The 52,525-nt window shown below is 65.7% G+C and carries 58 protein-coding genes, 2 tRNA genes and 1 riboswitch (1 of these 61 cut by a window edge); of the genes, 29 read left to right on the plus strand and 31 right to left on the minus strand.

All coding sequences use genetic code 11. The features are described from left to right. Positions 1–142 precede the first annotated feature (142 nt). Entirely contained in the window at positions 143–934 is a 792-nt protein-coding gene (locus tag QZ189_RS01615) for a metal ABC transporter permease (protein ID WP_296420673.1), read from the minus strand. 32 nt (positions 935–966) lie between these two features. Here QZ189_RS01615 and QZ189_RS01620 point away from each other — a divergent pair, with 32 nt between their 5' ends. After that, on the plus strand, positions 967–1,368 hold the full coding sequence (locus QZ189_RS01620; RefSeq protein WP_296420674.1) for a transcriptional repressor: 402 nt from the start codon (positions 967–969) through the stop codon (positions 1,366–1,368). On the opposite strand, the gene QZ189_RS01625 is transcribed toward QZ189_RS01620, so the two are convergent. The 3 genes from QZ189_RS01625 to QZ189_RS01635 all read right to left on the minus strand — a co-directional run bounded on the left by QZ189_RS01625 (position 1,365) and on the right by QZ189_RS01635 (position 3,945). After that, positions 1,365–2,057 (minus strand): ATP-binding cassette domain-containing protein, encoded by a 693-nt coding sequence (locus QZ189_RS01625; RefSeq protein ID WP_296420677.1) that lies wholly within the window; start codon positions 2,055–2,057, stop codon positions 1,365–1,367. The two genes, QZ189_RS01620 and QZ189_RS01625, sit on opposite strands and share 4 nt — an antisense overlap. A gap of 41 nt (positions 2,058–2,098) precedes the next feature. Beyond that, complete coding sequence (locus tag QZ189_RS01630; protein WP_296420678.1) at positions 2,099–3,004, minus strand: hypothetical protein; 906 nt, start codon at positions 3,002–3,004, stop codon at positions 2,099–2,101. A gap of 116 nt (positions 3,005–3,120) precedes the next feature. Then, positions 3,121–3,945 carry a metal ABC transporter substrate-binding protein gene (locus QZ189_RS01635; protein ID WP_296420680.1) on the minus strand — a complete coding sequence of 275 codons (825 nt, stop codon included), beginning with the start codon at positions 3,943–3,945 and terminating at the stop codon, positions 3,121–3,123. 304 nt (positions 3,946–4,249) lie between these two features. Between QZ189_RS01635 and QZ189_RS01640 the strand changes: the two genes are divergently transcribed. The 4 genes from QZ189_RS01640 (at position 4,250) to QZ189_RS01655 (ending at position 6,833) form a co-directional block, all read left to right on the plus strand. Then, positions 4,250–4,663: a hypothetical protein gene (locus QZ189_RS01640; RefSeq protein WP_296420685.1), complete on the plus strand. Its 414-nt coding sequence runs from the start codon at positions 4,250–4,252 to the stop codon at positions 4,661–4,663. A 61-nt stretch (positions 4,664–4,724) separates the two neighbouring features. After that, positions 4,725–5,876: a GTP-binding protein gene (locus QZ189_RS01645; protein WP_296420688.1), complete on the plus strand. Its 1,152-nt coding sequence runs from the start codon at positions 4,725–4,727 to the stop codon at positions 5,874–5,876. Continuing rightward, positions 5,877–6,019, plus strand: a riboswitch (cobalamin riboswitch). A 32-nt stretch (positions 6,020–6,051) separates the two neighbouring features. Then, positions 6,052–6,627: a HupE/UreJ family protein gene (locus QZ189_RS01650; protein WP_296420691.1), complete on the plus strand. Its 576-nt coding sequence runs from the start codon at positions 6,052–6,054 to the stop codon at positions 6,625–6,627. Between the two features lie 65 nt (positions 6,628–6,692). Continuing rightward, on the plus strand, positions 6,693–6,833 hold the full coding sequence (locus QZ189_RS01655; protein ID WP_010315811.1) for a hypothetical protein: 141 nt from the start codon (positions 6,693–6,695) through the stop codon (positions 6,831–6,833). Here QZ189_RS01655 and QZ189_RS01660 read toward each other — a convergent pair whose 3' ends face one another. From QZ189_RS01660 to QZ189_RS01680, 5 genes are read right to left on the minus strand one after another with little or no spacing between them, the layout of a single operon-like run. Continuing rightward, on the minus strand, positions 6,834–7,307 hold the full coding sequence (locus QZ189_RS01660; protein WP_010315808.1) for a Fur family transcriptional regulator: 474 nt from the start codon (positions 7,305–7,307) through the stop codon (positions 6,834–6,836). It abuts the gene before it with no gap. Positions 7,308–7,328: 21 nt separating this feature from the next. Further along, on the minus strand, positions 7,329–8,267 hold the full coding sequence (locus QZ189_RS01665; RefSeq protein ID WP_296420694.1) for a lysylphosphatidylglycerol synthase domain-containing protein: 939 nt from the start codon (positions 8,265–8,267) through the stop codon (positions 7,329–7,331). Next, positions 8,264–9,463: a nickel pincer cofactor biosynthesis protein LarC gene (gene larC, locus QZ189_RS01670; RefSeq protein ID WP_296415640.1), complete on the minus strand. Its 1,200-nt coding sequence runs from the start codon at positions 9,461–9,463 to the stop codon at positions 8,264–8,266. The genes QZ189_RS01665 and larC overlap by 4 nt, the downstream gene beginning before the upstream one ends. After that, positions 9,463–10,101, minus strand: coding sequence for a hypothetical protein (locus tag QZ189_RS01675; RefSeq protein ID WP_029626186.1), 639 nt, complete (start codon positions 10,099–10,101; stop codon positions 9,463–9,465). Before QZ189_RS01675 ends, larC begins: the two co-directional genes overlap by 1 nt. A gap of 6 nt (positions 10,102–10,107) precedes the next feature. Next, positions 10,108–10,719 (minus strand): hypothetical protein, encoded by a 612-nt coding sequence (locus QZ189_RS01680; RefSeq protein WP_029626185.1) that lies wholly within the window; start codon positions 10,717–10,719, stop codon positions 10,108–10,110. 103 nt (positions 10,720–10,822) lie between these two features. On the opposite strand from QZ189_RS01680, the gene QZ189_RS01685 reads away from it, so the two are divergent. Then, positions 10,823–11,659 carry a tetratricopeptide repeat protein gene (locus QZ189_RS01685; RefSeq protein WP_247477422.1) on the plus strand — a complete coding sequence of 279 codons (837 nt, stop codon included), beginning with the start codon at positions 10,823–10,825 and terminating at the stop codon, positions 11,657–11,659. Here the strand turns inward: QZ189_RS01685 and QZ189_RS01690 are convergent. Then, positions 11,619–11,936 carry a hypothetical protein gene (locus tag QZ189_RS01690; RefSeq protein ID WP_010315798.1) on the minus strand — a complete coding sequence of 106 codons (318 nt, stop codon included), beginning with the start codon at positions 11,934–11,936 and terminating at the stop codon, positions 11,619–11,621. The genes QZ189_RS01685 and QZ189_RS01690 overlap by 41 nt on opposite strands. 61 nt (positions 11,937–11,997) lie before the next feature. Between QZ189_RS01690 and xth the strand changes: the two genes are divergently transcribed. Continuing rightward, on the plus strand, positions 11,998–12,819 hold the full coding sequence (gene xth, locus QZ189_RS01695) for an exodeoxyribonuclease III (protein WP_296420697.1): 822 nt from the start codon (positions 11,998–12,000) through the stop codon (positions 12,817–12,819). Here xth and QZ189_RS01700 read toward each other — a convergent pair. Beyond that, positions 12,816–14,288, minus strand: coding sequence for an FAD-linked oxidase C-terminal domain-containing protein (locus QZ189_RS01700; protein ID WP_296415643.1), 1,473 nt, complete (start codon positions 14,286–14,288; stop codon positions 12,816–12,818). The two genes, xth and QZ189_RS01700, sit on opposite strands and share 4 nt — an antisense overlap. Before the next feature lie 213 nt (positions 14,289–14,501). On the opposite strand from QZ189_RS01700, the gene hemL reads away from it, so the two are divergent. Genes hemL through QZ189_RS01720 form a run of 4 tightly spaced genes read left to right on the plus strand, consistent with a single transcriptional unit; the run spans position 14,502 to position 18,734 of the window. Next, on the plus strand, positions 14,502–15,740 hold the full coding sequence (gene hemL / locus QZ189_RS01705; RefSeq protein WP_232197257.1) for a glutamate-1-semialdehyde 2,1-aminomutase: 1,239 nt from the start codon (positions 14,502–14,504) through the stop codon (positions 15,738–15,740). 2 nt (positions 15,741–15,742) lie between these two features. Continuing rightward, positions 15,743–16,858: a TRAP transporter substrate-binding protein gene (locus QZ189_RS01710; RefSeq protein WP_296415684.1), complete on the plus strand. Its 1,116-nt coding sequence runs from the start codon at positions 15,743–15,745 to the stop codon at positions 16,856–16,858. Further along, positions 16,858–17,364 carry a TRAP transporter small permease subunit gene (locus QZ189_RS01715; protein WP_296415644.1) on the plus strand — a complete coding sequence of 169 codons (507 nt, stop codon included), beginning with the start codon at positions 16,858–16,860 and terminating at the stop codon, positions 17,362–17,364. The genes QZ189_RS01710 and QZ189_RS01715 overlap by 1 nt, the downstream gene beginning before the upstream one ends. Beyond that, positions 17,364–18,734, plus strand: coding sequence for a TRAP transporter large permease subunit (locus QZ189_RS01720; RefSeq protein WP_296420699.1), 1,371 nt, complete (start codon positions 17,364–17,366; stop codon positions 18,732–18,734). The genes QZ189_RS01715 and QZ189_RS01720 overlap by 1 nt, the downstream gene beginning before the upstream one ends. Here the strand turns inward: QZ189_RS01720 and ggt are convergent. Genes ggt through QZ189_RS01735 form a run of 3 tightly spaced genes read right to left on the minus strand, consistent with a single transcriptional unit; the run spans position 18,731 to position 24,661 of the window. Continuing rightward, the gene (ggt, locus tag QZ189_RS01725) at positions 18,731–20,545 is read right to left on the minus strand and encodes a gamma-glutamyltransferase (protein ID WP_363155166.1); all 1,815 of its coding nucleotides are present in this window, start codon (positions 20,543–20,545) and stop codon (positions 18,731–18,733) included. The genes QZ189_RS01720 and ggt overlap by 4 nt on opposite strands. Then, positions 20,542–24,147 carry a hydantoinase B/oxoprolinase family protein gene (locus tag QZ189_RS01730; protein ID WP_296420702.1) on the minus strand — a complete coding sequence of 1,202 codons (3,606 nt, stop codon included), beginning with the start codon at positions 24,145–24,147 and terminating at the stop codon, positions 20,542–20,544. The genes ggt and QZ189_RS01730 overlap by 4 nt, the downstream gene beginning before the upstream one ends. Positions 24,148–24,169: 22 nt before the next feature. Next, positions 24,170–24,661: a YajQ family cyclic di-GMP-binding protein gene (locus QZ189_RS01735; RefSeq protein WP_010315780.1), complete on the minus strand. Its 492-nt coding sequence runs from the start codon at positions 24,659–24,661 to the stop codon at positions 24,170–24,172. A 64-nt stretch (positions 24,662–24,725) separates the two neighbouring features. Here QZ189_RS01735 and QZ189_RS01740 point away from each other — a divergent pair, with 64 nt between their 5' ends. Further along, positions 24,726–25,142, plus strand: a complete 417-nt coding sequence (locus QZ189_RS01740) for an MAPEG family protein (RefSeq protein ID WP_247477399.1) — start codon at positions 24,726–24,728, stop codon at positions 25,140–25,142. A gap of 9 nt (positions 25,143–25,151) precedes the next feature. Here the strand turns inward: QZ189_RS01740 and QZ189_RS01745 are convergent, their stop codons facing one another. The 3 genes from QZ189_RS01745 to ebsA are packed head-to-tail and all read right to left on the minus strand — an operon-like array spanning position 25,152 to position 27,219. Next, positions 25,152–25,664 carry a hypothetical protein gene (locus QZ189_RS01745; protein WP_010315776.1) on the minus strand — a complete coding sequence of 171 codons (513 nt, stop codon included), beginning with the start codon at positions 25,662–25,664 and terminating at the stop codon, positions 25,152–25,154. A 37-nt stretch (positions 25,665–25,701) separates the two neighbouring features. Next, positions 25,702–26,808, minus strand: a complete 1,107-nt coding sequence (locus tag QZ189_RS01750) for a phosphotransacetylase family protein (protein WP_247477398.1) — start codon at positions 26,806–26,808, stop codon at positions 25,702–25,704. Positions 26,809–26,832: 24 nt separating this feature from the next. Next, positions 26,833–27,219: a type IV pilus biogenesis protein EbsA gene (ebsA, locus tag QZ189_RS01755; protein WP_296415647.1), complete on the minus strand. Its 387-nt coding sequence runs from the start codon at positions 27,217–27,219 to the stop codon at positions 26,833–26,835. A 26-nt stretch (positions 27,220–27,245) separates the two neighbouring features. Here ebsA and QZ189_RS01760 point away from each other — a divergent pair, with 26 nt between their 5' ends. Then, a complete protein-coding gene (locus tag QZ189_RS01760; protein WP_296420704.1) occupies positions 27,246–27,992 on the plus strand; it encodes an NAD-dependent epimerase/dehydratase family protein in 747 nt (248 codons plus the stop codon). Here the strand turns inward: QZ189_RS01760 and map are convergent. Continuing rightward, the gene (gene map, locus QZ189_RS01765; protein WP_010315770.1) at positions 27,989–28,855 is read right to left on the minus strand and encodes a type I methionyl aminopeptidase; all 867 of its coding nucleotides are present in this window, start codon (positions 28,853–28,855) and stop codon (positions 27,989–27,991) included. The two genes, QZ189_RS01760 and map, sit on opposite strands and share 4 nt — an antisense overlap. 57 nt (positions 28,856–28,912) lie before the next feature. On the opposite strand from map, the gene QZ189_RS01770 reads away from it, so the two are divergent. The 6 genes from QZ189_RS01770 to gltX all read left to right on the plus strand — a co-directional run bounded on the left by QZ189_RS01770 (position 28,913) and on the right by gltX (position 31,901). After that, positions 28,913–29,218 carry a hypothetical protein gene (locus QZ189_RS01770; protein WP_010315768.1) on the plus strand — a complete coding sequence of 102 codons (306 nt, stop codon included), beginning with the start codon at positions 28,913–28,915 and terminating at the stop codon, positions 29,216–29,218. A gap of 44 nt (positions 29,219–29,262) precedes the next feature. Beyond that, a complete protein-coding gene (gene rplS / locus QZ189_RS01775; RefSeq protein WP_010315765.1) occupies positions 29,263–29,766 on the plus strand; it encodes a 50S ribosomal protein L19 in 504 nt (167 codons plus the stop codon). 95 nt (positions 29,767–29,861) lie between these two features. Next, a tRNA-Trp gene (locus QZ189_RS01780) sits at positions 29,862–29,934 on the plus strand. A 37-nt stretch (positions 29,935–29,971) separates the two neighbouring features. Next, positions 29,972–30,160: a hyperconserved protein Hcp gene (locus tag QZ189_RS01785; protein ID WP_006043540.1), complete on the plus strand. Its 189-nt coding sequence runs from the start codon at positions 29,972–29,974 to the stop codon at positions 30,158–30,160. A gap of 207 nt (positions 30,161–30,367) precedes the next feature. Next, a tRNA-Asp gene (locus QZ189_RS01790) sits at positions 30,368–30,441 on the plus strand. A 23-nt stretch (positions 30,442–30,464) separates the two neighbouring features. Continuing rightward, positions 30,465–31,901: a glutamate--tRNA ligase gene (gltX, locus tag QZ189_RS01795; RefSeq protein WP_247477395.1), complete on the plus strand. Its 1,437-nt coding sequence runs from the start codon at positions 30,465–30,467 to the stop codon at positions 31,899–31,901. Here the strand turns inward: gltX and QZ189_RS01800 are convergent. Genes QZ189_RS01800 through QZ189_RS01810 form a run of 3 tightly spaced genes read right to left on the minus strand, consistent with a single transcriptional unit; the run spans position 31,806 to position 33,935 of the window. Next, the gene (locus QZ189_RS01800) at positions 31,806–33,083 is read right to left on the minus strand and encodes a cation:proton antiporter (protein WP_296418143.1); all 1,278 of its coding nucleotides are present in this window, start codon (positions 33,081–33,083) and stop codon (positions 31,806–31,808) included. The genes gltX and QZ189_RS01800 overlap by 96 nt on opposite strands. Then, positions 33,073–33,324 carry a hypothetical protein gene (locus tag QZ189_RS01805; protein ID WP_296415649.1) on the minus strand — a complete coding sequence of 84 codons (252 nt, stop codon included), beginning with the start codon at positions 33,322–33,324 and terminating at the stop codon, positions 33,073–33,075. The genes QZ189_RS01800 and QZ189_RS01805 overlap by 11 nt, the downstream gene beginning before the upstream one ends. A gap of 8 nt (positions 33,325–33,332) precedes the next feature. Beyond that, positions 33,333–33,935, minus strand: coding sequence for a DUF1643 domain-containing protein (locus QZ189_RS01810; RefSeq protein WP_296420706.1), 603 nt, complete (start codon positions 33,933–33,935; stop codon positions 33,333–33,335). On the opposite strand from QZ189_RS01810, the gene polA reads away from it, so the two are divergent. Together polA and cysS are read left to right on the plus strand one after the other, a co-directional pair. Next, entirely contained in the window at positions 33,885–36,842 is a 2,958-nt protein-coding gene (gene polA, locus QZ189_RS01815; RefSeq protein ID WP_296420709.1) for a DNA polymerase I, read from the plus strand. The genes QZ189_RS01810 and polA overlap by 51 nt on opposite strands. Beyond that, on the plus strand, positions 36,839–38,281 hold the full coding sequence (gene cysS / locus QZ189_RS01820; RefSeq protein ID WP_296420712.1) for a cysteine--tRNA ligase: 1,443 nt from the start codon (positions 36,839–36,841) through the stop codon (positions 38,279–38,281). Before polA ends, cysS begins: the two co-directional genes overlap by 4 nt. On the opposite strand, the gene QZ189_RS01825 is transcribed toward cysS, so the two are convergent. The 3 genes from QZ189_RS01825 to QZ189_RS01835 form a co-directional block, all read right to left on the minus strand. Beyond that, positions 38,278–38,493 (minus strand): hypothetical protein, encoded by a 216-nt coding sequence (locus tag QZ189_RS01825; RefSeq protein ID WP_010315743.1) that lies wholly within the window; start codon positions 38,491–38,493, stop codon positions 38,278–38,280. The genes cysS and QZ189_RS01825 overlap by 4 nt on opposite strands. Before the next feature lie 23 nt (positions 38,494–38,516). After that, positions 38,517–39,875: a sodium-dependent transporter gene (locus QZ189_RS01830; RefSeq protein ID WP_296415653.1), complete on the minus strand. Its 1,359-nt coding sequence runs from the start codon at positions 39,873–39,875 to the stop codon at positions 38,517–38,519. A gap of 66 nt (positions 39,876–39,941) precedes the next feature. Next, the gene (locus QZ189_RS01835; protein WP_247477359.1) at positions 39,942–40,880 is read right to left on the minus strand and encodes a DUF368 domain-containing protein; all 939 of its coding nucleotides are present in this window, start codon (positions 40,878–40,880) and stop codon (positions 39,942–39,944) included. Between the two features lie 75 nt (positions 40,881–40,955). Between QZ189_RS01835 and QZ189_RS01840 the strand changes: the two genes are divergently transcribed. Further along, positions 40,956–42,179, plus strand: coding sequence for a 1-deoxy-D-xylulose-5-phosphate reductoisomerase (locus tag QZ189_RS01840; RefSeq protein WP_247477357.1), 1,224 nt, complete (start codon positions 40,956–40,958; stop codon positions 42,177–42,179). An 8-nt stretch (positions 42,180–42,187) separates the two neighbouring features. After that, positions 42,188–42,529 (plus strand): (2Fe-2S) ferredoxin domain-containing protein, encoded by a 342-nt coding sequence (locus QZ189_RS01845; RefSeq protein WP_296420713.1) that lies wholly within the window; start codon positions 42,188–42,190, stop codon positions 42,527–42,529. Here the strand turns inward: QZ189_RS01845 and QZ189_RS01850 are convergent. The 6 genes from QZ189_RS01850 to QZ189_RS01875 all read right to left on the minus strand — a co-directional run bounded on the left by QZ189_RS01850 (position 42,511) and on the right by QZ189_RS01875 (position 47,329). Next, complete coding sequence (locus QZ189_RS01850) at positions 42,511–43,521, minus strand: alpha/beta fold hydrolase (protein WP_296420715.1); 1,011 nt, start codon at positions 43,519–43,521, stop codon at positions 42,511–42,513. The genes QZ189_RS01845 and QZ189_RS01850 overlap by 19 nt on opposite strands. 50 nt (positions 43,522–43,571) lie before the next feature. Beyond that, positions 43,572–44,987, minus strand: coding sequence for an NAD(P)(+) transhydrogenase (Re/Si-specific) subunit beta (locus QZ189_RS01855; RefSeq protein WP_010315731.1), 1,416 nt, complete (start codon positions 44,985–44,987; stop codon positions 43,572–43,574). After that, positions 44,984–45,283 carry an NAD(P) transhydrogenase subunit alpha gene (locus tag QZ189_RS01860; RefSeq protein ID WP_010315729.1) on the minus strand — a complete coding sequence of 100 codons (300 nt, stop codon included), beginning with the start codon at positions 45,281–45,283 and terminating at the stop codon, positions 44,984–44,986. The genes QZ189_RS01855 and QZ189_RS01860 overlap by 4 nt, the downstream gene beginning before the upstream one ends. Beyond that, positions 45,280–46,401, minus strand: a complete 1,122-nt coding sequence (locus QZ189_RS01865; protein WP_247477348.1) for an NAD(P) transhydrogenase subunit alpha — start codon at positions 46,399–46,401, stop codon at positions 45,280–45,282. Before QZ189_RS01865 ends, QZ189_RS01860 begins: the two co-directional genes overlap by 4 nt. Positions 46,402–46,464: 63 nt before the next feature. Further along, positions 46,465–47,133, minus strand: coding sequence for an SDR family oxidoreductase (locus QZ189_RS01870; protein WP_010315726.1), 669 nt, complete (start codon positions 47,131–47,133; stop codon positions 46,465–46,467). A gap of 4 nt (positions 47,134–47,137) precedes the next feature. Next, entirely contained in the window at positions 47,138–47,329 is a 192-nt protein-coding gene (locus tag QZ189_RS01875; RefSeq protein ID WP_010315723.1) for a hypothetical protein, read from the minus strand. A gap of 101 nt (positions 47,330–47,430) precedes the next feature. Between QZ189_RS01875 and QZ189_RS01880 the strand changes: the two genes are divergently transcribed. From QZ189_RS01880 to trxB, 3 genes are all read left to right on the plus strand, one after another. Continuing rightward, on the plus strand, positions 47,431–48,906 hold the full coding sequence (locus tag QZ189_RS01880; RefSeq protein WP_010315721.1) for a DEAD/DEAH box helicase family protein: 1,476 nt from the start codon (positions 47,431–47,433) through the stop codon (positions 48,904–48,906). Positions 48,907–49,003: 97 nt separating this feature from the next. After that, on the plus strand, positions 49,004–49,249 hold the full coding sequence (locus QZ189_RS01885) for a hypothetical protein (protein WP_010315719.1): 246 nt from the start codon (positions 49,004–49,006) through the stop codon (positions 49,247–49,249). Between the two features lie 124 nt (positions 49,250–49,373). Beyond that, the gene (gene trxB / locus QZ189_RS01890) at positions 49,374–50,744 is read left to right on the plus strand and encodes a thioredoxin-disulfide reductase (RefSeq protein ID WP_296420718.1); all 1,371 of its coding nucleotides are present in this window, start codon (positions 49,374–49,376) and stop codon (positions 50,742–50,744) included. Positions 50,745–50,798: 54 nt separating this feature from the next. Here trxB and infA read toward each other — a convergent pair whose 3' ends face one another. Beyond that, entirely contained in the window at positions 50,799–51,065 is a 267-nt protein-coding gene (gene infA / locus QZ189_RS01895; protein WP_010310444.1) for a translation initiation factor IF-1, read from the minus strand. Between the two features lie 178 nt (positions 51,066–51,243). Here infA and QZ189_RS01900 point away from each other — a divergent pair, with 178 nt between their 5' ends. The 3 genes from QZ189_RS01900 to QZ189_RS01910 all read left to right on the plus strand — a co-directional run. Then, positions 51,244–51,927 carry a pseudouridine synthase gene (locus tag QZ189_RS01900; RefSeq protein ID WP_296415687.1) on the plus strand — a complete coding sequence of 228 codons (684 nt, stop codon included), beginning with the start codon at positions 51,244–51,246 and terminating at the stop codon, positions 51,925–51,927. 191 nt (positions 51,928–52,118) lie between these two features. After that, the gene (locus QZ189_RS01905; RefSeq protein ID WP_247477340.1) at positions 52,119–52,262 is read left to right on the plus strand and encodes a hypothetical protein; all 144 of its coding nucleotides are present in this window, start codon (positions 52,119–52,121) and stop codon (positions 52,260–52,262) included. 4 nt (positions 52,263–52,266) lie between these two features. After that, a protein-coding gene (locus QZ189_RS01910) for a hypothetical protein (protein WP_010315700.1) crosses the window boundary here: on the plus strand, positions 52,267–52,525 show its 5' portion. 80 nt of this gene lie beyond the right edge of the window; only the first 259 of its 339 coding nucleotides appear in the window; its start codon is at positions 52,267–52,269; the stop codon falls past the right edge of the window.

The following is a 52,525-nucleotide window of genomic DNA, read 5'->3' on the forward strand; positions in this document are numbered from 1 at the left end:
TGGCTTTGCGCTGGATCCAACCCGAGATGTTTTGTTGCTGGCCCTACGCAATCCCCAAGAGCCATTGGGGCGTGCCGCAGAGCTTCAGGCCTCAACCCTGGAACTGAAGATCATTCCTAAACCGATCAAGCAGGCTTTTTGGCTACCGGCGCAATAGCTGCAGGGGCAGGGTCGCCATGCAGATAACCCCAATCACGGGACCTGGGGGGAGATTGATCGAAGGCTGTACCGCAACAACGAAGCCAGCACCGGAGAGCAGCAATCCCCAAAGGGCTGAGCGAAGCAGGGCCTGCTGAAGACTCCTGGCCTTGGGCATCGCCAACAGGGCAGGTGCGGCCATCAGACTCACAACCAACACAATGCCAACGGCGCTCACCGCACTGACGACCGCCGCCGCTGCAACGAGCGTCAGCAAGAAATGCAGGGTGTTGACCCGCAAGCCAGCAGCCTGAGCGCCAACAGGATCAACCCCGAGATAGACGTACTGGCGATAGCGAAGCGCCAACAGCGTCACGATCAGGGCCAAGGCCACGAGGCTTTGGATCAGCTCACGGGGACCGGCGGCCAGGAGGTCCCCAAACAGCACTGCCTCGAGATCAACCCGAATCCCCAACAAGGGAATGAGCAGCACACCCAGGCCCAGCGATCCGGCCAAGACCGAATTCAGAACAGCCTCTCTGTTGCGATCACCCTGGGGCAGGGCACTGGTCATCCGTTCAGCCACCAAGGCAAAGAGCACCCCGCTGATCAATCCGCCGAGGCCCGGCTCAATGCCCCAAAAGAGGGCGACGGCTAGTCCAGGCAAGACCGCGTGGGAAATCAGATTGACCTGAAAAAGCCGGCGCTGAACCAAAAGTGCCGTCCCCGCCAAGGGACAGAGCATGCCCACCACCAGGGCGATCGCGAAGGGGGTGAGCCACCAAGAGTCAGCCATAGGATCTGGAACTACGTCCAAAGCGGAAGCGCATGCCCTCCCAGGTTGCCGGCATCAGCGAGCGGCAGCAGCTGATCATCCAGCACCTGGAGGAGGCCAACCAAGAGCTGTCGGGACAGGACTTGCACGCCCGTCTGCGAGCCAGCAACAGTCCGATGGGTCTGGCCACGGTCTACAGGCACCTGCGCCAACTGCAGCAACGGGGACAGATCCGCTGCAGACATCTGCCCAGTGGAGAAGCTCTGTTTGCCCCGTTGGGGCGAGACGAACACCACATCACCTGCGTGGACTGCGGCACAACGGCTGTGCTCAAGCGCTGCCCTGTGCACCATGTCGACCTCGAGACAGAGGACAGCCAAGGGTTCGCACTGCTCTTCCACACCCTGGAGTTTTTTGGCCTCTGCGAGCAGTGCCAGTCCCGTCAACGCGACTAACCACAGCATTGATGGCCGACTCTCAAGTCACCCAATGAGCGCCGGACCGTCTCCGGTGCCCCTTGAGCGAGCAGGGCTCGATCCAACACAAGTACTTGGTCGTAGCTATCCAGGTCACTTCCCCAGTCATGACTGCTGACGACGAGGGTCAAGCCTGAGTCGCAGAGTTGACGCATCACCTGCAACAAGTTGGTGCGCGAGGGAGGGTCAATCGCCGCACAGGGCTCATCGAGAAGCAAGAGACTTGCCGGCTGCAACAACGTTCGGGCCAACAGAGCGCGTTGCTGCTGACCTCCTGAGAGTTCGTCCAATCGGCGCGAACCCAATCCAGCAAGACCAACCCGTTGCAGCACGGCCTCGACATCGCAACAACCAGGTCGACGCCCCAGAAGGCGACCCAGTGCGACCAACTCCTGCACCGTGATCGGGAAGGTCCAATCGATCGCGCCCCGCTGGGGCATCAAAGCGATTTGATGTCGAGCCAGCGCCGGTGTGAGCGGGGAACCCGACAGCTCCATGACACCGGAGGTCACCGGCAACTGACCTTCCAGGGCATGGAGCAAGGTGCTTTTACCCGCACCATTCGGCCCCACCAAGGCGGTTAACGACCCTGGCTTGATATGGAAGGAAACATCCTCAAGGACCAGTTGAGGACCGCGATGCACACACAGGTTTTGAACGCGAAGCACAGCGGTCCAACCTCTTGAGATCAACCTATCTGGACTTCCCCCTAAAAGCGAAGAGTGACGCCAGTCCCGACGTGATGCTGGAATCCAACACCCCAGCCTTCACCGGCCTGGGAGCTATAGACGGCCTCCCAGTGGGCAAAAGCGACAACGTTCTCGCTGATGGGATATTCGAATTCAATCTCACCACCCCAATCCGTACGCTGCGGAAGATTCGCGTACCGACCAGGGGTATAAAAGCGTGGACCGCCTGAGAGGGTCACATTGAGCTGGTCATAGTTAAAACCGAATCCCGCCCAAGTGTCGGTGTAATTACCGAGATAGGTCCCATCGCTGTCCCATCCCGAGTGATTGCTGGCCGAGACAAAAAGGCCATCGACAACGTTCTCCAGACCATCGCCCAAGGCGAAATTGACATCACCGTCGCCAAAGGCATAGATCGCGCCTGCCTGCAACTCATTACGCAAGCCCAGCTGATCGTCGTCTTGCGTCCGCGTGATGTAGTACGGCTTCCAGGTGGCCTGGATACTTAGGTTTTGATTGGGCTGATAGCGAGCAGAGAGGTAACCCTTGATATCCGTACGCCTCCAGGGGCTGGCCGATGTCACGCCCTCTTCTGAATGGCCCTCTTCGGCATGGCCCTCATCGTCATGCTCATCTTCTTCGTGCACCTCTTCAGGCCCATGGACATGGACTTGCCCGTAGAAGTGCTCGGCCTCACCCCAGACCAGTGCGGGTCCAATGGCCGCCTCGATCGCAAAGCTGCCCTCGTTACTGAGCCCCCACTCAAGAACCGTCCCAAAGAGACCATCGATGGCGTAATGCCTGGGTTGCCCCTGAATGTTGTTCTCCAGCCCGCCATGGCCTTCGATGGTGATCACCGGAGAGGCCTTGTATTCACCTGGCTTGAGCTCTTCACCCCCCGGTCCACCATGCGCCAGAGCCGGCATCGACAGGGCCAGGGCGCAACCTGTCGCCCATGACAAACGCTTAAAACAAGTCACGGCCGAAGAGACAACCATTGAATTGAACGATTTGGATTAAAAGAAGGGCCTGGAGTGAAGAACTAGATCGCTTTCCAGCGCGATGCAATTTGGTCTCCAGATGAACGGTCACAACGACCTCCCTGGGCATTCACGAGGGTGCACACATTGGAGACAAAGGTGGCCACGTAGCTTTTTCCCTTTGCGACACCATCGACGACGAGAGGTTGCCCATAGACAGGTACGCCCGAGGTCTTACTGATGCGGCGCAATGTTTTCGAGGTTGCTTTCGATTCTGAGAACAAAACCTTGGTCCCCGACGCTTGCGCAGCCTGAGAAATCTCTCGAAGGCTGCTGGGACGCAGCGGACCACCGGATGCGAATGACCGCATCAACGGCACATAACGAATTTGATAACGCCTGGCCAACGACGAGAGCGCGTCATGCTCCGTCAGAACAACGCGATGGGCCTTAGGGACTGTCGCGAACTGGGCCGCAGCCCAACGGTCTAATTGGGTCAAGACGGAATCAACCCGCGCGACGCGCGCATCAATAGAGCCCCGGGCCGAGGGAGCAACACCACTCTTGAGTTGCCGAGAGACCACCTTGGCCATCGCCGCAGCCTGAAGAGGGTTGTGCCAGACATGCGGATCGCGACCAGGACTGGACGGCACGGCGACTTCCGCCACCTTCACCGTCCGCTTCAGCCGGCCAAGGCGCTCCAGCGCCGGACTCAGCCGGTAGCCATTCAGGAAGACCACCGAAGCCGACTGGATGGATGCGCGATCCCGGGCACTGAGTCGGTAGTCATGGGGGTCCGCGCCGTCCGGGACCAGACAGGCCACCGCAACGGTGGGACCGGCCACGGTGCGGACGAGGTCGCAAAGAATCCCATTCACCGCGACCACGGGCTGCGTAGCGGCGGCCGACCCAGCACCCATCACAGTCAAGCCGGCCGCCACGAGCCCGCCACCCAAGAGCACAGAACAGCGAACCAAAGCCACCGAGCAACCAAGGGAATGATAACAGTTCTCACTCTCAATGTCAGCATGGGTCGTTGCCAGGCCGCGATCCGATCACCAGGCTGTGGATGGGACTGTCTTTGCCTGAGTGATGCGATTCCCCAAACGTTCTGGTGCTCATACCGCATGGATCGCTGCAGGCCTACTCGCCCTCGCCGCCTGCCAATCGCCCAGCGCAGACCCAACGGCAATGAGCGGCCCACAAAAAGAGGTCTATGCCTACAACGAGGGAGCCATCACAGCCCTGGAAGGCCATCTCCTGGCCGCGATCGAGCTCTCTCCCGATCGCTTTGATCCTGAAGATGACCACGACCATGAGGCCCTGATCAAACAGACCCGGGCGACCGCCACGAGCTACACCGACGCTCTGCAGAGCATTCAGGCCGATCTCAAGGATGGCCCCTGCAAAAGCGCCCAAGCGGCCTACCTCAAGCTCGAGCAACAGGAACTCGGCGTGATTAACGCGATGCTCGATGCCCTCTCCGATGGCGATGGCGCTGGAGCCAAAGCCGCGGCCAAGACCTACAAGGACCTCACCAGCTCAGCCGAAAGCCAAACCATCGACCAGACCTATCTGAAGGCCTGTGGCTTGAGCAGCGTCTAAAGCTGCAGGCCACGTCCCAGACTGAGGGGATCGATCCCAGCCGCAGCAAGCCGCCTTCACCATGAGCAGCAGCCTGATGGAACAGGCCCCTAGCGGGCTTCCCGTGACCATCCTCACGGGCTTCCTTGGCGCAGGAAAAACCACGCTGCTCAACCACATCCTCAGCAACCAGCAGGGCGTCAAAACCGCTGTGCTGGTCAACGAGTTTGGAGAGATCGGCATCGACAACGACCTGATCATCGCCACCGGCGAGGACATGGTCGAACTCAGCAATGGCTGCATCTGCTGCTCCATCAATGGAGAGCTGCTGGACGCCGTCTACCGGATCCTCGATCGCCCAGATCCGGTCGACTATCTGGTGGTGGAGACCACTGGACTGGCTGACCCGCTGCCGGTGGCCATGACCTTCCTCGGCAGCGATCTACGGGATCAGACCCGGCTCGACTCGATCATCACCCTGGTCGATGCTGAGAACTTCAGCGACGAGATCCTCGATGGGGAGGTGGCCCGGGCCCAGGTGGTCTATGGGGACATCCTTCTGCTGAACAAGTGCGACCTCGTGAGCGAGGAGCGCCTCACTGCGGTGGAAGACAAGCTGCGGGAGATCAAAACCGATGCGCGGATCCTGCGCTCGGTCAAAGGGGAGGTCAATCTGCCGCTGCTGCTCAGCGTGGGCCTCTTCGAAAGCGACAAGGTGGCTGCGCAGCAAAACCACGACGACTGCGACCACGACCACGGTCACTGCGTCCATGAGCACGACCACGATCATTCCCACGACCACCACGACCACAGCAACTGCGATCACGACCACGGGCACTGCGAGCACGACCACGGTCATTCACACGATCACAGTCACGATCACGGGCACTCCCACGACCATTCCCACGCGGATCACCTCGCCATCGAGGGATTCACGTCCCTCTCCTTCAATGCCGAGGGGCCCTTTTCCCTGCGGAAGTTTCAGAACTTCCTCGACAACCAGCTGCCTGCGGGGGTCTTCCGGGCCAAGGGAATCCTCTGGTTCAACGAGAGCAGCAAGCGCCACGTCTTCCACCTGGCCGGCAAGCGTTTCTCCATCGACGACAGCGAGTGGAGCAAGCCCAGCGACCGCAAAAACCAATTGGTCGTGATCGGCAAAAACCTCGACCACGCCAAGATCCGCAAGCAACTTCAGGCCTGCGTCGCCAAAGATGCCGGCAAGGGCTTCTCCTGAAGCGATAATCCGAGCAGCGGTTTCCTGGACCCAGCCCAGGAAGGCAACGAGGAAAGTCCGGTGTGACTCCGGCACTGTCCCGCAGCTGTGATGGGAGCGCCCGCTCCTCAGTCAGAACGCTCGCCGCCCTCACCCCCCCAAAAAAACCTCAGCACCGGCGCGGACCGGATCTGCCATGAACTCGAAACTGACCCGATCGCTGCTGACCAGCACTGCAGCTGGACTGGGACTGAGCCTGCTCTCCATGCTCCCGGCCGGTGCCCATGGCAGCGCCGACCATGGCGTCATGGGTGGCGCCCTGCACCCCCTGCTCGGACTGGATCACCTGCTGATGCTGGTGACCGTCGGTCTCTGTGTTGCCCAGGCCGGGCGCCCGTTGCTGACCACTGCCGTTGCTGGCGCGCTTCTGGGTTCGATCGTGGGCAGCTTTGGCGGGCAACTGCCCGGGGCTGAAGTGCTTGCAGCACTGGCGATCTCGGCTGTTGCTGCCGTGCTTGTTCTGGTGCTGCGCGGTCACTGCGGTCGTTCGATCCTGGCCCTCGCCGTTGGCGGGGCCGTCGCCCTGCACGCCATGCTCCATGGCCTGGAGTCCAGTGGCAGCTCCTTCTGGTGGATTGGCGCCCTGCTGAGCTCCGCTGCGGTGGTGGGCGGCAGCGCCTGGCTGAGTCAGCGGTTTGACCGCAAGCTGGCCAGCCTCGGGGCCGGGCTGCTGGTTCTGGCGGGCGGCCTGCTGGCGATTGCACCCCTCTGAGCTGCAGCATCCGCGACAGCAGAAGCGAAAAACGCCGTTATGGTGTGTCGAACCGCATCCCCCGGATGGCCGAGTTCACTGCACTCACAACGGTTCTGGGGCTCGTCGGTCTGATTTTCTGGCTCGCCACCGACTCGGACGATGACAACGGCGGCGGCGGTTTGATGCAACCGTCGCTCGTGCCGGTCCGGGTCAACCGCCGCTGATCAAACCTCGTCCTCCTGCTGGGAACAAGCGGGACAAAGCGCCCGCACGTTCAAGACGCAGTTGAGCAGCTGAAAGCCGTGTAGAGCCGCTGCTTCACCGCCGGCCTGAAGCACCGCTTCACTTTCAAACTCCTCGGTGTGTCCGCAGCGGGCACAGACCAAGTGGTGGTGGTCCCGGTGCGCCTCATCACTGGCCAGCTCAAAGCGCCGTCCCCCTTCGGGCAGCTCCAACTCGCAGAGCAGCTCCATCGAGCTCAGTAGCCGCAAGGTGCGATACACCGTGGCCAGGGAGACCCGCTCCTCCGCCTTCAGCAGGCGCTGATGCACCTCCTCGGCACTGAGATGACTTCCCTCGCCCAGACGCTCAAACAGGGCCAAGACCCGTTGCCGCTGGGGCGTCAGACGCTGTCCGCGGTCATGCAGCGAGCTGCGTAAGGCATCGGCCTGCACCGGGGAGACGGGACCAGCGGGCAAGACGCTCTCTCAGGGCACTTCTCAACAATACCCACTGTTGCGAAGTGCCGCCAGGTCCCGGCGGGCAGCGGCGGCCATCAGACAATCCGCCAGGGAGACCACGAGCCTGTAGCTCAGGGCCACCGCCAGCAGGGGGGCCTCGGGGACCGACACCGCCAGGCGCAGCACCAACACCGCCTCAAACACCCCCAGCCCCCCAGGGGCAGCAGGCACCACCAGCCCAGCCGTCCAGGCCAGGGCGAACCCGGACAACCAGCCCCACCAGCTCAGTTGAACGCTCAGGTCAAAGGCTTGAACGCAGCAGGCGAAGCCTCCGAAGCGGCAGAGAACAAAGACCAACTCCGCCAGCAGGGGCAGCCAGGGATAGCCCGGCAAGCGCAGGCTCCCTGGGGTCAGGCCGGCGGGATCAACCTCCAGGGCTTGGGCGCGGCGGCGCTCCAGACCCTCCAGCAGAGGGTTTAACCAACGCGGCACCAGGGCCAGCAAAGGCAGCAGGCCCAACAGCCCCAGCCCTCCCCCCAGGGCCACCAGCGCCAAGGCCGCCACCGCCATCAAGAGCGGATCCAGCAGGACGGTCCCCAGGGCCTGCCGACCACTCAGGGGTTGGCGGCAGGGTCCACCAGCGCGCAGGGCCCGAACCCGCGTGACCAGGTGCCACACCCCACCGGGCAGGTACTTGCGCAGGTTCGACTCGAGGAAGAGCAGCAGCACAGGCGTCCAGCGCGGTGCCGCACCGAACCAGCGCAGCACCACTCCCCACGCCAAGCCATTGACCACCAGGCTCAAGGCACTCAGCCCGAGGCCCAAGGCGAGCCAGAGCCAGGACTGACGATCCAGGCTGAGCTGCAAGAGCTGGCTGCCGTGGGAGACCACGGCCGTCAGAACAAATGCAAAGCTCGCCGCACTCACCCAAAGCCGGGCGCCCCCAGGCAGAGAGAGCCCCCTCAGCCGCTGGATCACGGCTGCTCCTCCAACCAGCGGAGCAGCTCTGCGCGCAGCTGATCCAGGGGCAGCTGCCGCTGCTGCGCCAAGGGAATCAAGTCCTCCAGTTCCGGCTTGCAGAGCGCGCTGCCATCGGGGCGGATGGAGCGCTTGAAGCGCACGGGCCCCCAGGGCGTCTGCCGCTGCTCGATCTGCCGAGGCAGGGCCCAGCGCTGCTGCTGCTGCTCACGCACCCCCAGGCTGCTGCCATAGCGCCACCAGATCGCCCGCAGGGCCTCCGCCTGCTCCGGCCAGGCCAATGCTGTGATCAAGCTGCCCGCGCGTCCCTTCTTCATCACGACCGGCTGGGCAAAGACCTCCAACGCCCCGGCCTCCCGCAGGGCCTCCTGGAGGAAGGCCACATCCTCCGGGGTGGCATCGTCGATCTGGGCCTGCTGCTGCACAACGGTCTGCAACTCGGGCGCGCTGCTAGCGGGGACATCCGCCTCAGCCAGGAGCAGGCGCAACTGATTCGGGCGATCCAACTCGCGCGTGCCCAGCCCGATCCCCAGCCGGCTCGGACGCAGGGACGGCGCCGGCGCGAAGCACTCTGCCCAGGCCACCATCAGGGCCAATCCCGTCGGCGTCGTCAATTCCGCTGCAGGAAAGCCCGCACTCGTGGCGAGCGGAACCCCATGGCGCGTGGCCAGCTCCAGCACCGCGGGCACCGGCACCGGCAGCAGGCCGTGGGCACTCTTGACCTGGCCATGGCCAGCGGGTGGAGGACTGCAGATCAGGCGCTCAACCCCGAAGTGCTGCAAGCCAGCGCAGACGCCGACCACATCCACCAGGGCATCCAGGGCCCCCACCTCATGGAAATGCACCTGCTCGGGCGGGTGGCCATGGACCGCGCCTTCCGCCTCCGCCAGCACCCCAAAGGCCCTCAACACCGACTCACGGAGTGCCGGCGGCCAATCGGCTGCCTGAATCTGCTCCTTGAGGCTCGCCCAGTGGCGATGGGGGGGCTGCCGCTCCAGCAGCTCCACCTCCAGATGCAAGCCACGCAGTCCTGCGCTGCGGCGCTCCTCCAGCTGCAGGCGATAGAGCCCAGCCAAACCCAAGGCCGCCAGGGGTTGGTGGACCACCTCCTCAGGCAGTCCGCAGTCGAACAGGGCCGCCAGGAGCATGTTCCCGGCCAATCCCGTCGGGCAATCCACCACCGCCAGGGATCCCATCAGGCCTCCTGCAGAAGCTGCTCCGCACTGGCCTGAAGCTGCTCGCGGTGCTGCTCCAGCCACTGCTGCACCTCGCGGCGGGCGCGACGCTGCTCGTTTTGCGCCGTCATCACATCGTGTCCGGAGAGGCCCCAGAGCCGTCCCAGCAGAGCCCGGTCATCGGCGCCGCCGCGGGAGCCGCCGTACTCGACAACCTCCGCCACCATCCCCGCCAGAAGCACCCGGCTCCAACGCCGCAGATCCTCCAGCGGCATCTTCACCTGGGCGGGAGGTTCCAATTCGGTGCTGCCGTTCACGCGCAAACCATGGCGCAAACAGGCGCGGCTGCCCACCAGAACCTGCTTCACCGGCAACTGGTTCTCTGCGGCCAGCAGCAGGTGTCCGGCCTCATGCACAGCAATCCGCCGGAGCCGGGAGCGACCCAGACCAAAGGGCAAGGCCTCCGCCAGCAGATGTCCGCCGAGGCCACCGAAGCGGGCCGCATCCAGCGTCAGGGCCGTCAGTGCCCCACCCGCTGCTCCGGCAATCAGCCAGGGGGAGAGGCCCAGCACAGGGCCCACAACGGAGACAACACTGATGCCCGCCACAGCAACACCGGCCCGCAACGCCGCCGTTGATCCCTGATCGGAGCTGGCCAGACGCACCTAGCGGCGAGCACCGCGGGGACCGCCGCGACCGCGGCCGGCCCGTTGGGGCACAGGAGCAATGACTTCGTGGTTCTCAACCTGCAGGGTTTGACCCTCGCGGCGCAGATCCAATGAAACGAAGTGGCGCAGATGGGCGGGATCCACCTGGCCCTTCAGCTGGAGCTTGAACGGGGTTGGGCGGCGACCGTCAGGCCTGGGCTGCTGGCGAATCTTGACGACCAGATCACCGTCCTCTGGACGGGTGTAGATCAGCTCGCCGCGCACCGAGAAATAACCATCGCCTTCGGGCAGGTCATCCCCCTCATCGGCACTCTCCTCGGGGGAGAGGGTGCTGGGTTCCCAGACCCCCACCAGCTGGAGATGGAGCTGATCAGGATCGCGGAAACGGGGATAGGCCACCCAGAGGTGGGGCTTGCTCAGGTCCAAGTGACGACGCATCAGCGTCAGCACGCGTCCAAGGACAACGGCATCAATCTCTGAGCCGTCCTCGGTCTGGATCACTCCACGGGTGAGCTGATCTGCATCAGCCGGCACGTAAGTCCCCCGCACCACGCCGATGGCGCGGTACTGCATCGGTTCTGTGACCGGGGAAATGGGGTGTTGACGCATCGTGGCTGAAACCCTCTGGGCGCTCGTGAAATCCATCGCCCGCTGGACAATGTACCGAGCTTGCAAAAAGGGCCCAGACTGAGGCCCACTTGCAGGTTCCTCGATGCCGGCACGCGGCCGCACCAACCAGCGCGATGGCGTGCTCATCGCCCTGGTGGCATCGGGGCTGGTGACGGTGTCACTCACCGGCGGCTGGCTGCTGGGTCAGCACCAAGCCCTCAAAGCCCAGGGCAGCCCCGAGGGCAGCAATGAGCGCCAAATTGCCCTGCTGCAAGCCCGCCTCGGCGACGGATCCGCCAGCAACGCGGATCAGCAGCGGCTCATCGATCTGTTGATTCAGCAAGGTCAATCCCAGGAGGCCAGCCTCGTGCTGGAGCGCCTGGCCGATCAGCAGCCGCAAAACTGGCAGCTGCGTCTGCTGCTGGCGGAGCTCCGCCGCGACAACAACGACCGCCCCGGGGCTGAGCGGGAGTTACGCCAGATCCTCAACCTCAAGCCCGATCGGATTGAAGCGCTGCAGTTGCTCACCCTGATCCAACTGGAGCAGGGGCGCGGCGCCGAAGCCGAGGCCCAGCTCAAGACCCTGCTGGAGGCCAGCAGTAAACCCACCCCCCAGCCACAAAAGCTGGGTCTTGGCCTACTGCTGGGTGATCTGCGCCAGCGGCAAGGAAAGAGCGCGGACGCCTTAGCCCTCTATGGACAGCTCGCCAAAGATTTCCCGCGAGACCCCAGACCTCTTCTTGCCATTGCCTTGCTGAAACAAGACCAAGGCGACCTCGCGGGAGCTGGTCAGGCCCTGGCGGACGCCCAGGCCAGGCAACCGGAAAAGAAAGACCCACGCCTGGATCGTGTCGCCGCCAGCTGGGGACTCGACAGCCTCAGGGAGAACAAAAAGAGCGCTAAGGAGCCGTCACCAGCGGAGAAGAAGCCCCAGAGCTAGGGGGAGCCGCCTGGCTGTCGAGCTGACGCAGTGCCGCGTCAATGGCGTCGCCGGGGTCGGTGGCGTCATCCATCGCCGAGCTGCGCCGCAGCTTGTTCATCAGGTCGATCGGATTCGTGCTGTCCAGCAGCGACCCGCCCTTTCGACTGGTGCCACCGGGGCCCTGATCAAAAACGCTCGGCTCGGGAGCAAGGTTCGTGTTGCCGGACTGGGCGCGAGCCGCGAGGGGCAGCACTGCGGCGGCCGCGATCAAGGCCGCGGTGAGTCCCCGGTACATGGCACTTCGATCGAACAGCTTGGCGGGAATGCTAGGAGCAGCCCCAAGCCACCTCCCATCGATGCGCATCGCCAGCTGGAACGTCAATTCCGTGCGGACCCGCCTGGATCAAGTGTTGGCCTGGCTGCAGACCCATGAACCGGATGTGCTCTGCCTGCAGGAGACCAAGGTCAGCGACGACCTGTTCCCGCTGCAGGCCTTTGAGCAGATCGGCTACCACTGCGCCATCAGCGGACAGAAGGCCTACAACGGCGTCGCCCTGATCAGCCGAGAGCCGCTGGAGGACGTCCAGGTGGGCTTCGACGCCCTGCTCCCGGACGCGGGGCCGCTCAGCGAACAAAAACGGGTGATCAGCGGAATGCTCGATGGGGTGAGGATCCTGAACCTCTACGTCCCCAATGGCAGCTCCCTGAAGAGCGAGAAATACCCCTACAAGCTTGAGTGGCTGGCCTGCCTGCAGCGCTACCTGGCGGTGCAGGAGGAGCAGGGGGATCCGCTCTGCATGGTGGGGGACTTCAACATCGGTCTGGAGGACCGGGATCTACCGGACCCGCAACGCCTCAGCGGCACGATCATGGCCAGCGATCCAGAGCGCACAGCCCTGCGCGCCGCCCTCGCTGATCGCCTCACGGATGTCTTTCGTGTCTTTGAACCGGGCAGTGGGCACTGGAGCTGGTGGGACTACCGCAGCGGGGCCTGGGACCGGGACCTGGGCTGGCGCATCGACCACATCTATCTCTCAGAGGAGCTCCTGGGCTGCGCCACCGGCTGCGTCATCGACAAACAGCCCCGCGGCAATGTCCAACCCAGTGACCATGCCCCGGTGGTGGTGAACCTGGCCTGGCCGCCGGAAGAGGACGAAGACGAGGACAGCTGGCCCTAGTAGAGCTCGACCCCCTCGGGTAGGCGCTGGCCCTCCTCCTTCAGCTCCACCCAGCGACGGGCCGATTCTCCGCAGCTCTTCGGGGTGGGGAAGATCTTGCCGGGGTTGGCCAGGCCGTCTGGATCAAAGGCCCGCCGCACCAGTTGCATCGTCTCGAGGTCATCGGGACTGAACATCCAGTCCATGTAGCAGCGCTTGTCGCTGCCCACCCCGTGTTCACCACTGATGCTGCCGCCGGCATCGAGGCAGAGCTTCAAGATGGCTGCCCCCAAGGCCGTGACCCGCTCGTTCACGCCGGGCTCATCGGCGCGATACAGGATCAAGGGGTGGAGGTTGCCATCACCGGCGTGGAAGACGTTGGCCACCGCCAGACCGTGCTCCTCGCTCAGTCGCTCAATCGCCGCCAAAACCCGCGGCAGGGCCGTCCGCGGCACCACCCCGTCCTGCAGGTAGTAATTGGGGAATTGGCGGCCCAGGGCTGAAATCGCACTCTTGCGGCCCTTCCAAAGGCGATCGCGCTCTTCCTGACTCCAGGCCTCACGGACCCCACCGGCTCCGGCCTCCCGGCAGAGCTCCGCGGCCATCTGCACCGACTCCTGCACCTCCAGGGGGTGCCCGTCGAGTTCCACCAACAGAACAGCTGCGGCCTCGCGGGGGTACTCATCCACGCCGAAGAAGTCATTGACCGCATGGATGCAGCGGCGATCCATGATTTCCATGCCCGCCGGCAGGACCCCAGCGGCGGTCACCAGACGCACGGCCTCGCCCGCCGCCTCCATCGAGGCGAAGTCCGCCAACAGCACCGCCACGCAGGCCGGTTGCCGCAACAGGCGCAGGGTGATGGCCGTCGCAATCCCCAGGGTTCCCTCACTACCGATGAACACCCCACGCAGGTCCAGCTCGGGGGTCTCCGCCATGCCCGAACCCAGGGTCGTCACGCTGCCATCGGGGAGGACCACCTCCATCGAAAGGACGTGGTTGCTCGTCACGCCGTACTTCAGGCAGTGCACCCCGCCGGAGTTCTCCGCCACGTTCCCGCCGATGCTGCAGGCCACCTGGCTGGAGGGATCGGGGGCGTAATAGAAGCCATCGCCGGCGACCGCCCGCGTCACCCAGCTGTTGATCACCCCGGGCTCCACGGTGATGCGCTCATTGGGGAGATCAATGGCGATCACCCGGCGCATGCGGCTGGTGGCGATGACCAGCGCGGGCTGCTCCGCCAAGGCTCCGCCCGAGAGGCCCGTGCCGCTGCCTCGGGCGATGAATGGAACCTGAAGCTCGTTGCAAAGGCGCACCACCGCCGCCACCTCAGCGGTGGTCTCCGGCAAAACCACCAAGGGCGGTTGATGGCGATGCAGCGTCAAACCATCGCAGTCGTAGGCCAGCAACTCCTGACGCTTGGCCACCACCGAGCGCGCCGGCAGCAGGGCCTTCAATCGGCGCTCAACCAAGCCCCAGTCTGGATTCACAGCGATTGTGGGGACGCCCAACGACCTTAACGAGCTGGCACGGTCTCGACCGCTTGGGCGGTGATTGCGTAAGGATGGGCGACGCTTAAGGCCCATTTGGGGTCTCGAGCCCCAATCCAGTCTGCGGATTCCGTTTTGACCTCGGCTCCTGTCTCGGCACCTGTGCACAACACCACCCGTTCCCAGGAACTCTTCAGTGCCGCCCAGAAGCTGATGCCCGGCGGCGTCAGTTCACCCGTGCGCGCCTTCCGTTCGGTGGGCGGCCAGCCGATCGTCTTTGACCGCGTCAAAGGGGCCTACGCCTGGGACGTCGATGGCAACCGCTACATCGACTACATCGGCAGCTGGGGCCCTGCCATCTGCGGCCATGCCCACCCTGAGGTGATCAGCGCGCTGCACGACGCCCTGGAGAAAGGCACGAGCTTCGGCGCCCCCTGCGCCCTCGAGAACCAGCTGGCCGAGATGGTGATCGATGCCGTCCCCTCCGTGGAGATGGTGCGCTTCGTCAACAGCGGCACCGAGGCCTGCATGTCGGTGCTGCGCCTGATGCGCGCCTTCACCGGCCGCGAAAAGATCATCAAGTTCGAAGGCTGCTACCACGGCCACGCGGACATGTTCCTGGTGAAGGCCGGCTCCGGTGTGGCCACCCTGGGCCTGCCCGATTCCCCTGGCGTGCCGCGCACCACCGCCGCCAGCACCCTCACCGCTCCTTACAACGACCTGGAAGCGGTCAAGCAACTCTTTGCTGAGAACCCCGGTGAGATCGCCGGTGTGATCCTCGAGCCGATCGTCGGCAACGCGGGCTTCATCACCCCCGAGCCCGGCTTCCTCGAGGGCATTCGTGAGCTGACCAAGGAGAACGGCGCCCTGCTGGTCTTCGATGAAGTGATGACCGGCTTCCGCATCAGCTACGGCGGTGCCCAGGCCAAGTTCGGCGTCACCCCTGACCTGACCACCATGGGCAAGGTCATTGGCGGCGGACTGCCCGTGGGTGCCTACGGCGGCCGCGCCGACATCATGAGCATGGTGGCCCCCGCCGGCCCGATGTATCAGGCCGGCACCCTCAGCGGAAACCCCCTGGCCATGACCGCTGGCATCAAGACCCTGGAGTTGCTGAAGCAACCCGGCAGCTACGAGCGCCTTGAAGCGATGACCAGCCGCCTGATCGCCGGAATCATGGATGGCGCCCGCAGCGCGGGTCTGCCCATCACCGGTGGTTCGGTGAGCGCCATGTTCGGCTTCTTCCTCTGCGAGGGTCCGGTGCGCAACTTCGAAGAGGCCAAAGCCGCCGATGCGGAGCGCTTCGGCAAGGTGCACCGCGCCATGCTCGAGCGCGGCATCTACCTGGCCCCCAGCGCCTTTGAGGCGGGCTTCACCTCCTTGGCCCACTCCGACGAAGACATCGACACCACCATCGCGGCCTTCCGCGAGTGCTTCGCCGCGGTGGCCTGACGATGCAGCGGCGGGGCCTGCTGCGGGCTGCGGCCACAGCGGCGGGCTCCGCGGGAGCAGCCTCCTTACTGGGTGCCTGCCGCATCCGCAAAGTCGGTGATGCCTCCGGGGTCGCACGGCCCCAGGTGCGCTGGCGCATGGCCACCAGCTGGCCCCACTCCCTGGACACGATTTTTGGCGGCGCCCAGACCATCAGCCGCCGGGTCGCGGAACTGAGCGAGGGCAGCTTCCAGATCGAGCCCTATGCCGCCGGGGAACTGGTGCCGGGCCTGGAAGTGCTCGACGCCGTGCAAAACGGCTCCGTCGAATGCGGCCACACCTCCAGCTACTACTACGTCGGCAAGAACCCCGCGCTGGCCTTCGGCACCTCCGTGCCCTTTGGCCTGACGGCCCAGCAGCAGAACGCCTGGCTCTATGAGGGTGGCGGCAATGAGGCCATCAATCGCCTCTACGCCGATTTCGGTGTGATCAGCTTCCCGGCGGGGAACACCGGAGCCCAAATGGGCGGCTGGTTCAAACGGGAACTGGAGGGACTCCAGTCCCTGCGGGGCCTAAAGATGCGCATCCCCGGCCTGGGGGGCAAGGTCATGGCCTCCCTCGGGGTGAACGTTCAGGTCCTACCGGGCGGCGAGATCTACCTGGCCCTTGATCGTGGCGCCATCGATGCGGCGGAGTGGACCGGCCCCTACGACGACGAGAAGCTCGGCCTCCCCCGGGCGGCCCGCTTCTACTACTACCCAGGCTGGTGGGAACCAGGTCCGACCCTCGCGGCCCTGGTGAACCAGAGCGCCTGGCGCGCCCTTCCGGCGGACTATCAGGCGATGTTCAGCACGGCCTGCTACGAAGCGAACCTCTCGATGCTGAGCCGCTACGACAGCCTCAACGGTCAGGCCCTGCAGCGCCTGATTACAGGCGGGACCCAATTGCGTGCCTACGACGAAGCGATCCTGACGGCAGCCCGCGAGGCCAGCGACCAGCTCTACGCCGACACGGCACGGACGAACCAGGATTTCAAAACGCTCTACGCCGGCTGGCAGACCTTCCGTGAGCAGATCTGGGCCTGGAACCGGGTGAATCAGCTCTCCTACGCCAGCTTCAGCTACGGCCAACCCCGCTGATGGCGCGCTTGGACTGGCCTGATCAGATCGATCGACTGAACCAGGGTGCCGCCTGGATTGGTCGCTGGTCCATCCTGCTGATGTTGGTGGTCGGGGCCTGGAATGTGGTCGGGCGCTACCTCGGCCTGGCCCTGGGGCTGAGCCTGAGCTCCAACGCCCTGATCGAGGCCCAGTGGGCCCTGTTTTCCATCGCCTTTCTGCTGGGGCTGGGCTACACGCTCCAGCGCAATGGCCATGTCCGCGTGGATGTGCTCCACAGCCGCTGGTCCGCCCGCAAACAACGGCGGGTTGAACTCGGCGGGACGTTGCTGCTGCTGCTGCCCTTCGCGGTCATGGTGCTGCTGGTCTCGCTACTGCCCGCCCTGCAGTCCTGGCAGATCTGGGAGCAGTCGCCGGATCCCAACGGCCTGCCGCGCTACTGGATCAAAAGCTTGATCCCCCTGGGCTTTGGCTTGTTGGCGCTGCAGGGGCTGGCCCAGGCGCTGCGCCTGAGGCGTGAGCGCTGATGGAACTGGAGGCCTTCGGCTACGTCATCACCTTTTTCCCCGGCGAGGTGCTGGGGCCCGCGATGTTCATCGCCCTGGTGCTGGCGCTACTGAGCGGCTACCCGGTGGCCTTCGGCCTGGGCGGCATCTCGGTGCTCTTCGCCCTGTTGGGGATGGCCGTTGGGGTGATTGAACCCCAGTTCCTGACGGCGCTGCCCCAGCGGATCTTCGGGATCATGAGCAACTTCACGTTGCTGGCGATTCCAGCCTTCGTGTTCATGGGGGCCATGCTCGAGCGCTCGGGCATCGCCGAACGATTGCTTGTGGCCATGGGCCAACTGCTGCGGGGAGTCCGCGGCGGCCTGGCCCTGGCGGTGGTGCTGGTGGGGGCGCTCCTCGCCGCAACCACCGGTGTCGTCGCCGCCACGGTCACCACCATGGGACTGATCTCCCTGCCGGTGATGCTGCGGGCGGGCTACGACCGTTCCCTGGCCACAGGAGTCATTGCCGCCTCCGGCACCCTGGGCCAGATCATTCCGCCGAGCATCGTGCTGGTGGTACTTGGCGACCAGTTGGGGGTCTCCGTTGGCGACCTGTTTCTGGGGGCGCTGATCCCCGGGGTACTGATGACCGCGGGCTTCGCGCTCTACGTCCTGGTCATCAGCAGCCTGAAGCCCGAGCTGGCACCAGCCCTCAATGCCGAGGCCGACTCCAGCCAGCCGAGCGGCAGGGCACTGTTGAAGGTGCTGCTGCCGCCCCTGGGCTTGATCCTGCTGGTGCTGGGCAGCATCTTTTTTGGCCTGGCCACCCCCACCGAAGCTGGAGCAATTGGGGCGATCGGAGCCATGGCCCTGGCGGCCCTGGAGGGGGGACTGAATCGCCGCGGCCTCAATCAGGTCTGCGACGACACCCTGCGCACCACCGCGATGGTGATGGCGATTCTGCTGGGGTCCACCGCCTTCAGCCTGGTCTTCCGCGGCGTGGGCGGCGATCAGCTGATCAGCGATCTGCTGCTCAACCTGCCGGGGGGCAAGGCGGGCTTTTTGCTGGTGAGCATGGCCGTGATCTTTGCCCTGGGCTTCTTCATCGACTTCTTTGAGATCGCGTTCATCGTCTTGCCCTTGCTGCTGCCCAGCGCGCGGCAGTTGCTGGGACCGGAGGCCCTGCTCTGGTTTGGGGTGCTGATCGGCGCGAACCTGCAGACCTCGTTCCTCTCGCCCCCCTTCGGCTTTGCCCTGTTCTTCCTCCGCGGGGTGGCCCCCGAGGAGGTCAGCACCCAGTCGATCTACCGCGGTGCCTGGCCCTTCATCGGCGTTCAACTCGCGGTCTTGCTGCTGATCGTCTGCTTCCCGCCCTTGGTGAACTGGCTGCCGTCGATGCTGCGCGTCTAGGGGCGCTCAGCCGCCGCCGCCGCATCCGGTCGACGGGGGTCAGCCACACCCCAACTGCCAAGGAGTCTCTCGGCGTCGTAGCGGACTTCCGCGGAGTTCGCTGACCCCATCGCTGGACGCAGCTGGAGTTGATGGCCCCGCTGCTCCAGCAGCCGCCAGGTGTCGGGACTCAACCCCTGCTCCGTGCTGATTTGATCAGGCCAGAGTTGGCTGTGGATCCGGGTCTCTGCCACCGCTGAGGCCAGGTTGAGGCCATGCACCAACCGGTTCAGCAGCACCTGCAGAACTGTGGTGATGATCCGGCTTCCGCCGGGACTGCCCGTGGCCAGCAGGGGCCTGCCATCGGCGTGGAACACCAGGGTCGGGGTCATCGAGCTGAGGGGACGGCGTTCTGGGGCGATGGCGTTCTGGCTGCCCTGGCGCAGGCCGTAGGCATTGGGCGCTCCGGGCTTGGCCGTGAAGTCGTCCATCTCGTTATTGAGCAGGAACCCGGCGCCAGGAACGCTGATGCCATTGCCGTAGGCCGTGTTCAAGGTGGTGGTGGTGCTCACCAACCCGCCATCGCGGTCCACCACAGAGAGGTGGGTCGTATTGGTGCCGCCCTGGGCCGGCAGTACCTCGGCTTCCAGCTCAGCGGCAGGGCGGTGACGATCGAGCCGAATCTGTCGCCGTTGGGCATCGGCATAGCGATCACTGAGGAGACGATCCAGCGGCATCGCCACCTGGTCCGGATCGCCCAGGAGTCGGTTGCGGTCCCGGTAGGCCAGGTTCATGGCCTCCACCATCCGATGAATCGTCGCGGCGCTGTTCAGACCGCTGCGCTGAAGCTGCAGCGGCTCCAGGACCTTGAGCAGTTGCAGCAGGGTGGCCCCGCCCCCGCTGGGAGGGGGCATCGTCAGCACGGGATAGCCCCGGAGTTCCCCCTGCAGCGGACGCATCCAGGGGGCTTGATAGCGCTTGAGATCCTCCAGGCTGATCAGACCGCCCTGGGCCTGCATCAAAGCGACCAGGTTCTCGGCCAAGGGACCGCTGTAGAAGCAACGGGCGCCCTGCTCAGCAATGCAGCGCAGACTGCGCGCCAGCAGCGGTTGCTTCAGGCGCTCGCCGCTCAGGTAGGGGGCCCCATCGGGCTTGAAGAACTGGGAACGGCTCGTGGGATCAGCCTTCAGCAACGGCGCCGCCGCCTGGAGGGAGTCACTCAACTCCGGCCCCACCAAAACACCCTGTTCAGCCAGGTCAATCGCCGGCTGCATCACCTGGGCGAGGGAGAGGCAGCCATAGCGGCGTTGCACCTGGGTCAAGCCAGCCACCGTGCCGGGGACCCCCGTGCTCAGGAGGCTGCGCAGGGCCCGCTGACGATTCACCGTGCCGTCGGGATTCAGGAACAGATCCGCCCGGGCCGCCAGCGGAGCCTTCTCGCGGAAGTTCAGGGCCACGGCCTCACCTCGGCCCAGGCTGATGGCCTGGGGAAGCTCGGGTCCCCGGGCCACCGCCGCACAGGTGCGAATCGGCCCCCGCTTGGGCAGCCAGAGCAACAGGAAGCCGCCGCCGCCCAAATTGCCCGCCTGGGGCAGGGTCACCGCCAGGGCAAAGGACGTCGCGACGGCCGCATCGACGGCATTACCGCCCCGGCGCAGGATCTCAGCACCCACCGCCGCGGCCTGGGCCTCCTGGGCTGCCACGACTCCGGCGGAGGACTCAACGGGATGGAAGCGTTGACTGCGCTCCTGCAAGAGGTTCGCCCCGGCCGCGTTGGGGAAGGCCAGGGCGAGGCAGGCCACAGCCATGGCGAAGGGGGAGTGTCGTCTCATGGCTCCATTGCTCCATAGCCGCCGCCACCGGGGGTCGCCATCTGGAGTTGATCACCGGGCTGCAGCTCCACCAGCGCAGAACCCGGCAAGGGCTCCAGCTGCGCAGAGCCTGCCCGCCGCAGGCTGTTTTGACCGCAGGCCCCAGCGCCGCCACCGGCCAGACCGAAGGGGGGCACCAGGCGACTGCCGCTGAGCAGGGAGGCGGTCAAGGGCTCCAGGGCCGTCAGGGTCCGCACCACGCCATGACCACCGGGCCAGCGGCCGATGCCCCCGCTGCCGGCGCGAATCGCAAACTGCTCAAGCCGCACCGGTAAGCGCTGCTCCAGGATTTCTGGATCCGTCAGGCGGGAGTTGGTCATGTGGCTCTGCACCGCATCGGCACCCGCAAACCCCTCGCCAGCTCCGGTTCCGCCGCACACCGTCTCGTAGTACTGGCAATTGGCATTGCCAAAGCTCAAGTTATTCATCGTGCCCTGGGAGGCAGCCAGCGCCCCCACCGCTGCAAACAGGGCATTGGCCACCGCTTGGGAGGTCTCAACATTCCCCGCCACCACAGCGGCTGGGGGCCGGGGGTTCAACAGACAGCCTTCCGGCACCACCAGTTCCAAGGGATCAAAACAGCCGGCATTCAGGGGAATCGGCTCGCGCACCAGGCAGCGGAAGACATAGAGCACCACAGCCTTGGTGATCGCCAAGGGGGCGTTGAGATTGCCCGCGATCTGAGCGGAGGTCCCGCTGAAATCAATCCGAGCGCGGCGCTGCTGGCGATCCACCGACAGGCGAACGACGATCTCCGGGCCGGCATCCAGCGGAACCCGCGCCTCGCCATCGGACAGTCGACTGAGGACCTGACGCACCGCTGCGGCCGCCTGATCCTGGACGTGCCCCATGTAGGCCAGCACCCGCGCTTCACCCACCGCATCCATCAAGGCCAGCAGGCGCTGAACCCCGAGGTCATTGGCCGCCAGTTGCGCCTGCAAATCCGCCAGCAGCTGATCGGGGTTGCGGGCCGGCCAGGGCCCCTGGGCCAGCCGCTCCCGCCAGGCCTGCTCCAGCAGCCGGCCGCCCCGCACCAGCGGGACGTTGTCGAACAGCAGTCCCTCCTCCGCAATCGAACGACTACTGGATGGCATGGATCCAGGCGTGATCCCTCCCACATCGGCGTGGTGGCCGCGGGAGGCGACGAAGGCCACGGGCTGATCACCGCCTGAGGGGGAAAACAGCGGCGTGATCAGCGTGAGGTCCGGCAGATGGGTGCCGCCATTGAACGGGTTGTTGGAGACGACCGCATCCCCGGGCTGCAGGGGCTCGAGCTCCCCCTGCTCAACGGCCCGCATCAGGGCCAACACGCTCTCCCCCATGGAGCCCAGGTGAACGGGGATGTGCGGCGCATTGGCCACCAGACGTCCCCGCCCGTCAAAGAGGGCACAGGAGAAATCCAGGCGCTCTTTGATGTTCACCGAGACGCTGGTCTGCTGCAGACGGGTGCCCATCTGCTCAGCAATCGCCATGAAGCGATGGCCGAACAACTCCAAATTGACCGGGTCAGGATCAGTGGTCTGGGCCTTGCTGGACTGAAGACCAGCCGCTGCCTCACGGCTCAAGAGCAATTCGCCCCCAGGCAGGCAGCGCGCACGCCAGGACGCGGGCAGCAGGTTGGTGCCTGTGGCCTCACAGATCAAGGCCGGACCCTCAATGCACTGACCCGGGGCGATCTGGGCGCGCTGCCAGAGGGCGGCGGACCTCCAGGCGCCATCCAGGAAGACCGAGACGCTCCCGGGCCCTTGGGGCTCGGCGGCGACGGCATAGCTGGAGCGGGGGCGAGCCATGGCACCGGGCCAGCTGAACTCCAGGCTGAGGCGATCGACGACAATCTCGGGCCGATCGCCGCTGGGGAGGTAGCCGTAGCGCTGCTGGAACTGGGCGATGAACTGCTGCCGCAGCCGCTCAGGGCCCGGGCAGGGCTGGGGCCAAGGCACCGCCAGGCACTGGTCCCGGCCTGGTAAGCGCAACTGCAGGGTCCGCTGCAGCTGGGGAGACGCGGGGACGGCACGGATCCGTTCAGCGGTGATCGCCTCCAGTGCAGCCAAGCCGCCTGCTGAGAGCGGACGCCCCCAGGACTTCTCCCACACCTGGCCCTCATCCGCCAGGCCAATGCCGTAGGCCGACAGCACCCCAGCGAAGGGATGCAGGAGCACCTGCTGCATCCCCAGCCGCTCCGCCAGGGCACAGGCGTGTTGGCCGCCAGCCCCACCGAAGCAGCAGAGCACGGCTTCACGCACGTCATGGCCCTGCTGGATCGAGATGCGGCGAATCGCCTCCGCCATCCGCTCCAAGGCCAAGTCCAGAGCCCCCTCGGCCGCCGCCTCGGCGGAGCAGCCCAAGCGCTCGCCAAGGGCGTCGAACTGCGACCGCACAACACTCCCATCCAACGGTTGATCAGCCTTGGGGCCAAAGACCGCGGGGAACTGCTCGCTCTGCAGCCGCCCGAGCAACAGATTGGCGTCGGTGACGGTCAGGGGCCCACCGCGGCGATAGCAAGCCGGACCGGGATCCGCCCCCGCCGACTCGGGACCGACCCGCAGGCGCACACCATCGAACTGGAGGCGCGATCCACCGCCGGCGGCCACGGTGTGAATCGCCAGCATCGGCGCCTGAATCGGCAGCCCCTCGAGCTCCACCTGCTCCAAGCGGGGCCAGGGCCCATCGCAGTAGCAAACGTCCGTCGACGTTCCGCCCATGTCAAAACCGACGATGCGGCCAAAGCCCGCCTCCGCCGCCGTGCGCACCGCACCGACGAGCCCCCCGGCCGGCCCGGACAGGATCGTGTCCTTGGCGCGCAGCGCTGCTGGGGCAGCCAAGACACCACTGGACTGCATCACCCGCAGCGGCACATGGCGGCCCAGGGCCTCTTGCACCTGCTTCAGATAGCCCTGCAGCACCGGACCCACGGAGGCCTCCAGCACCGTGGTCTGCCCCCGCGGCACCAGGCGCGGCAGGGGACTGACCTGATGGGAGAGCGCGATCTGCTCAAAGCCGAATGGCTCCAACCAGGAGCCAAGTTGCTGCTCATGGCTCCCATTGGTGGTGCTGTGCAGCAGGGCCACGGCAACACTGCTGTAGCCGTCCTCCTTCGCCGCCTGAACGGCAGCCCGCAGTTCCTCATCCAACAGCAGGGGCTCAAGCTCCTGGCCATCGGCCGCCAGGCGGCCCTGAACCTCAATCACCCGGCCCTGCAACGGCTGCGGACGGCGAATGGCCAAGGCGAAGAGATCAGGCCGGTGTTGATCTCCAATCGTCAGCAGATCAGCGAAGCCCCGGTTGATCAGCAACAGGGTGCGCGCACCGCCGCGCTCCAAAAAGGCATTCGTGGCCACCGTGGTCCCCAGCCGCACCTCGGCCACGAGCCCCGGAGGAATGACGTGCTGCTCCGTCCCCAGTCCCAGGCACTGACGAATCACCCGAACCGCCGGATCCCCCGGATGGTCGGGTTGCTCCGAGAGCACCTTGAAGACCTCCAGCTCCCCATCCGGCCTGCTGGCCACCACATCGGTGAAGGTGCCGCCCCGATCGATCCAAAAACGCCAGCCTGAGCGGGTCATGGGCTGACAGAAACGCTGCGATCTAGCGGTAGTTCTGGAACTGCAGGGGCACTTCGACGTCCTGGTCCTTCAGCAGCTGAATCACCGCCTGAAGGTCATCTTTGCTTTTGCCGGTCACCCGCAGGGCATCACCCTGAATGGCGACAGTGACTTTCTTGAGCTCGTCGCGAATGGTTTTGCTGAGCTTTTTCGCCAGCTCCTGACTGAGCCCTTTGCGCAATTTGACCACCTGCTTGACCTTGTTGCCGCCGACGGGCTCAGGGGTTTGGAAGTCGAAGATCTTGAGCGAGAGGTTGCGCTTGGTCGCCTTCTGACGCAGCACATCCTCAACCGCCTGCAGCGTCATATCGCTTGCGGTCGTGATCGTCAGGCTGGTCTCCTCCAGGTCCACTTCGGTGCCCGAATCCTTGAGGTCGTAGCGGGTCGAGACGTCGCGGCGCACCTGGTCCAGGGTGTTCACCAATTCCTGCCAATCGAAATCGGAGACGACGTCGAAGGAGTAGCTGGAGGCCATGCGGTCGCGCGGGGTGAACCGGGCTCAGCCTAGAAAAGGAGGCAACCCAAGCCCGTTGGCCCCGATGCATCCCGCCTTTGCCTGGTCGCTCTTCCTCAGCGCCGGTGTTGTGGTCTCCAGCCTGGTGCCCCTCGGCGCGGCCCGCTCCAAGGCCGACTTCCAACTGAGCGACCTGGCCGCCCCCCGGGCCATGGCCGAGCGGCTGCCGGACTGGGGCAAGCGGGCCAACTGGGCGCACCTCAACAGCTTTGAGGCCTTCACCCTCTACGCCCCGGCCGCGCTGATTTGCCTGATGGCCGGCGTCAGCTCGCCGGTGGCCATCGCCGCCGCTTGGATCTATCCGGCCCTGCGACTGGGCTACATCGCCGCCTACGTCGCCAACCTTCCGCCCGTTCGCTCCCTCTGCTGGGCCGGTGCCATGACCTGCGCCGGTCTTCTCTATTGGGAGGGACTGCAGGCCGTCATTGCCGCGGCCAACTGAGCAGGAGGGTCAGTCGAAGAACATCAGGCTGACCACCTTGCCCATGTCTTCTGCGGTTCGGCAGCTCGCCAGCAGGGTCTCGCTGTCGTGGAAGGCAAAGCAAATCAGCTGATCGCAGCGGCGAATGATCTCCTGGTTGCAGAGGCTGCTGGCCATCGGCAACGGCAGTTCGTCGTTCTCGGGTTTCTCGACCAGGTGCAGAACCCGATCGAGCTGCTCGCGGGATTCCCGGGGTTGTCTATCCAGGCTTTGCGGCAGCAGCACCGTCAACCGTGACGGGTCGATCTCCAGGACACCGCGAATCACAGCGGCATTCACGCCCTGGGAGCCCGAAGTAATCAAGCTGTGCCCCTCCTGGGCCAGGGAGCGGGCCACCAACTCCACCAGGTGGACCGAAACCACCGGCACATGGCGGCTGCCGAGAATGGCAATGCGACGCTTACTCCGGTCCTGGAGCATCGCCAGCTCTTGAGCCAGGGTGTCAATCCGGTCGAGGGCCGGCAAATCAAGAGACCGGGTCAACGCATAACACCAGCTGACGTTTCGAAACTAGCAGTGATTACGCAGGGACTGGCAGCCGTAGGCGACTGAAAAGCCGCTCAAAATCGCAATGCTCTTCCACAAGGCGGAAGGCATAGGTGGCCTTCACCGATTCATGCAGCCGGACCTGACCGAAGGCGTTTTCGATCACCCCAACGGTCGTCAAGGTGTCGTGGTCGACCTTGAGCAAGGGAACCTCAAGTTCCTCAGCCCTGGAGATCAACTGGGGCAACGGTTCACCCGCACCCGTGAGGATCAAGCACTGGGTCGAGGCCTCCAGCGCAGCCAATTGAATATCGGTACGGTCCGCACCCGTGACCACAGCCATGTTGCGGCGGCGACGGAAGAACTCCATGGCGGAGTTCACGTTCATCGCACCAATGGACAGGGTCTCGACCAGAAGATCGTGCCGCTCAGGGCAACACAGGGTCCGGGCATCGAGGCGGCGAGCCAATTCCTCGACGGTGACGCTGCGCAGCAGCGGCGAGCGGGGCATCACCCCCAGCACCGGCAGGCCAAGCCGCTCGAGGGCGGGGACCACATCAGCGCGCAGGGCCGTCACCTGGGCGGGGGGCACTCCATTGAGCACCACCCCAGCCAGCAGCTCACCCAATTGATCGCGCGCGGCGAGCAGGGGCTCAACGCTGCTGCTGTCGTCCCAGGCATGGACGAGCAGCACTGGCGCCTGCAAGCCCTCGGCCACCTGGGCCAGGCTCAGTCCATAGAGACGGCCATCGTTGAGGCTGCCTGAGGCCTCCATCAAGGTCAGCCCCTCGCTCGAGGACTGCAGTTGCTGCTGCAGCCGCTGGAATCCAGCCCCTGGCTGGAGGTTGCCATCCAGCAGACGCGCCCGAGCTGCTTCGGCGTCCTTGAGATGAACCGAAGGGACCAGCTGGTCATCCTTGAGTCCCAGGATCTGGCCGACGAAGCGCACGTCATCGTCGATCAGCGGGTCGGAACCCTCAGCGCTATCGGCCAGGGGTTTGCCCAGCCGAACGCTCACTCCACGCTGCAGCAGCTGGCGGGCCAAGCCCAGCACCACCGCCGATTTGCCACTGAAGGGCGCACAGGAACCGATCAGCAGGGCGGGGGAACAAGCGTGATTCGCCGCGTTGCCCTGGCCCATGTCAACCCAGTTGTTCAATCGAATCTAAGGGGTGCCGGGGGGCGGATCGAGTCCAAGCAACAACCATTGCCAGAAGCTCTCCGGCAGATCCATCGAACCGTCCTGCTCCCTGCAATCCATCAGCCAGAGCACCAGCTGAGAGGTGGCCACCGAACAGGCGTAGCTCGCCCCAGGCAGTGCCGGTGACGGACGGGTCGGATCCGCCTCCACCACCAACTCCAACTGCGCCGGCTCCGAAGGGGCCACCCCCGCCCGCCAACGCAGCTCAAAGGGCCGCTGCCCAGCGGGCTTGAGCTGACGCACCCCAGAGCAGGAGCCACGGGCCAAGGTCTCCAGGGCGCGCTCCAATTCCGCCGGGCGCGCGCTCCCCTGGCAATAGGGAGCGAACAAGGCCACCAGCCCCGCCGACATGCCAAGCACCGTCCTCTGCACCGAGGATGGCGCAAGCTGAGGCCATCGCCCACCGCTGCATGGGACTGCCGCGCTTTCAAGGACGCACCGTTGCCCTCACTGGAGCCAGCGGCAGCCTGGGCCAAGCCCTGTTGCAGCAGCTCGACGCGGAGGGAGCGCAGCTGATCGCCCTGACCAGCAGCGATCGACCGCTACGCATTGAACGCGCCAATGGGGACCCCATCCCCCTCGAACAGGTGCGCTGGAGCGTGGGCCAGGAGCAGGCCCTGAGCGACGTGCTGGCGCGGGCCGACATCTTGGTGATCAACCATGGCGTGAACTGCCATGGCGAGCGCAGCCCCGAAGCGATCGTGCGATCGCTCGAGGTCAATGCCCTCAGCAGCTGGAGGTTGCTCGAGCTCTACGCCCAGCAGGACGACGGCACGCGAAAACGGGAGGTCTGGATCAACACCTCCGAGGCCGAGATCCAAGCGGCGGTCAGCCCGCTCTATGAGATCAGCAAACGGCTGCAGGGCCAACTGCTGAGCCTGCGGAGCCTGGACCTGGCCACTGAGACCTTCCGAATCCGCCGGCTGGTCCTCGGCCCATTTCGCTCCGCCCTCAATCCCATCGGGCTGATGTCTGCTGCGTTTGTCGCCCGGGAAATCCTGCGGCAGACCCACTGGGGATTGGGGTTGGTGATCGTCACACCAAACCCCTTGACTTATCTATTGATGCCCCTTGCGACCCTCAGTCGCTGGGCCTACTTCCGGCTGGTCAGCAGCCGGCCCTAGAAGTCGCGGTCGGTCAGGATCTCGCAGCCGTCGCTGGTCACCGCGATGGTGTGCTCCCACTGGGCCGAGAGGCTGCCGTCAACGGTCACCACGGTCCAGCGGTCCTTCAGGGTGCGGCAAACCTTGCTGCCGGCATTCAGGATCGGCTCCACCGCGAGGGTCATGCCCGGGCGCAGCTTCATGTTCGGCAGCTCCCGGGTGCGGTAGTTGAAGACCGAGGGCTCCTCATGCAGGTTGCGGCCCACGCCATGGCCGGTGTAGTCCTCCACAACCGCAAAACCGTTGGCCTCGACGTGGTCCTGAACCGCACCGGCCAGATCCAGCAGGGTGCTGCCCGCCTTGACCGTCGCCAGGCCCTTCATCAGTGATTCCTGGGCCACCCGCGCCAGGTCCTGGGCCTCCTGGGAAGCACCCTCACCGACCAACAGGCTGATGCAGCTATCGCCGTGGTAGCCGTCGAAGTAGGCGCCGGTGTCGACCTTGACCAGGTCACCGGCCTTAATCACCCGCTTGTTGCTGGGGATGCCGTGGACCACCTCGTTGTTGATCGAGGCGCAAATGCTGGCGGGAAAGCCGTGGTAGCCCTTGAAGCTGGGCGTCGCACCCATCTCGCGAATGCGCTTCTCCGCGTGGGCGTCCAAATCCCCTGTGGTCATGCCCGGTTGGGCCAACTCCATGATCTCCCGCAGGACCGTGGCCACGATCCGGCTGGCCTGGCGCATCGTCTCGATCTCACGCGCGCTCTTGACCTCGACACCGCGGCGACTTTTCTGAATCCGGGGGCCGGTCTGGGTCACCGCCGACTGGGGCACCTGACCTTGTTCTTTCTGGGTGGCGGCCAGCAAATCAGCAAAGAGGTTCATCGCGCCAGTGCAGGCCTGCTCTCTGCAAGTTAGAACCTGAGCCCTGAACTGTGCCGCATGCAAGCAACCCTGGCCTGGATGCGGCGCCTCCATGCCGCCATCGCTCCGCTGGTGGTGCTGCCGCTGCTGCTGACCGTCTGCAGCGGAATGGCCTATCGGCTTCTGAAGGATTGGGGAGGCTTCGGCCGGGACCAGGTGCACTGGCTGATGGTCCTGCACGAAGGGGAATGGCTGGGCACCACCGCGGAGCCGATTTACGTGCTGCTCAACGGGCTCGGTCTGCTATGGATGCTGGTCACAGGCACCACCCTGGCAATCCGCCGGCTGTGGCGTCTGCGCCCCCGGAATTCGGGGGCACCTTGAGCCAGTACACTGGTTGTTTGGCCAGGCGTTTTAACGGAGCTGGGATGGCAGCGGATTCCAAGGACATGACCGACGAGATCAAGAACGAAGAGACCCAGGAAGCCGCCGGCACCGAGGCTGCAACTGACTCCGCCGTAGCTGTGGCCGAAAAGCCTGCTGCTGCAAAAGCCACTGTGGGCAAGCTCAGCGCCCACGCCCTGATGCAGGCCTTTGAGGCCGAGCAGATCGCCAAGAACCCCAAGGAGCTCCCCGACATCTACGTCGGCGACACCGTCCGGATCGGCGTGCGCATCACCGAGGGCAACAAGGAGCGCATCCAGCCCTTCGAAGGCGTGATCATCGCCAAGCGCCACGGCGGCCTCAACGAGACCATCACCGTTCGCCGCATCTTCCAGGGCGTCGGCGTGGAGCGCGTCTTCATGATCCACAGCCCCCAAGTGGCTTCCATCAAGGTGGAGCGCCGCGGTAAGGTGCGTCGGGCGAAGCTCTTCTATCTGCGCGACCGGGTGGGCAAAGCCACTCGCGTCAAGCAGCGCTTCGATCGCTGAGGCTCACCGCCTCCAGCACATCGGCCACTTCTCCCAGGAGTGGCCACTGAAGACCTCTGCTCAGCAGAAGTCTTTGAAGAGGGGACATCGGCCCTGCGCCGTTAGTTCAGTTGGTAGAACGCAGGTCTCCAAAACCTGATGTCGGGGGTTCAAGTCCTCCACGGCGCGTTCGATGTCCCCTACCTGCAGTCTCTCGTTTCCGGACATGGAGTTGGATCTACAGCCCGGTGATGTGGTCAAGGTTCTGGAATCCGCCGCCCTCGGCTGGGTTCGTGCCCGGGTGATCCGCGTCAAATCCGGCGGTCGTGTCGTCGTCCAGAGCGACCAAGGCCGTGAGTTCACCGCCCGTGGCAATCAGGTCCGCCTGATCGAACCCGCCGGCTTCCGCCCCTGATCGTCTGAGCTCCGCTCATCACCATCTCAAGCCCGCCCTTGGCGGGTTTTTTTGTGCCCAAAACCAGGGCCAGTTCACAAGGTTTGCCGGCTCAGGCCCTGAGTGTGTTGACGGAGGGCAGGGCGACAACGGATACTTTTGAGGTCGCAAACGCGACACGGCTGGGGCCTTGAAATCCCAGACGGAGAGAGCTCTTAGAGCGCTCAAGGGACTGTAGTTCAACCGGTTAGAGCACCGCCCTGTCACGGCGGAAGTTGCGGGTTCGAATCCCGTCAGTCCCGTTTCCACCTTGAGGTCAACGCCAGTGACTGGAACTGGAGCGGCGGTCCGTGTGCGTCTCGCCCCCAGCCCGACTGGAACGCTTCATATCGGTACCGCTCGCACGGCGGTCTTCAACTGGCTCTTCGCCCGTCACCTCGGTGGGGAGTTCCTGCTGCGGATCGAAGACACCGACAAGGAGCGCAGCAAGCCGGAATACACCGCCAACATCCTTGAAGGGCTGAAGTGGCTGGGGATCAACTGGGACGCGGAGCCCGTGATCCAAAGCGAGCGAATCGAGGCCCATCGCGCCGCCATTCAGCAGCTACTGGACTCCGGCAAGGCCTATCGCTGCTATGCCAGCGAAGCAGAGCTCACTGAAATGCGGGAGCAGCAGGCGGCCGCCAACCGCGCCCCCCGCTACGACAACCGCCACCGCGACCTCAGCCCCGAGCAGGAGCAGGCCTACATCGCCGAGGGCCGCGAGGCCACCATCCGCTTTCGCATTGATGACGAGGCCGTCATCACCTGGAACGACCTGGTCCGCGGCGCCATGCGCTGGTCCGGTAGCGACCTGGGCGGCGACATGGTCATTGCCCGTCGCGCTCCGGCCGATCAAATCGGCGACCCCCTCTACAACCTGGTGGTGGTTGTGGATGACGCCGCCATGGCCATCAGCCATGTCATCCGCGGCGAAGACCACATCGCCAACACCGCCAAGCAGCTGCTGCTCTACGCAGCCCTCGGTGCACCCGTCCCCGAATTTGCCCACACCCCTCTGATCCTGAACAAGGAAGGGAAGAAGCTCTCCAAGCGCGACGGCGTCACCTCGGTCAATGACTTCCGCGAGCAGGGTTACACCGCTGAGGCCCTGGCGAACTACATGACCCTGCTGGGCTGGTCGCCGCCGGAGGGCATGGAAGAGCGGTTCAGCCTGAGCGACGCGGCCCAGGTCTTTGGCTTTGATCGGGTCAACAAAGCTGGAGCCCGCTTCGACTGGGACAAGCTCAACTGGCTCAATAGCCAGGTGCTCCACGAGCGCAGCCCCGAGCAACTTCTGGCTGAACTCGAGCCCCAATGGAAGGCCCTGGGCTGGAGCCACAGCGACGCCAGCTGGCTCCAGGAACTCTGCGCCCTGCTCGGTCCCTCGTTGGTCACCCTCAAGGACGGCATCGAGCAGGCCCGTCCCTTCTTTGAGCGCCCCGAACTCAGCGAGGCCGCCCTCAAGCAACTCGAGCTTGACGGTGCCCGACCGGCCCTGAAGGCCCTGCTCGAGCATCTGCCCGAGGGCGCTTTGACAGCCGAGACCGCCCAAGAACTGCTGGGCAAGGCCGTGGCCGATGCCGGCGTCAAGAAAGGCGTCCTGATGAAGACCCTTCGGGCCGCCCTACTCGGCAGCCTTCAAGGTCCCGACCTGCTCACCACCTGGTTGCTGCTCCAGCCCAGTGGCGAGGCCAGGGCTCGCATCGAGCGCAGCCTCTAGGTCGCTCTCCACAAGCCCCAAGCGCCGTGCCAGCAGGGGAGCGGACAGCCCCTGCACCGCCACGGTGATCAAGATCGTCAGGAACACCAGGCCCTTCAGCGCACCGCCGCCACTCACCCCGGCGGCGCTCAATTTCAGGGCAAACAAGCTGGCCACGGCCGCCGTCACGATTCCCCGCGGCGCCACCCAGCTGAGCATCAACTTGTCGCCCCAACTCAATCCCGGCAGGCCCAGCGAACCGGCCTGAACCACCAGCCAGCGATACAGCATCAGGGCGGCCACACAGCTGACACCACCCCAGCCCAAGGGCGAGAGCTCAGCCCAGGAGAGATCCGCGGCCAAGAGGGGAAAGAGCACCGTGATCGCCAGCTGGGCCAGGTGGGCAATCAGGGCATCGAGGTTGCTCGCTTCGTCCTTGAGCCGCAGGCCGACCACGATCCCCGCCGACACCGCCGCCGGGAGCCCCGCCTCCGGCAAGAGCACCTGGGTGCCACTCACCAACAGGAACAGCACCCCCAAGCTCAGTTGCAACCGGAGGCCCTCGGCCTCACTCGGCAGGCGCTGCAGCACCAGGACCAGAAGCCAGCCGCAACAACCACCCATCAACACCCCACCGCCCAGGCGCAGCAGCAACAGCGGCAGGACCTGATCCCACTGGGACAAATCACCCAGGGCCAACTGCAGCAGCAGCAGGGCCAGCACGGCCCCCACCGGCTCCAGGATCAGGCCTTCAGCCTCGAGCACCGCCGAAAGGCGCGGCACCAGACGCATCTGCTGCACCAAGGGCGTGATCACCGTGGGCCCTGTCCCCAGGGCGATGGCCCCAAACACCCAGGCCAAGGGCCAGGACAACCCCGCCAGCTCATGGGCCAGCAGGGCTCCGCCCACCAGCCCGAGCAGACCACGGGTGAGCACCAACTGCAGCACCGTGCGCTGCAGGTCGCGGCCGGCCAGACGCAAATTCAGGCCGCCGTCAAAGAGCACCAAGCTCACCAGCAAGCCCACCAAGGACTCCAGCCCTCCCCCCAGGCGCTCGGGCTGCACCCAATCCAGTCCGGCATCACCGATCAGCAGCCCCGACGCCAGCAGCAGCACCACCGAAGGCCAGCCACTCAGGCGTGCGATCAGCTGGGCCAGGGCACCGGCAAAAAACGAAAAGCCCCAGATCAGCTCAGAAGTCATCGTCATCGAGGGCACCGAAGACCGGCTCCACTCGGATCCCCTTCACGGCGCTGGGGCGCACCACCAGGTACTCACCGGGCAACTCCGTGATCGGCACATTGATGAAGGCATCGGCCGGGCCGGCATTCAGCACCGTGCCGTACCACTGCTGAAAGGCGTCCAGGCTGGGGAAGTGCACCACCTGCTCATGCCCCCCGGAGAGCAGCAGATGGATCGCATAGCGGCTGGGGGTGCGGGTCATCGAGGCGCTCAACCAGGCCGAAGCTCTTCCCCAGAATGGGTCAAACGCAGCGGCTGCGCAGCCTTGGCGGCATAGAGCGGATGCCGGGGCTGGCCACTCGCGGTCAGCCCGAGGGCCAGCAGCGGCACAGCCTGCTGCCGCAAGAGGCGCAACACCGCTTGGTCGCGATCCCTCCAGCGGCCGCCGTTGCCCCAGCCCAGCCAGACCGCGGCCCCGGGCGCGTCCGCCAGGACGCCCAGACGCCGCTGCAACCACTGGTCGGTCTGCGGGCCGATCGGATCGGCGCTGCGCCGCAGCACCGCCGGACTGGCCGAGATGCGGGCGAACAGGTTCAGCACCTCCAGCGATCCATAGCCCCAGGCCTGGGCAAACGCGATCAAGCGCCGCAGGGTCGGATCATCACGCTCGGCCGTGGCGCGGGAGGGATTCAGCCCGACAAACAGCAACCGCGGGGCCTGCGGCTGCCACTGCCGCTCGAGCCACCAGCGATAACGGCCGCAGGAACTCAAAGCAGCCCGGCCCGTTCTGCCAGGCTGGGCCCACTTGATCTCCAGGGCGTTTTGACCGGCGGCACCACCCTCAAACCCCTGTTGCTGCTGGTGGATGGCCACTCCCTGGCCTTCCGCAGCTTCTACGCCTTCAGCAAAGGGGGCGAGGGGGGACTGAGCACCAAAGAGGGCATTCCCACCTCGGTCACCTATGGCTTTCTCAAGGCCCTGCTGGACAACTGCAAAGGCCTGGCCCCCCAGGGGGTGGTCATCGCCTTTGACACGGCTGAACCCACCTTCCGCCATGAAGCTGACGAGGCCTACAAAGCCCATCGTGACGTAGCGCCAGAACACTTCTTCCAGGATCTGGGCAACCTGCAGCAGATCCTCGAGCAGTCCCTCGACATTCCCCTCTGCATGGCTCCCGGCTACGAAGCCGACGATGTCCTGGGGACCCTGGCCAATCGAGCCGCCAACGATGGCTGGCGGGTGCGCATCCTCTCGGGTGACCGTGACCTCTTCCAGCTGGTGGACGACGAGCGCGACATCGCTGTCCTCTATATGGGGGGTGGGCCCTATGCCAAGAGCAGCGGACCGCTCGAGATTCGCCGCGATGGTGTCGTGGCCAAGTTGGGGGTCACCCCCGAAGAGGTCGTGGACCTCAAGGCGCTCACGGGCGACAGCAGCGACAACATTCCGGGGGTCAAAGGCGTCGGTCCCAAGACCGCCATCAACCTGCTGCAGGCCTACGGCGACCTCGATGGGATCTACGCGGCGCTGGAGCAACTCGAAGCCGCGGGCCCCAAGGCCAAAGATCCCAAGGGAGCCCTGAAGGGGGCGCTGCTGGGCAAGCTCAGCACGGACCGGGAGAACGCCTACCGCTCGCGGATGCTGGCGGAAATCCTGGTGGATATTCCGCTGCCGACGGATCCGCGTCTGCCCCTCGGTGCGGTCAAGAGCGACTCCCTCGCCGAAAGCCTGGAGGAACTGGAGCTCTTCAGCCTGCGGCGCCAGGTCAACAGCTTCGCCACGGTCTTCTCCAACGAACCACCGCCGGCCGTCGCCGCCGCCGAACCCCAAGCCAAAGCAGAAGCAAAAGCCGAAGCGCTCAGCGATCCGGCCGCCGATGACGGAGACGCCCGCGACGCTGCACCGCCGGCCCTTGCGCCCCAACTGATCACCAGTAGCGAGGCACTCGAGGCCTTGGTGCAGAGGCTCCTGGGCTGCTGCGACCGCCAGAGCCCGGTGGCGCTGGACACTGAAACCACCAGCCTCAACCCCTTCCAGGCCGAACTTGTGGGCCTCGGAGTCTGCTGGGGCGAGGGGCTCGATCAGCTGGCCTACATCCCCCTGGGACATCAGGCGGAACTGAGCGATCCAGCGCAACTCCCCCTCGACCAAGTACTGGGGGCCTTGGCTCCCTGGCTCAGCAGCGCCGCGCACCCCAAAACGCTGCAGAACGCCAAGTACGACCGGCTGATCCTGCTGCGCCATGGTCTGCCCCTGGCGGGCGTTGTCATGGACACCCTCCTGGCGGATTACCTGCGGGATGCCAACGCCAAGCACGGCCTCGAGCTGCTGGCCCAGCGGAATTTCGGCTTCCTGCCCACCAGCTACAGCGAGCTGGTCCCCAAGGGCGCCAACTTCTCGGCCGTCCCCATGGCCCAGGCCGCCCTCTACTGCGGCATGGATGTCCATGTCACCTACCGCCTGACCCCACTGCTGCGCGGCCAACTCGAGGCCCTGGGTGAGCCCCTCACGGCGCTGCTCGATCAGGTGGAGCTGCCCCTGGAGCCGGTGCTGGCCCTAATGGAAGCCACCGGCATTCGCATCGACACCGACTACCTCGGCGAACTCAGCCGGGAACTCAAGGCCACCCTCGAGCGACTGGAGAGCGACGCCAAGGAGGCCGCCGGCACGGACTTCAACCTGGCCTCGCCGAAGCAGCTCGGTGAGCTGCTCTTTGACACCCTCGGGCTCGATCGCAAGAAGTCCCGCAAGACCAAGACCGGCTGGAGCACCGACGCGACGGTGCTCGAGAAGCTGGAGGACGCCCACCCGGTGGTGCCCCTGGTGCTGGAGCACCGCACCTTGAGCAAGCTCAAGAGCACCTATGTCGATGCCCTTCCCGCCCTGATGGAGGCGGAAACCGGACGGGTTCACACGGACTTCAACCAAGCCGTCACCGCCACCGGACGGCTCTCCAGCAGCAACCCCAACCTGCAGAACATCCCCGTACGCACGGAGTTCTCTCGGCGGATTCGCAAGGCCTTCCTGCCGGAGGCCGGCTGGACCTTGATCAGCGCCGACTACTCCCAGATCGAGCTGCGGATCCTGGCCCACCTCTCCGGCGAGGAGGTGCTGGTGAAGGCCTATCAAAGCGGTGATGACGTCCACGCCCTCACCGCCCGGCTGCTGTTTGAAAAAGACGAGGTCACCAGCGACGAGCGCCGCCTGGGCAAGACGATCAACTTCGGGGTGATCTACGGGATGGGCGTGCAGCGCTTCGCCCGGGAAACGGGGGTCAGCCAGGCCGAAGCCAAGGAGTTCCTCAGCAAGTACAAGCAGCGCTACCCGAAGGTCTTCGCCTTCCTGGAGCTGCAGGAGCGGCTCGCCCTCAGCCGCGGCTACGTCGAAACGATCCTGGGGCGCCGGCGACCCTTTGCCTTTGACCCCAGCGGCCTGGGACGTCACCTGGGCAAGGACCCCCTGGAGATCGAACTGGATGTCGCCCGCCGCGGCGGCATGGAAGCCCAGCAACTGCGCGCCGCCGCCAACGCCCCGATCCAGGGCTCCAGCGCCGACATCATCAAGCTGGCGATGGTGCAGCTGCAGCAACGGCTCACCGAGAGCGCCCTGCCCGCACGGCTACTGCTGCAGGTCCATGACGAACTGGTGCTCGAAGCCGCCCCCGAGGCCCTGGAGACGGTGCTCAACCTCACGCGTGAAACCATGGAGCGCGCGGTGACCCTGTCTGTGCCCCTGGTGGTGGAGACCGGCGTTGGCCCCAACTGGATGGAAGCGAAATGACCCTGCGGCTCACCAACACCCTCACCCGCCGCGTCGAGGAGTTCAAGCCGATCGAGCCGGGCAAGGTCAGCATCTATTGCTGTGGGGTCACGGTCTATGACCTCTGCCACCTGGGCCACGCCCGCAGCTACATCGCCTGGGACGTGCTGCGCCGCCACCTGCGCTGGAGCGGCTACGCCGTGACCTTCGTGCAGAACTACACCGACATCGACGACAAGATCCTCAACCGCGCCAGCGAAGAGGGCAGCTCGATGGAGGAGGTCAGCGAGCGCAACATCGACGCCTTCGTCGCCGACATGGGGCGTCTGAACATCCTGCCGGCGGATCGGATGCCGCGGGCCACCCGCAGCCTCGATGCCATCCGCGGCCTGATCAGCGAGCTGGAGTCCAAAGGGGCGGCCTACTCCGCCGATGGAGACGTCTACTTCGCCGTGATGAAGCACGCCGGCTACGGCAAGCTCAGCGGCCGCGATCTGGAGCAGCAGCAGGACAACGCCGCCGGTCGGGTGGCCAGTGCCGAGGAAGCCCGCAAACAGCACCCCTTTGACTTCGCCCTCTGGAAGGGAGCCAAACCCGGCGAACCCAGCTTCCCCTCCCCCTGGGGCCAGGGGCGCCCGGGCTGGCACATCGAGTGCTCAGCCATGGTGCGCGAGGAACTCGGCGACACCATCGATATCCACCTGGGCGGTGCCGATCTGGTCTTCCCGCACCACGAGAACGAGATCGCCCAATCGGAAGCCGCCACCGGCAAGGAGCTGGCCCACTTCTGGCTCCACAACGGCATGGTCAATGTCGGCGGCCAGAAGATGTCGAAATCCCTCGGCAACTTCACGACCATCCGCGCCCTGCTGGATTCCGGGGTCTCGCCAATGACCCTGCGCCTGTTCACCCTGCAGGCCCACTACCGCAAACCCCTCGACTTCACCGCGGAAGCCCTCGAGGCCGCCGCCACCGGCTGGAAAGGACTGAACGCCGCCCTCGGCCTCGCCGGCGACACCACCCCCGCCGCCTCAGAGTTGCCAACCGCCCTGGCGGATGCGCGCGGACGCTTCGCCGCGGCCATGGACGACGACCTCAACACCTCCGCCGCCCTGGCGGTGCTGTTTGAGCTGGCCAAGCCCCTGCGGGGTCTGGCCAACCGGATCGAGCGCGGCGACGCCAGCGCCGCAGGTGAACTGGAGCAAGCCAGCCATCAACAGCAACTGGCCCTGCTGCTGGAGCTGGCCGAGGTCGTCGGGCTGAAGCACGAGGGAGCCGAGAGCAGCGCCAGCGGCGGCGGTCCGAGCGACGCTGAGATCGAAGCGCAGATCGAAGCCCGTAAGGCGGCCAAAGCAGCCAAGGACTTTGCCGCCGCCGACCGGATCCGCGACGAACTCAAGGCCCAGGGGATCGAACTGATCGACAAGCCCGGCGGCCTGACGGAGTGGCTCAGGGCCTAGGGCTTGGGAGCCTGCTGGTTTTTCATCATCTGCTCGATCTTGCGGATGCGGGTGGCCGTGGTGCTCCAGACCTCCTTCTGAAACCCGGGCTCACACTCCTCGACCAGGGTCTCGATCGGCTCGCCCCGCTCAAAGGCCTCCCAGAGCTGACGCTCCAGCTTCGCCCGCTCAATGAAGTTGAAGCGCTGGAGCCACTGGGGACCGATGGCCATGGGGAGACGAAAGCTCCGCTCAGTTAAGCGCCAGCGCCGCTCCAGCTCTTGGCCAGATCGATGATCGAGATCAGCAGGCCCAGGCTGATGGCCGGCACCGAGATCCAACGCAGCGACCAGCGCAGCAGACGAACGAGCTCAGGCGAGGAACCCGACTCCAGCAGATCGCTGCGGAAGCGATCAGGCACCTGCCAGCCCAGCAGCAGGGCCATCAGCAGGCCACCGGCGATCAGGCAGACCCCGCCAAAGAGGGCATCCATCCGCTCCAGCACCCCAATGTCCAAAGCAGAAGGAAGGCCGATCACGGCAATCAGCAGCACCATCAGCCAGACGGCCCGCGAGCGGCTCCAGCCCAGGCGATCCATCAACGAGCTCACCGGCACCTCCAGCAGCGAGACCGATGAGGTGATCGCAGCCACGTAGGCCAATAGGAAGAAGACAGCCGCCACCACCCGGCCACCGCCCCCCAGGGAGGCCAGGCCCGTCGGCAGGCTGATGAAGAGGGTGCCCACGGTGCTGCCGCTGACCACATCCACCAGACCAAAGCTGGCCACCAGCGGGAAGGTGATGCAGCCGGCCATCAGGCCAACGGCGGTGTCCATCCCCACCACCGCCACGGCCTCACCGGGGAGAGCGCTCTTGCGATCGAGGTAGGTGGCGTAGGCCAAGATCGCGCCGATGCCGGTGCCGATCGAGAAAAAGGCCTGGGTGAAGGCGTTGCGGATCGTGCCCAGGTCCGTGAGCTTGCTGGGATCCCAGCGCAGCAAAAAACCGCTGTAGCCCGCATGGGCTCCGGGCAGAAAGGCCGCCCAGATCGCCAGGGCCAGCAGCAGGAGAAACAGCAGGGGCATGGCCCAGCGGGTGAGGCGCTCAATGCCGGCCTTGATGCCGGCGGCGACCACCACCCCGGTGAGGGCCAGGCTGATCAGGTGCCCCAGCACCGCATCACCGCCGCTGCTGATGCCGGCGAAGAAGCGCTCCGCCGCGGGAATGTCGGCTGGGAGCGGCGAACTCAAGGCATGGATCAAGCTGCGGCCCGTCCAGCCCATCAGGACGGCGTAGTAACTGAGGATCCCCATCGCGGCGGCCAGGAACAGCCAACCCAGCGGGGCCCAGCGGCGACCGCCGGCGGTGATCGGAGCTAGCAGGGGGGCGTGGCCCGTGCTGCGCCCCAGGACCATCTCGGCCACCAGCACCGGCAGACAGACCAGCGAGACGATCAGCAGGTAGAGGAGCACAAAGGCCGCGCCGCCCCCCTGGGAGGCCCGATAGGCGAAGCCCCAGAGATTGCCCAGACCGACGGCGCTGCCTGCGGCGGCCAACACGAAGCCCAGGGATGACCCCCACTGCTCGGGGGGGTGACCACGCTCGTGGGACGTCATCGGGGCAGCAAAAAGCAGCCCCCAGTTTCACCGGCGGGGCAAGGGAGCTGCATCAACGGATTGGACTCAGCCGCCCATTTCCGCGGCGCCCATCCGCTCTTGAATCCGCTCGAGGCCCAACACCAAGAGCACACCCAGGCCCATCAGCAGCAGGGCCAGGGCGAAGGCCGAGCCGCTGGGGGGCGCCGCCAGGGCATCCCGCAGGACGATCAACTTGCCCTTGGCGTTGGTGGTGCTCTCCAGCACGGTGCGGAAGGGCCAGATCTTCCAGAGGGAGCCGGCCATGAAACCCATCAACAGGGCCACGGTCTGGCCATGCCAGCGCTTCAGCAGCCAGCTCAGCAGACGCACAAACAGCAGCAGCCCCGTTGCACAGCCCAGGGCGAAGGGCACCAGGGTCGCCAGATCCAGGGCCTTCACCCCTTCCATCACGTACTGGTACTGGCCGAGCACCAGCAGCAGAAAGGAGCCGGAGACGCCCGGAAGAATCATCGCCATGATCGCCACGGCCCCGCTCCAGAAGATCGTGAAGGGGTCGTGGGGCATGGTCACCGGCGTACGGGTCACCAGCAGCAGCGCCGCCGCCACACCAACCACCATCGCCACCAGGCCGGCGGCGCCCCAATGGGCATGGCGGGCGATCAACACGATCGAGCCGACGATCAGACCAAAGAAAAAGGCGAAGAGCAGGGCCGGCTGGTTCACATAGAGCCAGGTGATCGGACGCACCAGCACCAGGACTGAACCGAACAGGCCAGCCAGCAGGGGCAGCAGGAAGCCCAGGTGCACCCGCTCGGCGGCCTCCGCCCAGGCGCCGCGTCGCAGGAGGCCGAGGAGCTCGAAGTCAAAGCCCGAGACAGCCTCCAGCAGGGTGCCGTAGATGCCGAGGATGAAGGCCATCGTGCCCCCCGAGACCCCGGGGACCACATCGGCGGCGCCCATGGCGAAGCCACATCCCAGGACGTAGGGCCAGCGCTGGGGCGCCGCCGGGTTCTGCTCGGCCATCGCGGATCAAAGGAGTGCCGGCAACGCTACGCGCCTGGAAATGGGAAACTGGCCGCTGATCCCTGGAGCTCCGCCGTGAAAGCCCTCTCCGTGCTCGGCTCCACAGGCTCAATCGGTACGCAAACCCTCGAGATCGTCGAGGAGTTCCCCGATCGCTTCCGCGTCGTCGCCCTGACGGCCGGGAACAACCTCGATCTGCTGATCCGCCAGATCCAGAAGCACGCCCCTGAGGTGGTGGCCCTGGCGGATGAAGCCAAACTCCCGGCCCTGCAGGAGCGGCTCCAGGCCCTCTCCGCCAGTGAGCGCCCCGCCAAGTTGCCGGAGCTGGTGGGCGGCACAGACGGGCTCTGCACCGCCGCGGCCTGGTCCAGCGCCGACCTGGTGGTCACCGGAATCGTGGGCTGCGCCGGCCTGCTGCCCACCCTGGCGGCGATCCGCGCCGGCAAGGACCTGGCCCTGGCCAACAAGGAGACCCTGATCGCCGCTGGTCCAGTGGTGCTGCCGGAGCTCGCCAAGAGCGGCTCGCGCCTGCTGCCCGCGGACTCCGAGCACTCCGCCATCTTCCAGTGCCTGCAGGGCACCCCCTGGGCTGACACCGCCCGGCTCTCCACCGGTGTGCCGACGCCGGGCCTGCGCCGGATTCAACTGACCGCCAGCGGCGGTGCCTTCCGCGACTGGGATGCGGCGGATCTGCACAAGGCCACCGTGGCCGATGCCACCAGCCACCCCAACTGGAGCATGGGTCGCAAGATCACCGTCGACTCCGCCTCCTTGATGAACAAGGGTCTGGAGGTGATCGAGGCCCATTACCTCTTCGGTCTGGACTACGACCACATCGAGATCGTGATCCACCCGCAGTCGATCATCCACTCGATGGTGGAGCTGGCGGATTCCTCCGTGCTGGGCCAGCTGGGTTGGCCCGACATGAAGCTGCCGATCCTCTACTGCCTGAGCTGGCCGGAGCGCCTGGAGACCCCCTGGCGCCGCCTGGATCTGACCGAGGTGGGGCAACTGACCTTCCGCAAGCCCGACCCCGCCAAGTACCCCTGCATGGAACTGGCCTATGCCGCCGGCCGGGCCGGGGGAACGATGCCCGCGGTGATGAATGCCGCCAACGAGCAGGCCGTGGCGCTCTTCCTCGAGGAGAAGATCCACTTCCTCGACATCCCGAAGCTGATCGACAGGGTTTGCGATCGCCACAAGGCTGACCTCATGGCCCATCCCTCCCTGGACGACGTGCTGGCGGTCGACAGCTGGTCCCGTCAGGCGGTGCGTGAAGCTGCAGCCGTCTCTGTTTGAGCCAGCCGTTGATTCAGCACCACCTGCTGCTCTGCGCCACCCCGGCAAAGGCGCTCTGCAGCCCCGATCCAACGGTCGGCCCTGAGAGCTGGACTGCCCTCAAGCGCCTGGTGCGGGAGTGGGGCCTGGAGGATCCAGCCCGCCCTGAAGGGATCGTGTTGCGCAGCAAGGCCGATTGCCTCCGCATCTGCGCCGAGGGTCCGGTGCTCTTGATCTGGCCCGAGGGAATCGTCTACGGCGGGGTCACCGCTGAGCGCGTTGAGCGAATCCTGAAGGAGCACGTCATCGGCGGCGCGCCCATCGAGGAGTGGATTGTCAAACGGATGCCCTTTCAGGCGAGCAAGGCCTGAAACCAGCGGGCGGTGAGCTGATCGGTCCAGCAACCGCCGCGGCCGTGGAAGCCGTTATGGCCGCCCTTGGCGGTCACGAGCAGCTGAAAGCGCTCATCCTGGAAGGCTTCCAGGCTTCTGGTGGGCTCCACGGGCACCCAGGGATCATCCTCGGCGTGAATCAGCAGGCAGGGGGGCAGCTCTCGCCGGATCCGGGGCTCCTGGAGACGCCAGAGGGGACTGGCCTGGCGGTAGTAGTCGTCCACCGAGCCATAGCTCCAACGGGGAGCCGTGATCGCCGCATCAAAAGCTCGGATGCTCTCGAGGGGCCCCTCCAGGGCCTGACGCTCGGCGTCCGTCACCCCAAACGGATCGGCCAGGGTCTGGGCCACCAGCCGCTTCAAGAGCCAATGCTGATAGAGGCGGTTGCGGGGCAACTCGATCTGGCGGGAGCAGCTCTCCAGATCGACTGGAGTGCTGATGGTGACCAGGCCATCCAGCAGTGGCGCCTGGGGATCGAGACCGGCCGTGCGGCGCTCCAGTGAGCTGGAGGTCAGGGCATTGAGCAGCTTGGTCCCGCCCAGGGAAATCCCCATCCCAAGCAGGGGGAGGCCAGCGGCCAAGCTGCGGGCCTGGCGCAGGACCGGCAGCAGATCGCGATTGCTGTTGGCCGCATAGGTGCCGCGGGCCAGGGCACGGCCGTCGCCTGCGCCGCGCATGTTCAGCCGGAGCACGGCAAAGCCGGCGCGCTGGAGGGTGTCACCCATCCGCCGCAGTCCGCCGCGCTGGCTCGATCCCCCCAGGCCATGCATCAACAGCACGAGGCCAAGGGGCTCCGGCCCGGAGAGGGGGGCATCCCACTTGGCGAGGAGCTGATCGCCATTGCCCACATCAAAGGGCAAGGGCTGCCCCTGATCGGGGGGAAGGGCATCCGAGCGGAAGGTGTCCCGCAGGGTCTGCAGATCGCCGTTCAGCCAGGGGAAGCGAGGCTCAAAGGGAGGCTCACCGTCCATGGAAAAGGGGCCCCGAGGGCCCCCAATGCTGCTCATTGGCGAGGAGCGAATCAAGCGCCCTTACCGACGCCCTGGCTGCGCAGTTCAGCGCAGAGGCCCTGCAGCACAGCCTTGGCATCGCCGAAGACCATGGCGGTTTGGGGCAGCTCAAACAGGGCGTTCTTGATGCCGGCATAACCGGCGCCCATGCTGCGCTTGACCACGAACACCTGACGGGCCCCGTCCACCTCAAGCACGGGCATGCCGTAGAGGGGGCTGTTGGGATCGTTCTTGGCGTCGGGGTTCACCACGTCGTTCGCACCCAGGACGATGACCACATCGGTGCGGGGGAACTCGGGGTTGATGGTGTCCATCTCGAGCAGCTGCTCGTAGGGCACATCGGCTTCCGCCAGCAGCACGTTCATGTGACCCGGCATGCGGCCGGCCACCGGGTGGATGGCGTAGCTGACCTCGGAGCCATTGGCTTCGAGCATCTTGGCCAGCTCGCGCAGGGCGTGCTGGGCCTGGGCCACGGCCAGGCCGTAACCGGGGACGAAGACCACGCGCTCAGCGCTCTCGAGGGCCATGGCGCACTCCTCGGGGCTGCAGCTGACGATCCGGGTGTAGCCGGCTTCTTCGCCGCCACCACCAACCGGAGCAGCGCCGCCCAGGGCACCACCAAAGAGAACGCTCACCAGGGAGCGGTTCATGCCGTCGCACATCACCTGGGTGAGGATCAGGCCAGCGGCACCGACCATGGCGCCCGCCACGATCAGCAGCTGACTGCCCACCACGAAGCCAGCGGCGGCAGCCGCCACGCCGGAATAGGAGTTCAGCAACGAGATGACCACCGGCATGTCGGCACCGCCGATGGGCAGGGTCACGCCAATGCCGAGCAGGCTCGAGGCCACCACCAGCAGCCACAGGGACGAGCCAGCGGGATCGCCGGGGAGGGCGAAGGCACCCACCAGAGCGGCAACGGCGATGGCGATGTTCACGCCATGGCGCACCTGGCTCTGGGTCCAACCGGGGGTGTCGATCCAGCCCTGCAGCTTGCCCATCGCAACGATGGAGCCGCTGAAGGTGATCGCACCGACGAAGACCGAGATCACGATGGACACCAGGGCCACCATGTCCGACTCAGCGGAGTTGTAGAGGGCCACCGCAATGGCCACCAGCAGGGAGGCCATGCCACCGCAGCCGTTGAAGAGGGCGACGGTCTCCGGCATGGAGGTCATCGGCACCCGGCGAGCCGTGATCAGACCCAGCAGGCCGCCAGCGGCCGTGCCAACGGCAATCCAGACCCAAGCCACCGGCGAGGGCGCCAGCTGAATCAACAGACCAACGACGGCCAGGCCCATGGCCAGGGCAGCCAGTCCGTTCGCGGAGCGGGCGGAGCGAACCTTGGAGAGGCCCTTGAGGCCCAGGGCCAGCAGCAGGACCGCCAGCAGGTCAATCAGATAACCAAACAGCGCGAGGCCACTCATCGGCGTGCTCCTGACTTCTTGCGGCTGAACATGGCGAGCATGCGGTCGGTCACGAGGAAGCCCCCGATCACGTTGAAGAGGGCAAAGCCCAGGGAGACCGCGCCGAGGATCAACATCCCGGGGTTGCCCTGGGCCTGAGCGATCAGGGTCAGGGAGGCCAGCACGGTGATGCCACTGATGGCGTTCGCGCCGCTCATCAGAGGGGTGTGCAGGGTGGGGGGCACCTTGCCAATCAGTTCCAGACCCAGGAGGCTGCCGAGCAGCAGCACCCAAAGGGCTTCATTCAGGCTGCTCATGCAGCACCTCCGGCAGATTCAGGGGCGTTGTGGCTGAACAGGCAGCCCGAGACGATCTCATCGTCCAGATCGAGGTTCACCGAGGAGGCACCCTCGGCGGTGGTGTTGAGCAAGAGCTCAAGCAGCGCAGCGATGTTGCGTGCATAGAGGGCACTGGCGTGGTTGGCCACGCTGCAGGGCAGGCCATCGCCGCCGATCAGCTGAACGCCGTGGCGGATGACGGTCTGGCCGGGCACGGTGCCTTCGCAGTTGCCGCCTTGGGCGACCGCCAGGTCAACCACGACGCTGCCGGGACGCATGTGCTGCAGCATCGCGTCATCGATCAGACGCGGCGCCTTCTTGCCCGGCACCTGGGCCGTGCAGATGACCATGTCGGCCAGGGCCAACTGTTCGGTGAGTTGACGGCGCTGCTCAGCGAGGAAGGCTTCTGTGGCCTGCTTGGCGTAGCCACCGGCTTCGCCGGGCTTCTGATCCAACTCAGGCGGATCAATAAAGCGGCCACCGAGGGACTCCACCTGCTCCTTGGCGGCGGGGCGAACGTCGCTGACGTAGGCCACGGAGCCCAGGCGGCGGGCGGTCGCCAGGGCCTGAAGGCCCGCCACGCCGGCACCCAAGATCAGGGCGCGGGCCGGCTGAATCGTGCCCGCGGCCGTCATCAGCATCGGCACGTAGCGATCCAGGGCCGCCGAAGCGAGCAGAACGGCCTTGTAACCAGCGATGTTGGCCTGGGAGGAGAGCACGTCCATGCTCTGGGCCCGGCTGATCCGAGGCAGCAGCTCAAGGGCGAGTGCGCTCACCTGAGCGGACTGAAAACGCTGCTTGAGGGCGTCGTTGCCGTGGGGCTCCAGCAAACCCAGAAGCAGGGCTCCTGCTTTCGGGGAATGCTTCTGGGCCAGATCCGAACCCTGGACCGTCAGAACGACGTCCGCTTGAGACCACTGCTCAGCACTGGGGTCCGTCAGCGCAGCACCGGCCTCTTCATAGGCCGCGTCGTCGTAACCGCTGGCCTGACCAGCGCCCCGCTCGACGACAAAGGTGCAGCCGCGTGCCGCCAAACGGCGCACGGTTTCGGGAGTGGCCGCGACCCTGGTTTCACCAGGACGGCACTCCCTTGGCACTAAAACACGAATCAATGTCTCGACCCTGGGTGGAGGCAGATTCGCATACGGCCGTAAGCGTTCTCAAGCCAACCAGCTGGCAAGCGCAGGGGGTTCAGGGGCCGGAACGTCCGGAACAGTGCTGGTGATCTCAATGATGCGTCCCGCGCTGGCTGGGACCTCCAAGGCATCCAGGCAAACCCGGGCCACCAGGCGGCGCGGAAGGCTGCCGTCCTCCTGTTGATCAGCACCGGAGAAGCGCAGCTCCTGCGCGGCGATGTCCTCCTCGGCTTCCTTGAGGCCCCCCGGGCGAACAATCGTGACCTCTAGCCCGCTTTGTTCGAGCCACTGCTCGCCGAGGCGTTTCCAGACCAGGATCAGGCCAAAGAGGTTCAGCGGGTGCAGCCAACGGCCCGCACAGAGGGAACTCACCAGCACCAGGCGCTTGAGGCCAACGGAGCGGCAAGCCTCCAGCTGCTGGCGCACGCCAAGGGCATCGACTTTCAGGGGCCCCAACAAATCAATGCTGGGTCGAGCCCCGGTGGCGATGACCAGGGCATCGCAGCCGCGCAGGGCCTGTTGCAGGGCCGCGCTGTCGTTCAGCTGGAGGCGATGCACCTCGGCTCCCTCCAAACCAGGTGGGAGGACTGAGCCAGGTCGGACGATCGCCCGAACCTCGAAACCGCGGGCCAGGGCCTCGGCGACCACTCTCCAGCCGGTTTTGCCGGAAGCGCCGGTGACCGCGACTCGCATGGACTCAGAACAGGGGCAGAAGCTCCTGTTCTAAGCAGCGGGCCTGGGGACTGGAGCCCTGTCGGCGCAACTGGCGCGCCCGCAGGATCATTGGGTCCAGATCGCATTCCAGAGACAGCGCCTCCTCAAAGCGCTGCCGAAGCTCGTCTGGGGTGAGTGCAAACAGAAAACGCTCATCCATGGGCAACAGGGGCAAAGCCCGGGAGCGGGTGATGGCCGGAAGTTAGTGCCTCCAGCGCCAATGCGAATAGGTAGAAGTGCCCAACTTTTTTGGCCGAATCGCCACACAATGGCGGCATGCCATCGCTGTCCTTCGACCTGCGCGTTCCCCGGCGCGCTCCGGCTGCCGCCAAGGCTGTTGAGCAGCGGCCGCTCAGCAACCTGCAACCGCGGCAGTGGCAGACCCAGCTGATCCAACTGCTGCGGCGCCGGCTGGAAACCAACCGGGGCAGCGATGTTCTGATCAACGCCGGGCCCGGGGCCGGCAAAACCCTCGGGGCCCTGCTGAGCTTTGAACGGTTGCTTCGAGAAGGCCGGCTGGAGCGCTTTCTGGTCTTCTGCCACCGCAGCTCCATCGCCGCCCAGTGGATTGCCTCTGCCGAGCGGCTCAACCTGAAGATCCAGGACTGGCAACCGGGCCTCTGCGGCAGCGACCTGGCGGACAGCCAGGGCCTATTGCTCACCTATCAGGCGGCGGGCCGCAACCTGGAGTCCCTGGAGCAGCAGCTCAAGCAGTGGGGCTGGGGTCCCTGGCTGGCCATCGCCGATGAGGTGCACCACCTCGGGGTCGACCCGGAGGAACCGGAGGCCACGGCCTGGGGCCATGCCTTTAGCCGGCTCAGCCAGAGCGCCCAGTTGCGCCTGGGGCTCACCGGGACGCCGTTTCGAGCCGACAACCTCGGCTTCTGTGCCGCCCGGCGGATCCAGGTCCATGACGGCCAGGAGTGGGTCGAGCAGATCGCTCCTGATCTGAGTGTCGAGCCCAGGGAATTGATCCAGGCCGGTGACGTGCGCCCCCTGGAATTCCGCTTCCAGGACGGCTGGGTGGATCACGGCCGGCAGGGGGAACTGTCAGACACCGAGCGCTCGCCCCTCTCCCAGGAAGAGCGCGAGAGCTGGCGGGCGCGGAACCTGCGGCGCGCCATTCGCCTGGGGGACAGCAGCAGCATCGCCCTGCGGCTGCTGCTCAATGCCCGCAAACGGCTGGAATCCGTTCGGCGCGAGCATCCAGAGGCGGGCGGCCTGGTGGTGGCCCGTGACATTGCCCATGCCCGCCGGATTTGCGGACTGCTGGAGGAGGAAGGGGACCGGGTTCAACTGGTGCACTCCCAAGACCCCGAAGCCGCAGAACGCATGGAGCGCTTCAAGGCGGGCGATTCCGACTGGCTGGTGAGCATCGACATGTGCGCCGAGGGCTTCGATGCACCGAGGCTGCGGGTGGTGGCCTACCTCACCACCGTCGTCACCCGCACTCGCTTCGTGCAGGCCATCACCCGAGCCGTACGCATGAATGGAGAGCGGGCCAGCGCCGAGAGCGTGCCGCGGCACCCCTCCTACGTCTTTGCCCCAGCCGATCCGCTGCTGATGCAGTACGCCCGGACCTGGTCCCTGAGCGAGCCCTACGTCCTGAGGCCGAAAAGCAGCGACGCTCCGGAAGAAGCAAGTGGACAAAACCGAGGCGCCAGTTTGCCGCTGCAGGCCGTCGAGGATGGTGCCGGAGGGGTGATTCGGGTGCGAGGACCACGCCTTCCTGACTTTTTAATGCAGCAATGACTACATCGAATATTCAGCACTGAATGCGAATTTGTGCGAATCAAGCCCGGAAAGCGGCACGCCAGCCGCCAACCTGGTCTCAACCGCACGGAGAACCATGCACGGTTCAACCCAACGGCGCATCTCGGTCGCAAGCAACTGGGCCGTCACTCGCATCGCTTACCTGGATGATCGCGAGCTTTATGAAGACAGCTACGCCCTGACAGAGGAGTTCCGGGAATGGATCCTCTGCGCCGACGACCAGCCCGAACTGATCCTGGACCAGGTCTTGATGGTGCCCAGCTTCGAGAAGGGTTCAGAGAACGAAACCAGCAACGAATCCGACGGCCTGCTTGAAATCTAAAGAGAATCTTTAGACCTTCCCGTTTATTTGCTCTGGCGAAGGGGATACGGACAACCGTCCAGCCCCTCCCCAATCGCCGCCAGGGAGATCCCTAAACTAAAGCGAAGTCATTCCGCTTTAGGCCATGGCCGCTGGCGCGCCCGGATCGGTTGAAAACCTCGTCATCGTGGGCTCCGGCCCCGCCGGCTACACCGCAGCGATCTACGCCGCCCGGGCCAACCTCAGCCCTGTGGTGATCACGGGTTTTCAGGACGGCGGAATCCCTGGCGGTCAGCTGATGACCACCACCCACGTCGAGAACTTCCCCGGCTTCCCCGATGGAATCCTCGGCCCCGAGCTGATGGACCGGGTCAAGGCCCAGGCCGTCCGCTGGGGCACCCGCTTAATCGAGGCCGACGCCGAGGCCATCGACCTCTCCCAGCGCCCCTTCCGGATCCAGGCGGACGGGCAGACCATCCAGGCCCACGCTGTGATCCTGGCCACGGGTGCCAGCGCCAATCGCCTGGGCCTCCCCAGCGAGCAGCGCTTTTGGAACGCCGGCATCAGCGCCTGCGCCATCTGTGATGGTGCGACCCCGCAGTTCCGGGATGTGGAGCTGGCGGTCGTCGGCGGAGGCGACTCCGCCTGCGAAGAAGCGGTCTATCTGACCAAATACGCCAGCCGCGTCCACCTGATCGTGCGCAGCGACAAGCTCCGCGCCAGCAAGGCCATGGCAGACCGGGTGCTGGCCAACCCCAAGGTGCAGGTGCACTGGAACCGTCAGGTGGCGGACTGCAGCGGTGGCGAGTGGCTCGAGGCGATCCAGCTCAAGGATCCCGCGACCGGCCAGAGCGAAGAGCTCCCCGTGCGGGGCATGTTCTATGCCATCGGCCACACCCCCAACACCCGCCTGGTGCGCGAGCAGCTCAGCACCGATGGCAAGGGCTACCTGATCACCCAGCCGGGGCGCCCCGAGACCAGCCTTGAGGGGGTCTATGCCGCCGGAGACGTGGCCGATGCGGAGTGGCGCCAGGGGATCACGGCCGCCGGTAGCGGCTGCCAGGCCGCCCTCGCCGCCGAACGCTGGCTGACGGAGAAGGACCTGGCGGTCACCGTCAGCCATGAGCCCGTCGATCCAGCCGAGGTGGGCGAAACCAAGCGCACGGCCGTCAGCGATGAGGACAACTTCAGCAGCGATGCCCTGTGGCAGAAGGGAAGTTTTGCCTTGAGGAAGCTGTATCACGACAGCACCAAACCGCTGGTGGTCGTCTACACCTCACCCACCTGCGGCCCCTGCCACGTGCTCAAACCGCAACTCAAGCGCGTCCTGGATGAACTGGGAGGACAGGCCCAGGGCATCGAAATCGACATCGAGGCCGAACAGGAGATTGCGCAGCAGGCCGGTGTCAGCGGCACACCCACCGTTCAGGTCTTCCTGAACAAGGAACTCAAGCAACAGTTCCGCGGGGTCAAGCAGCGCAGCGAGTTCAAGGCGGCGATCGAAAGCCTGCTCTAGGCGGCACGGCCCACAAAAAACCCCTGGCCGCTCTGGCCAGGGGTTGAAGAGTGATCAACGGCGACGGGGACCGCCAGGACGGTTTCCACCTGGACGGGGGCCGGCGTTGGCGTTGCGCTCGCGGTAGGTGATGCGACCGCGGCTCAGGTCGTAGGGGCTGATCTCCACCAGCACCTTGTCGCCCGCCAGCAATTTGATGCGGAACTTGGTCAGCTTGCCGGCGGCGCGGCAGAGGCATTGGTGGCCAGCGGGCTGCTCGAGGGTGACCAGGTAGAACCCGTTGCCCTGTTCCTTCTCGATGACGCCGGAGGTCTCAATCATGCGCTGCTGCTAGTGGCCAACCCAAGTGCTCTCCACAGCTTAGTTGTCGCTAGGGTCGCGGCTCACGATTGTTTTGGCAGCCGGCATGGTTCTCCCCCCCGTTTCGATGGATCTGGGTCTGCTGATGATCTCGATCGGGGTTGTGAATCTCTGGAAGGCTCGCCAGGCCTCCTGAACCCTGACCACCCTCCTGTTCCACAAGCCCTACGGCGTTCTCAGTCAGTTCACCCCTGAAGAGGGCAGTCGCTGGGGTTGCCTGGCCGATTACATCGAGGTTCCCGGTGTCTATGCAGCGGGGCGGCTGGATGCCGATAGCGAAGGCCTGCTGCTGCTGACCAGCAACGGAAGACTGCAGCAGAGGCTGACCGATCCCTCCTGGGGCCACTGGCGCCGCTACTGGAGCCAAGTCGAGGGCATTCCCAGCGAGGATGCCCTCAACGCCCTGCGCTCAGGGCTGGTGATTCAGGGCCAACGCACCCTGCCCGCCCAAGCGCAGGCCCTGCAGGACCCGGGTTGGCCCGAGCGTGATCCACCCATTCGCGTGCGCCAGAGCATCCCCACCAGCTGGCTGCAGCTGGAGCTCCGGGAGGGGCGTAACCGGCAGGTGCGGCGGATGACCGCGGCCGTCGGACTGCCCACCCTGCGGCTGCTGCGGGTGGCGATGGACCTGATGGATGGAGGCCCACCTCTCAGCCTGGACGGGCTGGCACCGGGCCAGTGGCGATCGGTCAATGACGACGAAGATCGACGGCTTCAATCCCTGCTGCAATCAGGCCGGGGCGGCCGCGCGGGGGGCGGAAAGTCGGGCCGCGCTGGAGGCTGGGGGAAGGGTGGCGTCGCCAAAGCCAAATTCCGGAGATAAGACAGGGGAAACGCGCGCGCTTCCCCATGGACTACGCCGTGCCCCTACTGGTTGCAGGCATTGTGAGCGCTCTGGCTCTCTATGGAGTGCGAGAGTTGATCCGTGAAGTTGCCGTTGTGCTGGCGCACAAAGGCCATGCCGGGAGCAGCTAAGCATTGAGGAGCGCTGGGGATCTGCTTCGAACAGCAGCGGTGCTCAGCTTCTGGGTCCTGCTGGTCAGCACTGCCGTTCTCTCCTCTCAGCTGCGGCTGCAGCGCTCCAAAAACAGCATTGATTTTTGCGACCAGGACAGCCTGAGCAAGGTCTGCAACTTCCACGCAGTGCTCACGGACTGATTCGGTGAAACAGCTACCTGGCCGCCAACGCCCCCGCTGGATCACGGTCCTGCTGCAGGGTTGCGCCGCCGTGGTGGCCACGATCTGGCTGGCCAGCCTGTTGCCCTATCTGCTGCTGATGGCGCTGGTGGTCAGCCTGATGCTGATCCCGACACTCCGGCGCCTGCGCAAGGAGGCCGAGCAGACGGTCGCCGCGCAACAACGCAATCCCTTCCAGGGGACTCCGCTGGAGCCGTTTTTCGAGAACCTGTACCGCCAAGCGG

The sequence above is a fragment of the Vulcanococcus sp. CPBay_Sum15L08_68 genome (assembly GCF_017855895.1).
GTDB lineage: Bacteria > Cyanobacteriota > Cyanobacteriia > PCC-6307 > Cyanobiaceae > Vulcanococcus.

What these genes read in the sequence shown, in the direction of transcription:
- QZ189_RS01690 (WP_010315798.1), bottom strand. Translation starts at nt 11,936, where the DNA reads ATGTACCGGGGACTCACCGCGGCCTTGATCGCGGCCGCCGCAGTGCTG.
- QZ189_RS01640 (WP_296420685.1), top strand. Translation starts at nt 4,250, where the DNA reads ATGAGCGGCCCACAAAAAGAGGTCTATGCCTACAACGAGGGAGCCATC.
- QZ189_RS01615 (WP_296420673.1), bottom strand. Translation starts at nt 934, where the DNA reads ATGGCTGACTCTTGGTGGCTCACCCCCTTCGCGATCGCCCTGGTGGTG.
- QZ189_RS01740 (WP_247477399.1), top strand. Translation starts at nt 24,726, where the DNA reads ATGCATCCCGCCTTTGCCTGGTCGCTCTTCCTCAGCGCCGGTGTTGTG.
- QZ189_RS01835 (WP_247477359.1), bottom strand. Translation starts at nt 40,880, where the DNA reads ATGGCCGAGCAGAACCCGGCGGCGCCCCAGCGCTGGCCCTACGTCCTG.
- map (WP_010315770.1), bottom strand. Translation starts at nt 28,855, where the DNA reads ATGAACCTCTTTGCTGATTTGCTGGCCGCCACCCAGAAAGAACAAGGT.
- hemL (WP_232197257.1), top strand. Translation starts at nt 14,502, where the DNA reads ATGCCCGGCGGCGTCAGTTCACCCGTGCGCGCCTTCCGTTCGGTGGGC.
- QZ189_RS01760 (WP_296420704.1), top strand. Translation starts at nt 27,246, where the DNA reads ATGGCGCAAGCTGAGGCCATCGCCCACCGCTGCATGGGACTGCCGCGC.
- rplS (WP_010315765.1), top strand. Translation starts at nt 29,263, where the DNA reads ATGGCAGCGGATTCCAAGGACATGACCGACGAGATCAAGAACGAAGAG.
- infA (WP_010310444.1), bottom strand. Translation starts at nt 51,065, where the DNA reads ATGATTGAGACCTCCGGCGTCATCGAGAAGGAACAGGGCAACGGGTTC.
- QZ189_RS01650 (WP_296420691.1), top strand. Translation starts at nt 6,052, where the DNA reads ATGAACTCGAAACTGACCCGATCGCTGCTGACCAGCACTGCAGCTGGA.
- cysS (WP_296420712.1), top strand. Translation starts at nt 36,839, where the DNA reads ATGACCCTGCGGCTCACCAACACCCTCACCCGCCGCGTCGAGGAGTTC.
- ebsA (WP_296415647.1), bottom strand. Translation starts at nt 27,219, where the DNA reads ATGTCGGCGGGGCTGGTGGCCTTGTTCGCTCCCTATTGCCAGGGGAGC.
- QZ189_RS01825 (WP_010315743.1), bottom strand. Translation starts at nt 38,493, where the DNA reads ATGGCCATCGGTCCCCAGTGGCTCCAGCGCTTCAACTTCATTGAGCGG.
- QZ189_RS01735 (WP_010315780.1), bottom strand. Translation starts at nt 24,661, where the DNA reads ATGGCCTCCAGCTACTCCTTCGACGTCGTCTCCGATTTCGATTGGCAG.
- QZ189_RS01855 (WP_010315731.1), bottom strand. Translation starts at nt 44,987, where the DNA reads ATGAGTGGCCTCGCGCTGTTTGGTTATCTGATTGACCTGCTGGCGGTC.
- QZ189_RS01770 (WP_010315768.1), top strand. Translation starts at nt 28,913, where the DNA reads ATGCAAGCAACCCTGGCCTGGATGCGGCGCCTCCATGCCGCCATCGCT.
- trxB (WP_296420718.1), top strand. Translation starts at nt 49,374, where the DNA reads ATGGCCGCTGGCGCGCCCGGATCGGTTGAAAACCTCGTCATCGTGGGC.
- QZ189_RS01830 (WP_296415653.1), bottom strand. Translation starts at nt 39,875, where the DNA reads ATGACGTCCCACGAGCGTGGTCACCCCCCCGAGCAGTGGGGGTCATCC.
- QZ189_RS01655 (WP_010315811.1), top strand. Translation starts at nt 6,693, where the DNA reads ATGGCCGAGTTCACTGCACTCACAACGGTTCTGGGGCTCGTCGGTCTG.
- QZ189_RS01880 (WP_010315721.1), top strand. Translation starts at nt 47,431, where the DNA reads ATGCCATCGCTGTCCTTCGACCTGCGCGTTCCCCGGCGCGCTCCGGCT.
- QZ189_RS01720 (WP_296420699.1), top strand. Translation starts at nt 17,364, where the DNA reads ATGGAACTGGAGGCCTTCGGCTACGTCATCACCTTTTTCCCCGGCGAG.
- QZ189_RS01860 (WP_010315729.1), bottom strand. Translation starts at nt 45,283, where the DNA reads ATGAGCAGCCTGAATGAAGCCCTTTGGGTGCTGCTGCTCGGCAGCCTC.
- QZ189_RS01885 (WP_010315719.1), top strand. Translation starts at nt 49,004, where the DNA reads ATGCACGGTTCAACCCAACGGCGCATCTCGGTCGCAAGCAACTGGGCC.
- xth (WP_296420697.1), top strand. Translation starts at nt 11,998, where the DNA reads ATGCGCATCGCCAGCTGGAACGTCAATTCCGTGCGGACCCGCCTGGAT.
- QZ189_RS01805 (WP_296415649.1), bottom strand. Translation starts at nt 33,324, where the DNA reads ATGACCCGCACCCCCAGCCGCTATGCGATCCATCTGCTGCTCTCCGGG.
- QZ189_RS01685 (WP_247477422.1), top strand. Translation starts at nt 10,823, where the DNA reads ATGCCGGCACGCGGCCGCACCAACCAGCGCGATGGCGTGCTCATCGCC.
- QZ189_RS01850 (WP_296420715.1), bottom strand. Translation starts at nt 43,521, where the DNA reads ATGGACGGTGAGCCTCCCTTTGAGCCTCGCTTCCCCTGGCTGAACGGC.
- QZ189_RS01785 (WP_006043540.1), top strand. Translation starts at nt 29,972, where the DNA reads ATGGAGTTGGATCTACAGCCCGGTGATGTGGTCAAGGTTCTGGAATCC.
- QZ189_RS01710 (WP_296415684.1), top strand. Translation starts at nt 15,743, where the DNA reads ATGCAGCGGCGGGGCCTGCTGCGGGCTGCGGCCACAGCGGCGGGCTCC.
- QZ189_RS01730 (WP_296420702.1), bottom strand. Translation starts at nt 24,147, where the DNA reads ATGACCCGCTCAGGCTGGCGTTTTTGGATCGATCGGGGCGGCACCTTC.
- QZ189_RS01630 (WP_296420678.1), bottom strand. Translation starts at nt 3,004, where the DNA reads ATGCCGGCTCTGGCGCATGGTGGACCGGGGGGTGAAGAGCTCAAGCCA.
- QZ189_RS01620 (WP_296420674.1), top strand. Translation starts at nt 967, where the DNA reads ATGCCCTCCCAGGTTGCCGGCATCAGCGAGCGGCAGCAGCTGATCATC.
- QZ189_RS01680 (WP_029626185.1), bottom strand. Translation starts at nt 10,719, where the DNA reads ATGCGTCAACACCCCATTTCCCCGGTCACAGAACCGATGCAGTACCGC.
- QZ189_RS01715 (WP_296415644.1), top strand. Translation starts at nt 16,858, where the DNA reads ATGGCGCGCTTGGACTGGCCTGATCAGATCGATCGACTGAACCAGGGT.
- QZ189_RS01870 (WP_010315726.1), bottom strand. Translation starts at nt 47,133, where the DNA reads ATGCGAGTCGCGGTCACCGGCGCTTCCGGCAAAACCGGCTGGAGAGTG.
- QZ189_RS01750 (WP_247477398.1), bottom strand. Translation starts at nt 26,808, where the DNA reads ATGGGCCAGGGCAACGCGGCGAATCACGCTTGTTCCCCCGCCCTGCTG.
- QZ189_RS01645 (WP_296420688.1), top strand. Translation starts at nt 4,725, where the DNA reads ATGAGCAGCAGCCTGATGGAACAGGCCCCTAGCGGGCTTCCCGTGACC.
- ggt (WP_363155166.1), bottom strand. Translation starts at nt 20,545, where the DNA reads ATGAGACGACACTCCCCCTTCGCCATGGCTGTGGCCTGCCTCGCCCTG.
- larC (WP_296415640.1), bottom strand. Translation starts at nt 9,463, where the DNA reads ATGGGATCCCTGGCGGTGGTGGATTGCCCGACGGGATTGGCCGGGAAC.
- QZ189_RS01800 (WP_296418143.1), bottom strand. Translation starts at nt 33,083, where the DNA reads ATGACTTCTGAGCTGATCTGGGGCTTTTCGTTTTTTGCCGGTGCCCTG.